This is a genomic window from Paracoccus ravus, from assembly GCF_004522175.1.
Classification (GTDB): Bacteria; Pseudomonadota; Alphaproteobacteria; order Rhodobacterales; family Rhodobacteraceae; genus Paracoccus; species Paracoccus ravus.
On record NZ_SDEB01000008.1, the window covers coordinates 52,917 to 107,656 of the forward strand.

Here is a 54,740-nt window from a genome sequence, read left to right on the forward strand (position 1 = left end):
CCGCACGTCAACATCGGGACCATTGGTCACGTTGACCACGGCAAAACGACGCTGACGGCTGCGATCACCAAGTATTTTGGTGACTTCAAGGCCTATGACCAGATCGACGGCGCCCCGGAAGAGCGCGCGCGCGGCATCACCATCTCGACCGCGCATGTCGAGTACGAGTCGGAAACGCGTCACTACGCCCACGTCGACTGCCCCGGCCACGCCGACTACGTCAAGAACATGATCACCGGTGCTGCCCAGATGGACGGCGCGATCCTGGTCGTGAACGCTGCTGACGGCCCGATGCCGCAGACCCGCGAGCACATCCTGCTGGGCCGTCAGGTCGGCATCCCCTACATGGTCGTCTACCTGAACAAGGTCGACCAGGTGGACGATCCGGAACTGCTGGAACTGGTCGAGATGGAAGTGCGCGAGCTGCTGTCCTCCTACGACTACCCCGGCGATGACATTCCGATCATCAAGGGCTCGGCTCTGGCCGCGATGGAAGGCCGCGACGCCGAGATCGGCGAGAACTCGATCCGCGAGCTGATCGCTGCTGTCGACAGCTACATCCCGACCCCCGAGCGCGCTGTCGACCAGCCGTTCCTGCTGCCGATCGAAGACGTGTTCTCGATCTCGGGCCGCGGCACCGTGGTCACCGGCCGCATCGAGCGTGGCGCTGTCAACGTCGGCGACGAACTGGAAATCGTGGGTATCCGCGACACCAAGAAAACCACCTGCACCGGCGTGGAAATGTTCCGCAAGCTGCTGGATCGCGGTGAGGCTGGCGACAACGTCGGCGTTCTGCTGCGCGGTATCGACCGTGACGGCGTCGAGCGTGGCCAGGTTCTGGTGAAGCCGAAATCGGTGACCCCGCACACCACCTTCGAAGCTGAAGCCTACATCCTGACCAAGGAAGAAGGCGGCCGCCACACCCCGTTCTTCGCGAACTACCGTCCGCAGTTCTACTTCCGCACCACGGACGTCACCGGCACCGTGAAGCTGCCGGAAGGCACCGAGATGGTGATGCCGGGCGACAACCTGAAGTTCGAAGTCGAACTGATCGCGCCGATCGCCATGGAAGAGAAGCTGCGCTTCGCTATCCGTGAAGGCGGCCGCACCGTCGGCGCAGGCGTCGTCTCGAAAATCCTGAAGTAATTCGGGTATCGAATCGTCGGGTGATCCTTTCGGGGATATCGCGACGAGAGGGCCGTCCCTTCGGGGGCGGCCTTTTCCATTTCTGCGACAATTTCCGACAAAGTTTACCGGGAATTTACCTGTCCTCGTGTTACCTTGCGCTAGCCATTGGGAGGGCAGGGCGATGAGTGAACGCAAGAAGGCTTCCGATTTCCACCCGCGTATCCTTGAGATCTTTGACGGCTATGTGCATGGCCGGGTCAGCAAGCGCGATTTCATGGCGCAGGCGGCGCAATTCGCGACCGTCGGCATGACCGCTGCGGCGATTTTCGAGGCGCTGAAGCCCGACTACGCGCTGGCCCAGCAGGTCGCCCCCGACGATCCGGCGATCAAGACCGAGACGGTCAGCTATGACAGTCCCGAAGGCAACGGCAAGATTTCCGGCTTGATGGCGCGGCCTGCAGATGCGTCGGGCAAGCTTGCGGCGGTGCTGGTCGTGCATGAGAATCGCGGGCTCAACCCCTATATCGAGGATGTCGTGCGCCGTCTGGGAAAGGCGGGCTATCTGGCCTTCGGTCCCGACGGGCTGAGTTCCATCGGCGGCTATCCCGGAACGGATGAGAAGGGCCGCGAGATGCAGGCGAGCCTTGATCCCTCCAAGCTGATGGAAGACTTCTTCGCGGCCTATGAATTCCTGCGCGACCACCCCGATTCGACCGGCAAGGTGGGCTGCGTGGGCTTCTGCTATGGTGGGGGCGTCTGCAATGCGCTGGCGGTGGCTTATCCCGAACTTTCTGCTTCTGTCCCCTTCTATGGCCGCCAGCCCCGCGCCGAAGAAGTGGCCCAGATCCAAGCGCCGCTGCTGATCCATTACGCCGAGAATGACGAGCGAGTGAATGCCGGGTGGCCCGCCTATGAGGAGGCGCTGAAGGCCAATGGCAAGGAGTACCAGGCCTTTTTCTATCCCGGCACGCAGCACGGTTTTCACAATGACACCACCCCCCGTTTTGACGAGGCGGCGGCCAAGCAGGCATGGGACCGCACCCAGGCCTTCTTTGCCGAAAAGCTCACCAACTGACCGGATCTGTCAGCATCCTCCCGGCAGGATGGATCATCCATTCGGGAGGATGAGCAATGACGAGATATCATGGTTCGTGCTTTTGCGGCGCGGTGCGGTTCGAAGCGGAATGCGATCTGTCGCAAGGCACCAGCCGCTGCAATTGCCGCTTCTGCCGCAAGATGCGCTATTGGGAAATCCGGCTGCCCGATCCCGCAAGCTTCCGCCTGGTCGCGGGCCGCGATCATCTGGCCGAGACGCCCCGAAGCCAGGATGACGGGCTGGACATGCATCATTGGTTCTGCGCGACCTGCGGCACGCGTCTCTGGACCGAGGGGAACCTGTCGGAGATCGGCGGCCATTTCGTCATGGTCTGCATCAACGCGCTGGACGACGCGAGTGAGGCTGAACTGATCGCGGCACCCGTCCATCACGCCGACGGGGCGCGGGACGCCTGGGCCGATCCGGCGCCCGAGACGCGCCATCTCTAGCCCTTCACTTCCCGCGACCACCATGAGAACCTGCCCGCGCGCCGGAAGAGATGCCGGCACGCATTCCACGAGGTCGATCATGTTCAGCTGGTTCGAAAACCGGCTTGATCCCTATCCCGCGGATGCTCCGCGCATGCCGCCCGAGGGTTTGTGGCGGTTCATCCTGCATTTCAGCCGCGGGGCCTGGGGGTATATGCTGGCCATGTCGGCCTGCTCGGCGCTGATTGCGATCTTCGAGGTGATTCTGTTCGGCTATCTGGGCGAGTTGGTCGACCGTCTGGCCAAGACCGAGCCCAGCCAGTTCTGGCAGGTCGAGGGCAGCCGGCTGCTCTTGATGGCCGCGATCCTGGTCATCGGTCTTCCGGTCACGCAGCTCGTCTCGTCGCTGCTGATGCATCAGACCCTGATGGGAAACCTGCCGCAGCGCATCCGCTGGCAGGCGCATCGCTACCTGCTGCGCCAATCCATGACCTATTTCCAGGACGAGTTCGCGGGGCGAATCGCGACCAAGCTGATGCAGACGGCGCTGGCGGTTCGGGATGTCGCGATGAAATTCGTCGATGTGCTGGTCTATATCGGCGTCTACTTCCTGGGCGCCCTTGTGCTTGCGGCCTCGACCGATGGCTGGCTTGCGGTGCCGTTCTTTCTGTGGGGCGCGCTTTACGGGCTGCTGCTGTGGTGGCTGATCCCGCGCATCGGCGCGGTCAGCCAGGCACAGGCCGATGCCCGTGCAGTCATGACCGGCAGGGTGGTGGACAGCTATACGAACATTTCTACGGTCAAGCTGTTCTCGCATAGCTCGCGCGAGGAATCCTATGTCCGCGACAGCATGGACGGCTTTCTGGTGACCGTGCACCGGATGATGCGTCTGGCCTCGATCCAGAACATCCTGCTGACCACGCTGAATTCTCTGCTGACCTTTGCGGTGACCGCTCTTGGGGTCTGGCTCTGGACCGCGGGGCGGGTCGAGGTCGGTGCGGTTGCGGTGGCGATTCCCCTGGCGCTGCGGCTCGGGAACATGTCGCATTGGATCATGTGGGAGTTTGCCGGGCTTTTCGAGAATATCGGCACGGTGCGCGACGGCATTGGCTCGCTTGCTTTGCCGCGCATGGTGACGGATATGCCGGGCGCGCAGCCGCTGACCGTCACGGCGGGTTCGGTCGAGTTTCGCGACGTGACCTTTCGTTATGGCGGCGAGGGCGAAGGCAAGGGGACGGCTGTCCTCGATCATCTGAGCCTCGCGATTCGCCCTGGCGAAAGGATCGGGTTGGTCGGTCGCTCCGGGGCGGGCAAATCGACGCTGGTGAACCTGCTCTTGCGGTTCCACGATCTGGGTTCGGGCGCGATCCTGATCGACGGGCAGGATATCAGCCAGGTGACCCAGGAATCGCTGCGCGCGGCGATCGGCGTAGTCACGCAGGATACGTCGCTGCTGCACCGCTCGATCCGGGACAATATTTCTTATGGCCGTCCCGAAGCCACCGAGGCCGAGATCCTGCGCGCCTCGGAGCTGGCGGAGGCTTCGGATTTCGTCGGGGCGCTTGGCGATTCCAAGGGCAGGCGCGGGCTCGATGCCCATGTAGGCGAAAGGGGCGTCAAGCTGTCCGGGGGCCAGCGCCAGCGCATCGCCATTGCAAGGGTCCTGCTGAAGGATGCCCCGATCCTTGTCCTGGACGAGGCGACGAGCGCGCTGGACAGCGAGGTCGAAGCCGCTATTCAAGGCCAGCTGGAGCTCTTGATGCAGGGCAAGACGGTCATTGCAATCGCGCATCGGCTTTCGACCATCGCGCGGATGGATCGGCTGGTCGTGATGGACCGGGGCCGCATCGTCGAGCAGGGTTCGCATGAAGCTTTGCTCGAGCGGGGCGGGATCTATGCCGGATTATGGGCGCGTCAATCGGGCGGCTTTCTTGAATGCGACGAAATTGCGCCCGAAGGCGAGTTCCCTCTTGAACCGGCGGCGCAGCTGCCGTAATCAGCAACCCGGCTTAGGGGTTTAGCTCAGTTGGTAGAGCATCGGTCTCCAAAACCGAGGGTCGTGGGTTCGAGTCCCCCAACCCCTGCCAAGCCGCAACAGATATGTTCCACCCGGACGCGTCGCGCCCGGGTTTTTTCATGTCACTGGACCCGGATCCCGCAATTCTTCTGGTTGCCCGCCTGCTGAATGGCGATGATTTCGCCCTTCAGCCGCGCCAGTTCCGCCGCCTGAGCACCATCGCCCTTGATCATGAACAGCGCCGGCCAGAACAGCACCACGCCGACGCCGGTCGCGACGGCGTCATTGCTGGCCTTCTTGTCCTGCGCGACCGCGGCCTGGTTGGCCCGGTTCAGCACGCTCTGGGCCTCGAAGGTCAGCTGGCCGCAATTCATCGTGTGATAGAGCGAGGGCGAAACGAATGCCGGGGGGATCTGGTCTGATTTCTCGGCGCAGGCGGCGAGCGTAGCAAGCGCTCCGATGGCCGCGATCTTGGACAGTCTTGCATATGCCATGACAACTCCTCTGTTTGACATGGCAGAGAGATTTCAGTCAAAAGGTCGAAGGAACGCTTAATGAATGCGCGGCGTTACAGGGAATACGCGACGTGTTTGAGACAAATTGGAACGGCGAGCGGGTTCATTGCTGACCATCCATCTGGGGGCGCATAAGACGGCCTCGACACATCTGCAGCAATGCCTGCGGCAGGTCCGCGAGCAGTTCGAGGCCCGCGGTCTGGCCTATCTTGGCCCGACTGAACTGCGCAGCATCCTGCATCTGAACGACGCCATGGTCGGCCAGAGGCGAAGCAAGGCCTTTCTGCTTTGCCGCCGCAGCTTTCACGAGTTGCGCGCCGCATTCGCGCATCTGTTGATCTCGGAGGAAAACATCCTGGGCGGCACGCAGCGGACCAATATGTTCTCGAGCCGGGGGATGATCTATCCGGGCGCCGCGCCCCGCTTGCGCCGTCTGATCAACATGGCCGGGGGTGGCCCGGCCGAGATTTTTCTCGGGATTCGCGATCCGGCCAGCTTTTCGGTCTCTTGCTTCGCGTTGCAAGTCAGTCTGGGCAATGAAACGCGTTTCGACGAATATCTGCGTGGCCGCGATCCTGCGGGCATCCGCTGGTCGGGGCTGGTGTCACGTCTGTCCTCGCTCGAGACCGTTTCGCGGATCGTGGTCTGGCGCTACGAGGATTACGCGGATCTGCGGCCCCGATTGTTGCAGCGCCTTCTGCCGGGCGACATGGCCGAGATCGTGCCGAATTCCCCGCCCGCGAATGTCAGCATTTCGCAGCCCGGCTTCGAATGGCTGCTGGAACGGGCAGGGGGCGCAAGCCGGACCGAATTGCGCGATCTGGTTCAGGCGGCGCGACGTCGTTTCAGCGCTTCGGCGGGCCATGCGCCGCTGCGGCTTGTGAGTGACGAGGATATGGATCGCTCGCGCAGGCTATATGCCCGTGACGTGGTGCGTGTGCGGCGCATGGCCAAGGTCGAATTCCTTGATCCGGATCGCGGCCCAGTTCCGGCTTGAAAATCCGCGCCGCGCGGTCTATTTGACGCGCTGCATGACCAAAGGGATCAACATGGCCAACCCCGTCCAGTTCATCAGTCAGGTGCGCAGCGAGATCGGCAAGATCACCTGGCCCACCCGCCGCGAGGTGGTCACGACGACCGTCATGGTCTTTATCATGGCGACCTTGGCCGCGATCTTTTTCTTTCTCGTGGATCTTGCGATCAAAAGCGGGCTTTCGGGCGTCCTGAGTCTGGTTGGCGGCTGAGGTATTGCATTTGCGGGCTTGGGACGCTATGTGCTTGCGACCTGCCCGAGACGCGGCGTGCATCGATTCGCTCATGCGCGCCGATTTCGATTTGGCCGCAAGGATGACGTAGTTCGTTGCAGGCCGTTGGCGGTATTTGAATTCAAGGGTTTGGCTCGAGCCAGCCTGGAAGAGCAGGGGTTGATCGAGACATGGCAAAGCGTTGGTATTCGGTCAGCGTCCTGTCGAACTTTGAGAAGAAGGTTGCCGAGGCGATTCGCCAAGCTGCCCTTGAGAAGGGTCTCGAGGAGCAGATCGACGAGGTTCTTGTCCCCACCGAAGAGGTGATCGAGATCCGTCGCGGCAAGAAAGTGACCTCGGAGCGGCGCTTCATGCCGGGCTATGTGCTGGTCCATATGGACATGCATGACCGGACCTATCACCTGGTCAATTCGATCAACCGGGTGACGGGCTTCCTGGGTGCCCATGGCAAGCCGATGCCGATGCGCGATGACGAGGTCAATGCGATCCTGAATCGCACCGGAGAAGCAGGGGGCGAGGTCGCCCCGCGCAACCTGATCCGGTTCGAGGTGGGCGAAAAGGTTAACGTGACCGACGGTCCCTTCGAGGGCTTCTCGGGCATGGTCGAAGAGGTGGATGAGATCTCGTCGCGGATCAAGGTCACCGTCTCGATCTTTGGCCGGCCGACGCCGGTCGAGCTGGAATTCACTCAGGTCTCCAAGACCTCGTGATGTCGTGCGGGAGGCGCCGGTCCTTCGGGGCCGCGCCGCACCGCTAAGTCGGCCCATATCGTGGGCGTGATGATAAGGAGAGGGCCACATGGCCAAGAAAGTTGTCGGCAGCCTCAAGCTGCAAATCAAGGCGGGCCAAGCCAACCCGTCCCCGCCGGTCGGCCCCGCACTGGGTCAGCGCGGCATCAACATCATGGAATTCTGCAAGGCGTTCAACGCCAAGACGCAGGAAATGGAAGCCGGCTCGCCGGTTCCGGTCGTGATCACCTATTACGCCGATAAGTCCTTCACCTTCGAAACCAAGACTTCGCCGGCCTCGTTCCTGCTGAAGAAAGCCGCTGGCCTGAAGCCGGTCGGCAAGCGCAACCGCGCCAAAGGTTCGGAAAAGCCCGGTCGTGTCGTCGCTGGCACCGTGACCGCGAAGCAAGTTCGCGAGATCGCCGAAGCCAAGATGAAAGACCTGAACGCGAACGACATCGACGCCGCGATGCAGATCATCCTCGGCTCGGCCCGTTCGATCGGTATCGAGGTGAAAGGCTAAGTCATGGCAAAAATCTCGAAAAACAAAGCCGCTGCACGCGCCGCTTTTGATGGCAAAGTCAACCTGTCGGTTGAAGACGCCGTCGCGCTGGTCAAAGGCAACACCAAAGCGAAATTCGACGAGACCGTTGAAATCGCGATGAACCTGGGCGTTGACCCGCGTCACGCCGACCAGATGGTTCGTGGCGTTGTCACCCTGCCGAACGGCACGGGCAAGCACGTTCGCGTCGCCGTTTTCGCTCGTGGCCCGAAAGCCGACGAAGCGAAAGCCGCCGGTGCCGAGATCGTCGGTGCAGAAGACCTGCTGGAAACCATCCAGTCGGGCAAGATCGAATTCGATCGCTGCATCGCCACTCCGGACATGATGCCGCTGGTCGGCCGTCTGGGTAAGATCCTGGGCCCGCGCAACCTGATGCCGAACCCGAAAGTCGGCACGGTGACCATGGACGTGAAATCGGCCGTGGAAGCTGCCAAGGGCGGTGAAGTCCAGTTCAAGGCTGAAAAAGCCGGTGTCGTTCACGCTGGTGTTGGCAAGGCTTCGTTCGACGCCGCCAAGCTGGCCGAGAACATCCGCGCCTTCGTCGACGCCGTGAACCGTGCGAAACCGTCGGGCGCCAAGGGCACCTACGTCAAGAAAGTCTCGATCAGCTCGACCATGGGTCCGGGCGTGTCGCTGGACTTGGCTTCGGCCATCGCGCAATAAGCGCAAGAATTTCGCCGGAGTAATCCGGTGAATGGCGGGGCGATCAACGCCCCGTCCTGTCCGAGACGGAGGGTGCGGGGCAACTCGCTTAATTTCCTTCCTGAGATGGGAGCAAGACCATTTTCCGAACTGACGTTCGGGTGATCTTGGGACCGTCACGGACCCGTCCTGTCGCCATTCTGGTGTCAGGAAAGTGAGAGCCGGGGGGAAACCCCCATACTTGGAGAAAACCGTGGATAGAGCGCAGAAAGAGCAGTTGGTCGAGGAACTCGGCCAAATCTTCGAAGCCTCTGGCGTCGTGGTGGTTGCACACTACGAAGGAATGACGGTTGCCCAAATGCAGGACCTGCGCGCGCAAATGCGTGAAGCTGGCGGGTCCGTTCGCGTTGCCAAGAACAGGCTCGCCAAGATCGCCCTGGATGGGAAGCCTTGCGCAAGCATCGCCGACTATCTGACGGGTATGACCGTGCTCGCTTACTCCGAGGACCCGGTGGCTGCTGCCAAGGTCGCGGACAAGTACGCCAAAGGCAACGACAAGTTCGTTATCCTGGGCGGTGCGATGGGCGACACGGCGCTTGACCCTGCCGGTGTGAAAGCCGTGGCACAGATGCCGTCGCGCGAGGAGCTCATCGCTTCGATCGTGGCCTGCATCGGCGCCCCTGCTTCGAACATCGCGGGCGCGATTGGCGCACCTGCTTCCAACATCGCGGGCATCCTCACGACTCTGGAAGAGCGCGAGGCCGCTTGAGGCAAACCCCATTCCCTCGTAGGGCATCGACCCATCGTTGGAAACATTTAGTGAAAGAACGGAAAAATGGCTGATCTGAAAAAACTCGCCGAAGAAATCGTGGGCCTGACCCTGCTGGAAGCCCAGGAACTGAAAACCATCCTGAAAGACGAATACGGCATCGAGCCGGCTGCTGGTGGCGCCGTCATGGTTGCTGGTCCGGCTGCAGCTGCTGAAGCCGCTGAAGAGAAAACCGAATTCGACGTCGTCCTGACCGACGCCGGCGCGAACAAGATCAACGTGATCAAAGAAGTTCGCGGCATCACCGGTCTGGGCCTGAAAGAAGCCAAAGACCTGGTCGAAGCCGGTGGCAAAGTCAAAGAAGGCGTCTCGAAAGCCGACGCCGAAGACATGAAGAAAAAACTCGAAGCGGCTGGTGCCAAGGTCGAGCTGAAGTAATCTGGACCGCACCATATGGTGCTGTCCGATTCATTTCGGAAGAAATGGGCAGGGTCCGGGGTTTCCTCGGTCCCTGCCGAACCTGTCTTGAAGGGCGGTTTCGCAAGAATCCAGAGACCTTCCTTCAGGGCATGTTCGGGGTTCGGGAGCCGTGCGGTGGGACGCGCGGCACGAATGGAACCCCGCCCCTCATTCGCCGCCTTGTGCCGGTCGGGCCCCGACGACCGCTGCAAGCGAAAGACGAAAGGTTAGACCCTCTATGGCGCAAGCTTATGTCGGCCAGAAACGCATCCGGCGTTACTATGGCAATATCCGCGAAGTCCTGGAAATGCCGAACCTCATCGAGGTTCAGAAATCCTCATACGACCTGTTCCTGCGGTCGGGCGAGGGTGAGCAGCATCAGGACGGCGAGGGCATCCACGGTGTCTTCCAGTCGGTGTTCCCGATCAAGGACTTCAACGAGACCGCGACGCTCGAATTCGTGAAATACGAACTCGAACGTCCGAAATACGACGTTGACGAATGCCAGGCCCGCGACATGACCTATGCCGCGCCGCTCAAGGTGACGCTGCGTCTGATCGTGTTCGATGTCGACGAGAATACCGGCGCCAAGTCGGTCAAGGACATCAAGGAACAAGACGTCTACATGGGCGACATGCCCCTGATGACGCAGAACGGTACCTTCATCGTGAACGGCACCGAGCGCGTCGTCGTGTCGCAGATGCACCGCTCGCCGGGCGTGTTCTTCGACCATGACCGTGGCAAGACTCATAGCTCGGGAAAGCTGCTGTTTGCTTGCCGCATCATTCCCTATCGCGGCTCGTGGCTGGACTTCGAATTCGACGCCAAGGATCTTGTCTTCGCGCGTATCGACCGCCGCCGCAAACTGCCGGTGACGACGCTGCTCTATGCCCTCGGCATGGACCAGGAGGGCATCATGGATGCCTTCTACGACACTGTTGATTACAAACTGCAGCGCGCTGGCCGGGGCCAGGATGCGGGCTGGGTGACGAAATTCTTCCCCGAGCGCGTGCGCGGCACCCGCCCGACCTATGATCTGGTCAATGCCGAAACCGGCGAGATCATCACCAAGGCCGGCGACAAGGTCACGCCGCGTCTGGTCAAACAACTGGCAGAAAAAGGCCCGATCAGCCTGCTGATGCCCTTCGAGAAGATCGTTGGCCGCTTCGTCGCCAAGGATATCGTCAACGACCAGACCGGCTTCATCTATGCCGAGGCGGGCGACGAGATCACCCTGGAATACGACCGCGACGGCGAGATCTCGGGCGGCCTGCTCAAGGTCCTCTTGGACAACGGCATCGAGGATATTCCGGTTCTCGACATCGACCATGTCAATGTCGGCCCCTATATCCGCAACACCATGGCCGCGGACAAGAACATGAACCGCGACGGCGCGCTCATGGACATCTACCGCGTGATGCGTCCGGGTGAGCCGCCGACCGTCGAGGCCGCCTCGACGCTGTTCAACAGCCTGTTCTTCGATGGCGAGCGCTACGACCTCTCGGCCGTGGGTCGCGTCAAGATGAACATGCGTCTTGACCTCGATGCGCCGGACACCCAGCGCACGCTGCGTCACGACGACATCATCGCCTGTATCCGCGGCCTCGTGGAACTGCGCGACGGCAAGGGCGAGATCGACGATATCGACCATCTCGGCAACCGTCGGGTGCGTTCGGTCGGCGAGCTGATGGAGAACCAGTATCGCATCGGTCTGCTCCGCATGGAGCGCGCCATCCGCGAGCGTATGTCGGGCGTCGAGATCGACACCGTCATGCCGCAGGATCTGATCAACGCGAAACCGGCGGCCGCCGCGGTGCGCGAATTCTTCGGCTCGTCGCAGCTGTCGCAGTTCATGGACCAGACCAACCCGCTGTCGGAAGTGACGCACAAGCGTCGTCTCTCGGCGCTCGGGCCGGGCGGTCTGACCCGCGAGCGTGCAGGGTTCGAGGTTCGCGACGTTCACCCGACCCACTATGGCCGGATGTGCCCGATCGAAACGCCGGAAGGTCAGAACATCGGTCTGATCAACTCGCTGGCCACTTTCGCCCGCGTGAACAAATACGGCTTCATCGAGACCCCGTATCGCAAGGTCGTCGAAGGTCACGTCACCGATGACGTGGTCTATATGTCCGCGACCGAGGAAATGCGTCACACCGTGGCTCAGGCCAACGCGACGCTGGACGAGAACGGCAAGTTCGTTGACGAGCTGATCTCGACCCGCCAGGCGGGCGACTTCATGCTGAACCCGGTCGATGCCGTCGATCTGATCGACGTGTCGCCGAAACAGCTGGTCTCGGTCGCCGCGGCGCTGATTCCCTTCCTTGAAAACGACGACGCCAACCGCGCCCTGATGGGTGCGAACATGCAACGTCAGGCGGTTCCGCTGCTGCGCGCCGAGGCTCCCTTCGTGGGCACCGGCATGGAAGCGACCGTTGCGCGCGATTCCGGGGCGGCCATCATGGCGCGTCGTGGCGGCATCATCGACCAGGTCGATGCGCAGCGTATCGTTATCCGCGCGACCGAGGATCTGGGTGCGGGCGATGCCGGCGTGGACATCTACCGTCTGCGCAAGTTCAAGCGTTCGAACCAGTCCTCGACCATCAACCAGCGTCCGCTGGTCAAGGTGGGCGAGCGCGTCGTGAAGAACCAGGTCATCGCCGACGGTCCCTCGACCGATCAGGGTGAACTGGCCATCGGCCGGAACGTGATCGTCGCGTTCATGCCGTGGAACGGCTACAACTACGAAGACTCGGTCCTGATCTCCGAGCGGATCCACCGCGACGACGTCTATACCTCGATCCATATCGACGAGTATGAAGTCGCCGCCCGCGACACCAAGCTCGGGCCGGAAGAGATCACCCGCGACATCCCGAACGTCGGCGAGGAAGCCCTGCGCAACCTCGACGAGGCCGGCATCGTCTATATCGGCGCCGAAGTGGGTCCGGGCGACATCCTCGTCGGCAAGATCACCCCGAAGGGTGAATCGCCGATGACCCCGGAAGAGAAGCTCTTGCGCGCCATCTTCGGCGAGAAGGCTTCGGACGTGCGCGACACCTCGCTGCGTCTGCCCCCGGGTGCTTACGGCACGATCGTTGAGGTCCGCGTCTTCAACCGTCACGGCGTCGACAAGGACGAGCGTGCGCTGCAGATCGAGCGCGAGGAAGTCGAACGTCTGGCCCGCGACCGGGACGACGAATTGGCGATCCTCGAGCGCAACATCTACGCGCGCCTCAAGTCGCTGATCGACGGCAAGGAAGTCGTGAAGGGTCCGAAGGGCATCAAGTCGGGTTCGGTGGTCAATGATGATCTGCTGAGCCAGCTGAGCCGCGGCCAGTGGTGGCAGCTCGCCGTCGCGGAAGAAGAGACCGCCAAGGAAGTCGAAGCGCTGAACCAGCAATTCGACGCTCTGAAGCGTGCCCTCGACAACCGCTTCGACGACAAGGTCGAGAAAGTCCGTCAGGGCGACGACCTGCCTCCGGGCGTGATGAAGATGGTCAAGGTCTTCGTCGCCGTGAAGCGCAAGCTGCAAGCGGGCGACAAGATGGCCGGGCGTCACGGCAACAAGGGTGTCGTCTCGAAGGTCGTTCCGATCGAGGACATGCCCTTCCTGGCCGACGGCACTGCCGTTGACATCGTGCTGAACCCGCTCGGCGTGCCGTCGCGTATGAACGTCGGTCAGATCCTTGAAACCCATATGGGTTGGGCATCGCGCGGTCTTGGTCTCAAGATCGACGAGGCGCTGGAAGATTATCGCCGCAATGGCGACATGACCCCGGTCCGCGAAGCGATGAAGATCGGCTATGGCGACGAGTTCTATGCCCAGCAGTTCGAAGACCTCGATGACGAGACCCTTTGCGAGCACGCAAACGCGGTTCGTGCCGGCGTTCCGATCGCCACGCCCGTCTTTGACGGCGCGAAAGAAGGTGACGTGAACGATGCGCTGAAACGTGCGGGCTTCGACACTTCGGGTCAGTCGGTGGTCTTCGACGGTCGTACCGGTGAGGCTTTCGCCCGTCCGGTCACGGTCGGTGTGAAGTACTACCTGAAGCTGCATCACCTTGTTGACGACAAGATGCACGCCCGTTCGACCGGTCCGTACTCGCTCGTCACGCAGCAGCCGCTGGGTGGTAAGGCGCAGTTCGGTGGTCAGCGTCTGGGTGAGATGGAAGTCTGGGCCCTCGAAGCTTACGGCGCCGCCTATACCCTGCAAGAGATGCTGACGGTGAAGTCGGATGACGTCGCCGGCCGGACCAAGGTCTATGAGAGCATCGTCAAGGGCGAGGACAATTTCGAGGCCGGCGTGCCGGAATCGTTCAACGTGCTGGTCAAGGAGGTCCGGGGTCTGGGCCTCAATATGGAACTCCTGGATGCGGAAGACGAAGAGTGAGGGCGCGTCAGCGCCCCACTTTCCCCCTTTCCGCGCCGCTCATTAGGATTTGAAAATGAACCAGGAACTTGCCACCAACCCCCTGAACCCGCTGGCCTCGCCGCGGCAGTTCGACGAAATCAAGATCTCGCTCGCCTCGCCGGAAGAAATTCTGGCTTGGTCCTATGGCGAGGTGAAGAAACCCGAAACCATCAACTACCGCACGTTCAAACCCGAGCGTGACGGTCTGTTCTGCGCGCGCATCTTTGGCCCGATCAAAGATTACGAATGCCTTTGCGGCAAATATAAGCGGATGAAATATCGCGGCCTCGTCTGCGAGAAATGCGGCGTCGAAGTCACGCTGCAGAAGGTCCGCCGCGAGCGCATGGGCCATATCGAGCTGGCCGCTCCGGTCGCGCATATCTGGTTCCTGAAGTCGCTGCCGAGCCGCATCGGCCTGATGCTGGACATGACGCTGCGCGATCTCGAGCGTATTCTCTACTTCGAGAACTACGTCGTCATCGAGCCGGGTCTGACCGACCTGACCTATGGCCAGTTGCTGACCGAGGAAGAGTTCCTCGACGCGCAAGACCAGTACGGCGCTGACGCGTTCTCGGCCAATATCGGCGCCGAGGCGATCCGCGAGATGCTGTCGAATATCGACCTCGCGGCCACCGCCGACCAGCTTCGTGAAGAGCTGAAAGAGGCGACCGGCGAGCTGAAGCCGAAGAAGATCATCAAGCGCCTGAAGATCGTCGAGAGCTTCCTCGAATCCGGCAACCGCCCGGAATGGATGGTGCTGACCGTCGTTCCGGTCATCCCGCCGGAACTGCGTCCGCTGGTTCCGCTGGATGGCGGCCGCTTCGCGACCTCGGATCTGAACGATCTGTATCGCCGCGTGATCAACCGGAACAACCGTCTGAAGCGCCTGATCGAGCTGCGCGCGCCCGATATCATCGTCCGCAACGAAAAGCGGATGCTGCAGGAATCGGTCGATGCCCTCTTCGACAACGGCCGTCGCGGCCGCGTCATCACCGGGAACAACAAGCGCCCGCTGAAGTCGCTGTCGGACATGCTGAAGGGTAAGCAAGGTCGCTTCCGTCAGAACCTTCTGGGCAAGCGCGTCGACTTCTCGGGCCGTTCGGTCATCGTGACCGGCCCGGAGTTGAAGCTGCACCAGTGCGGTCTGCCGAAGAAGATGGCCTTGGAACTGTTCAAGCCGTTCATCTATTCGCGCCTTGAAGCGAAGGGGCTTTCGAGCACCGTCAAACAGGCGAAGAAGCTGGTCGAGAAAGAGCGTCCCGAGGTTTGGGATATCCTTGACGAGGTCATCCGCGAGCACCCGGTTCTCTTGAACCGTGCGCCGACGCTGCACCGTCTGGGCATCCAGGCCTTCGAGCCGATCCTGATCGAGGGCAAGGCGATCCAGCTGCACCCGCTGGTCTGCTCGGCCTTCAACGCCGACTTCGACGGCGACCAGATGGCCGTTCACGTCCCGCTGAGCCTTGAGGCCCAGCTGGAAGCGCGCGTGCTGATGATGTCGACGAACAACGTTCTTTCGCCCGCCAACGGCTCGCCGATCATCGTTCCGTCGCAGGACATGGTCCTTGGTCTGTACTACACGACCATGGAGCGCGAAGGCATGAAGGGCGAAGGCATGGCCTTCACCAACCTCGAAGAGGTGGAACACGCGCTGGCTTCCGGTGCGGTGCATCTGCATGCCAAGATCAAGGCGCGCCTGCCGCAGATCGACGAGAACGGCAACGAGGTCATTGTTCGCTTCGACACGACCCCGGGCCGTCTGCGTCTGGGTTCGCTCCTGCCGAAGAACGCGAAAGCGCCCTTCGAGCTGGTCAACCGCCTGCTGCGCAAGAAAGACATCCAGAACGTCATCGACACCGTCTACCGCTATTGCGGCCAGAAAGAGTCGGTCATCTTCTGCGACCAGATCATGGGTCTGGGCTTCCGCGAGGCGTTCCGCGCCGGGATCTCGTTCGGCAAGGACGACATGGTCATCCCGCCCGCGAAATGGGAACTGGTCGAGGAAACTCAGGACCAGGTGAAGCAGTTCGAACAGCAATATCTGGACGGTCTGATCACCCAGGGCGAGAAGTACAACAAGGTCGTCGATGCCTGGTCGAAATGTAACGACAAGGTCACCGACGCGATGATGAAGACCATCTCGGCCACCAAGCGGGACGAGAAGGGCGCCGAAATGGAGCCGAACTCGGTCTACATGATGGCGCACTCGGGCGCCCGGGGCTCGGTCAGCCAGATGAAGCAGCTGGGCGGCATGCGCGGCCTGATGGCCAAGCCGAACGGCGAGATCATCGAGACGCCGATCATCTCGAACTTCAAGGAAGGTCTGACCGTTCTTGAATACTTCAACTCGACCCACGGCGCCCGGAAGGGTCTGTCCGATACGGCACTGAAGACCGCGAACTCGGGTTACCTGACCCGTCGTCTGGTCGACGTGGCGCAGGACTGCATCATTCGTGAGCATGATTGCGGCACCGAGCGCGCGATCACGGCCTCGGCCGCGATCAACGATGGTGAAGTCGTCAGCCCGCTGTCGGAACGCGTTCTGGGCCGTGTCGCGGCCGATGACGTACTGGTTCCGGGCGAGGACGTGGTCATCGTGCGCAAGAACGAAGTCATCGACGAGCGCAAGGCCGACGAGATCGAGCAAGCTGGCGTGCAGAACGTCCGCATCCGCTCGGCTCTGACCTGCGAATCCGACGATGGCATCTGCGCGCTCTGCTATGGTCGTGACCTTGCCCGCGGTACGCTGGTCAACATCGGCGAGGCCGTCGGCATCATCGCCGCGCAGTCGATCGGTGAACCGGGCACGCAGCTGACGATGCGGACCTTCCACATCGGCGGTATTGCGCAGGGTGGTCAGCAGTCCTTCACCGCGGCCTCGCAAGAGGGTTCGGTCTCGTATGAGAACGAGAACACGCTCGAGAACGCGAATGGCGAGCTGATCGTCATGAGCCGGAACATGCAGCTGAACATCAAGAATGCTCAGGGCGAGGTTCTGGCCAACCACAAGCTGTTCTACGGCTCGAAGCTGTTCGTGCGCGAAGGTGACAGCGTCGCTCGCGGCCAGAAGATGTTCGAATGGGACCCCTATACCCTGCCGATCATCGCCGAGAAGGGCGGTATCGCGAAGTACAACGACCTCATCACGGGCCTCTCGGTTCGCGACGAGACCGACGACGCGACCGGCATGACCCAGAAGATCGTGACGGATTGGCGCTCGGCCCCGAAAGGCAACGAGCTCAAGCCCGAGATCTTCATCGTCGATGCCGATGGCGAGCCGGTCCGCAACGAACAGGGCAACCCGGTCACCTATCCGATGTCGGTGGACGCGGTTCTGTCGATCGAGGACGGCCAAGAGATCAAGGCCGGTGACGTCGTGGCGCGTATCCCGCGCGAAGGCGCCAAGACCAAGGACATCACCGGGGGTCTTCCCCGCGTGGCGGAACTGTTCGAGGCCCGTCGTCCCAAGGATCACGCCATCATCGCCGAGATCGACGGCTATGTGCGCTTCGGCAAGGACTACAAGAACAAGCGCCGCATCGCGATTGTTCCGGCCGAAGACGGGCACGACCCGGTCGAGTACATGGTGCCGAAAGGCAAGCACATCCCGGTTCACGAGGGCGACTTCGTGCAGAAGGGTGACTACATCATGGACGGCAACCCGGCGCCGCATGACATCCTGCGCATCATGGGGATCGAGGCTCTGGCCGACTACCTCATCGACGAAGTGCAGGACGTCTATCGACTGCAGGGCGTGAAGATCAACGACAAGCACATCGAGGTGATCGTTCGCCAGATGCTGCAGAAGATCGAGATCCTCGACAGCGGCGACACCACGCTGCTGAAGGGCGAGAATGTCGACCGCGACGAGTTCGAGGAAGAAAACGCCAAGATCGAAGCCAAGGGTGGCCGTCCGGCCAATGGCGAGCCGGTGCTCTTGGGCATCACCAAGGCTTCGCTGCAGACCCGCAGCTTCATCTCGGCCGCATCGTTCCAAGAAACGACCCGCGTGCTGACCGAGGCTGCCGTTCAAGGCAAGCGCGACAAACTCGTCGGCCTGAAAGAGAACGTCATCGTCGGCCGCCTGATCCCGGCCGGCACGGGTGGCGCGACCTCGCGTGTGCGTCGCATCGCGCATGACCGCGATGCCGAGGTGATCGAGGCCCGCAAGGCCGAAGCCGAAGCCGCCGCGGCGCTGATCGCGCCCGAAGCCGCTCCGGCCGAGGCTCCTGGCGAGAACTGATCCCGCCAGATCGCAGAACAGGAAAAGGCCCGGCCATGCGCCGGGCCTTTTTTGTTTCCGAAACCGGGGCCGGGCGCGCCTCGACTGATCCAGCGGTGCCGGATCCGACCTGCCGGACGATTGCGAGGCGATCTGCGCGACCCGTGATCCGCCTCATGTGCGGCGGAGGGATCCTCACCCCGATCCGCCGGTGTCGGCATTGCCTGCTGTCTCACTCATCGAGCTTCCCCCTTGCTGCGAGCCGCGATGGATTGCCAAGGATCTGGCATGGCCATTCGTGAAAGGGGTCAAGCATGGCAAGGAGCCCGGTCGGAACTTGCCTTCGGCCTGGACGACCCTGACAGGAGGCATCGCGTTTGCCTTTGTCATCCCTGCTCTTGAATACGCAGCGTGCTGCTTCTGCAGGGCCTCAAGCTGGCCGGGATTTCGCCACGGTCGGTCCGGCCGGTCCCTCACTGACAGGCGGGAACCGTGCGGCCGCTTGTGCAATGCCGGCTCTTCTCCTCTTCATTTGCCCTGTCTATAGGTTGCGGGTCGGGATTCTCCGAGGACCGGCTTTCTGAAGGCGATGAATGATGGACGGTGCGATGCGGGTGCAGATGCTTGGCCTATGCCGCTTTTCCTATCTGGGAGGGCGCGGCTTTCAGGTGGTCCATGACAGCCTCGACGAGCGCCGCGCGTTTCTTTACGACCCTGAGCGTCTGGCCCGCCGCTGGTTCTGGTTCGAGAATGTCACCTTGCCGGCATTGCTGGCGCAGACCGACCCGGATTTCACGATGGTCGTGATGACCGGGCCCGACCTTCCCGAGCCCTATCTGACGCGCCTGCACGAACTGACCGAGATCGCTCCGCAGTTCAAGCTGGCGCTGATCCCGCCGATGGAACTGCATCTGGACGCCTGTTTGCAGGCGATCAAGCCGCATGTCGAGGCGGGTGCCGATGTGGTGGGACATTTCCGACAGGATGACGACGATGCCGTCGCGGTCGATTATGTCGAGAACGCCCGGCGCGATTTCGCCGCGATGCGTCCGCTTTGGCAACGCAAGCGGCGGCTCTCTTGCGACTATGCGCGGGGCCTCGTGCTCAAGGCGGGTCCGCGCGGGATCGCGGTGGAACCCCGCATCATCTATAATGCGGTCGCCGGGCTGACGGCCTATCTGCCCCCGGATGCCGAGCGCAGCATCATGAATTTCCCGCATTGGAAGATGGGGCTCTATATGCCCGGCGTGATGCAGACCGATCGGCTGATGTTCGTGCGCTTCCTGAACCATGACAATGATTCCGGCGCCATCGGGGCGGGTTACCCTTGGGAAATCAAGGACCCGGACTGGGCTGCGGTTCTGTCCGAACGTTTCCGTATCGACCTTACCAGTCTCGAGCAGGCGGCGCGGGATTACCGGCTGCCAGGGGCGGATCGCCCGCGCTGGGGAAAGTAGGCCGCGGCCGTGGGGGCGGCTGTTGACTCACCCGGTGATTCCCCCTATAGCGCCCACACCCGGCAGAGTCCTGCCTGGGGCCCAGAACCTATCATTGGTCAAGATCCGGGCGCATGCCCCGATCCTCTGGAATGAAACCCATCCTCCCCCATGGGATGCGATGGGTCGTGGCGTTTCGCGATGGGCGCGAACGCTGTCGAGAAGTGGCGCAGCAATCGCTGCGAGTATTGACGAAAGCAAGACGGGGAACCGAATGCCGACGATCCAACAGCTGATCCGCAAACCGCGGCAGCCGAAAGTGCAGCGCTCGAAGTCGCAGCACCTGCAAGGGTGCCCGCAGAAGCGCGGCGTGTGCACGCGTGTGTATACCACCACGCCGAAGAAACCGAACTCCGCTATGCGTAAAGTCGCCAAAGTGCGTCTGACGAATGGCTTCGAGGTCATCTCCTACATCCCGGGCGAAAAGCACAACCTCCAGGAACACAGCGTCGTGCTGATCCGTGGCGGCCGTGTAAAAGACCTTCCGGGTGTCCGTTACCACATCCTGCGCGGTGTGCTGGATACCCAAGGCGTCAAAGACCGTCGTCAACGCCGTTCGAAATACGGCGCGAAGCGTCCGAAGTAAGGAGAGGCATCAATGTCCCGTCGTCACGCCGCTGAGAAGCGCGAAGTTCTGCCGGACGCCAAGTTTGGCGATCGCGTACTGACCAAATTCATGAACAACCTGATGGTTGACGGTAAGAAATCGACCGCCGAACGCATCGTTTACTCGGCGCTTGATCGCGTTCAGGGCAAACTGAAGCGTGAGCCGATCGAAGTCTTCCACGAAGCCCTCGACAACGTGAAGCCCTCCGTCGAAGTGCGCTCGCGCCGCGTCGGTGGTGCGACCTACCAGGTTCCGGTTGAAGTCCGTCCGACCCGCCGCGAAGCTCTGGCGATCCGTTGGCTGATCACTGCGGCGAAAAACCGCAACGAGCACACCATGGAAGAGCGTCTCGCAGGCGAGCTGGCCGATGCCGTCAATGGCCGCGGCACCGCTGTCAAGAAACGCGAAGACACCCACAAGATGGCCGACGCGAACAAAGCGTTCAGCCACTACCGCTGGTAAGGGAATAGCATCATGGCACGGGAATATCCGCTCCAGCGCTACCGTAACTTCGGGATCATGGCCCACATCGACGCGGGCAAGACCACGACGACCGAGCGCATCCTCTACTACACCGGCAAGTCCCATAAGATCGGCGAAGTCCACGACGGCGCCGCGACCATGGACTGGATGGAGCAGGAGCAGGAGCGGGGCATCACCATTACCTCGGCTGCGACGACCACTTTCTGGCAGCGCCAGGAAGATCCGACCACCGAAGGCACCTCGGACACGAAGTACCGCTTCAACATCATCGACACCCCCGGCCACGTCGACTTCACCATCGAAGTCGAACGTTCGCTGGCCGTGCTTGACGGTGCGATCTGCCTTCTCGACGCCAACGCTGGCGTTGAACCGCAGACCGAGACCGTGTGGCGCCAGGCTGACCGCTACAAGGTTCCGCGGATCGTGTTCGTCAACAAGATGGACAAGATCGGCGCTGACTTCTTCAACTGCGTGAAGATGATCAAGGACCGTACCGGCGGCATCCCGTGCCCGATCGCTTTCCCGATCGGCGCCGAGGACAAGCTGGAAGGCATCGTCGACCTGATCAAGATGGAAGAGTGGGTCTATAAAGGCGAAGACCTCGGCGCGAGCTGGGTCCGTCAACCGATCCGCGAAGAACTTCAGGATCTGGCCGATGAATGGCGCGCCAACATGATCGAGCTTGCCGTCGAGCAGGACGATGCCGCCATGGAAGCCTATCTGGAAGGCAACGAGCCCGACGAAGCCACCCTGCGCGGTCTGATCCGCAAAGGCACGCTGTCGCTCTCGTTCTTCCCGGTCACCGCTGGCTCGGCGTTCAAGAACAAAGGCGTTCAGCCGCTTCTGAACTCGGTCATCGACTTCCTGCCCTCGCCGCTGGACGTCCCCGCCTATATGGGCTTCGCCCCGGGCGACGAGACCGAAACGCGGAACCTCGAGCGTCGTGCCGATGACGCGCAGCCCTTCTCGGGCCTCGCGTTCAAGATCATGAACGACCCCTTCGTCGGTTCGCTGACCTTCACCCGCCTGTATTCGGGCGTGCTGAAGAAGGGCGATCAGATGATGAACTCGACCAAAGGCAAGCGCGAACGCGTTGGCCGGATGATGATGATGCACTCGATCAACCGCGAGGAGATCGAAGAAGCCTTCGCAGGCGACATCATCGCGCTGGCCGGTCTGAAGGACACCACCACGGGCGACACGCTGTGCGATCCGAACAACCCGGTTGTTCTGGAAACCATGACCTTCCCCGAGCCGGTGATCGAGATCGCCGTCGAGCCGAAGTCGAAAGCTGACCAGGAAAAGATGGGCCTCGCCCTTCAGCGCCTGTCGGCCGAAGACCCGTCCTTCCGCGTCGAAACCGACATCGAGTCGGGCCAGACCATCATGAAGGGCATGGGCGAACTTCACCTCGACATTCTGGTCGACCGGATGAAGCGCGAGTTCAAGGTCGAAGCGAACATCGGTGCGCCGCAGGTGGCTTACCGTGAAACGATCTCGACCGCGGCCGATATCGACTACACGCACAAGAAACAGACCGGTGGTACCGGCCAGTTCGCGCGCGTGAAGCTGACGATCACCCCGACCGAGCCCGGCGAAGGCTACTCGTTCGAATCGAAGATCGTTGGTGGTGCGGTTCCGAAGGAATACATCCCCGGCGTCGAAAAAGGCATCAAGTCCGTCATGGACTCGGGCCCGCTGGCAGGCTTCCCGGTCATCGACTTCAAGGTCGCCCTGACCGACGGTGCCTTCCACGACGTCGACTCGTCGGTTCTTGCCTTCGAAATCGCTGCCCGTGCCGCGATGCGTGAAGGTCTGAAGAAGGCCGGTGCGAAACTGCTCGAGCCGATCATGAAAGTGGAAGTCGTGACGCCGGAAGAATATACCGGTTCGATCATCGGCGACCTGACCAGCCGTCGTGGCATGGTCCGTGGTCAGGACTCGCGCGGCAACGCCAATGTCATCGATGCCTTCGTGCCGCTGGCGAACATGTTCGGCTACATCAACAACCTGCGCTCGATGTCCTCGGGCCGTGCAGTGTTCTCGATGCAGTTCGACCATTACGAAGCCGTGCCGCAGAACATCTCGGACGAGATCCAGAAGAAATACGCCTGATCGGGATGGCGGGGCAGATCGCCCCGCCTTTCCTCTTAGACACCTGAATTCAAGGAGCCCTGCTTATGGCAAAGGCAAAGTTTGAACGGAATAAACCGCACGTCAACATCGGGACCATTGGTCACGTTGACCACGGCAAAACGACGCTGACGGCTGCGATCACCAAGTATTTTGGTGACTTCAAGGCCTATGACCAGATCGACGGCGCCCCGGAAGAGCGCGCGCGCGGCATCACCATCTCGACCGCGCATGTCGAGTACGAGTCGGAAACGCGTCACTACGCCCACGTCGACTGCCCCGGCCACGCCGACTACGTCAAGAACATGATCACCGGTGCTGCCCAGATGGACGGCGCGATCCTGGTCGTGAACGCTGCTGACGGCCCGATGCCGCAGACCCGCGAGCACATCCTGCTGGGCCGTCAGGTCGGCATCCCCTACATGGTCGTCTACCTGAACAAGGTCGACCAGGTGGACGATCCGGAACTGCTGGAACTGGTCGAGATGGAAGTGCGCGAGCTGCTGTCCTCCTACGACTACCCCGGCGATGACATTCCGATCATCAAGGGCTCGGCTCTGGCCGCGATGGAAGGCCGCGACGCCGAGATCGGCGAGAACTCGATCCGCGAGCTGATCGCTGCTGTCGACAGCTACATCCCGACCCCCGAGCGCGCTGTCGACCAGCCGTTCCTGCTGCCGATCGAAGACGTGTTCTCGATCTCGGGCCGCGGCACCGTGGTCACCGGCCGCATCGAGCGTGGCGCTGTCAACGTCGGCGACGAACTGGAAATCGTGGGTATCCGCGACACCAAGAAAACCACCTGCACCGGCGTGGAAATGTTCCGCAAGCTGCTGGATCGCGGTGAGGCTGGCGACAACGTCGGCGTTCTGCTGCGCGGTATCGACCGTGACGGCGTCGAGCGTGGCCAGGTTCTGGTGAAGCCGAAATCGGTGACCCCGCACACCACCTTCGAAGCTGAAGCCTATATCCTGACCAAGGAAGAAGGCGGCCGCCACACCCCGTTCTTCGCGAACTACCGTCCGCAGTTCTACTTCCGCACCACGGACGTCACCGGCACCGTGAAGCTGCCGGAAGGCACCGAAATGGTGATGCCGGGCGACAACCTGAAGTTCGAAGTCGAACTGATCGCGCCGATCGCCATGGAAGAGAAGCTGCGCTTCGCTATCCGTGAAGGCGGCCGTACCGTCGGCGCAGGCGTCGTCTCGAAAATCCTGAAGTAATTCGGGATCGGGCAGGGGGCCTTCGGGTCCCCGACCCAACGAAATTCCTGGCAGCGCCCGATTCGGGGGTTGCCAAAGGGCGGACCGGCGGCTATGTCGCCGGCCTGCCTATTTGGAATACCGGTTCGAAGCAGGCGCCGCGTGGTGCGTCGTCTGCCTCTCAATCGTTAATGCCCCGCAAGAGGGATTATAATGCAAAGCCAGAATATCCGTATCCGGCTCAAGGCGTTCGATTACCGCGTCCTGGATGCCAGCACGCAGGAAATCGTGAACACTGCCAAGCGCACCGGCGCCACGGTTCGCGGCCCGATTCCGCTGCCGAACAAAATCGAGAAATTCACCGTTCTGCGCGGTCCGCACATCGACAAAAAATCCCGCGACCAGTGGGAAATCCGCACGCATAAGCGTCTGCTGGATATCGTCGATCCGACCCCCCAGACCGTTGACGCCCTGATGAAGCTCGACCTCGCCGCTGGCGTTGATGTCGAAATCAAGGTGTAAGGAGGCCATTATGCTGCGGACTGGTGTAATCGCCAAGAAGCTGGGCATGACCCGGCTGTTCCTCGAAGACGGGCGTCAAGTCCCCGTCACCGTCCTTCACGTTGACAACTTGCAGGTTGTTGCTCAGCGCACCGTCGAAAAAGACGGCTACGTTGCGCTGCAGCTGGGTGCTGGCGAGGCGAAAGCCAAGCGCACCACCGCTGCCCTGCGTGGTCACTTCGCGAAGGCCAATGTCGCTCCGAAGCGCAAGATCGCGGAATTCCGCGTTGCCGCCGAAAACCTGATCGAAGTGGGCGAAGAAATCATCGCCGACCACTACTTCGCAGGTCAGTTCGTCGACATCGCCGGTACCTCGATCGGTAAAGGCTTTGCCGGTGCGATGAAGCGTCACAACTTCGGTGGTCTGCGCGCCTCGCACGGTGTGTCGATCTCGCACCGTTCGCACGGTTCGACCGGCCAGTGCCAAGACCCGGGTAAGGTCTTCAAAGGCAAGAAGATGGCGGGTCACCTTGGTGCCGTTCGCGTCACCACGCAGAACCTGCAAGTCGTTCGCACCGATGCCGACCGTGGCCTGATCATGGTCAAAGGCTCGGTTCCGGGTTCGAAAGGTGGCTGGGTCACCATCAAGGACGCCGTGAAGAAGCCGCTGGCTGAAGCCACCGTCTTCCCGGCTGCGATCCGTTCGAAGGCTGCCGCTGAGGCTCAGGTCTCTGCCGAGGCCGTTGCGCCCGAAGGAGACAACTGATGAAACTCGATGTGATCACGCTCGAAGCCGGCAAGTCCGGTGACATCGACCTGAGCGATGACATCTTCGGGCTCGAGCCGCGCGCGGACCTTCTGCACCGCGTCGTTCGCTGGCAGCGTGCGAAAGCCCAACAGGGGACCCACTCGGTCCTGGGCAAGTCGGACGTCAGCTACTCGACCAAGAAGATCTACCGCCAAAAAGGCACCGGTGGCGCTCGTCACGGTTCCCGCAAGGCGCCGACCTTCCGTCACGGTGGTGTGTACAAGGGCCCGACCCCGCGTTCGCACGCTTTCGACCTGCCGAAGAAAGTTCGCGCGCTCGGTCTGAAGCACGCCCTGTCGGCGAAATTCGCTGCAGGCGAGCTGGTCATCGTTGACAGCCTGAACATCGCCGATGCCAAGACCTCGGCCGTTGCCAAAGCGGTCAAGGAAAACGGCTGGAAGCGCGTTCTGGTGATCGACGGTGCCGAAGTGAACGAGAACTTCGCCCGTGCCGCCCGCAACCTCGAAGGCGTGGACGTCCTGCCGTCGATGGGTGCCAACGTCTATGACATCCTGCGTCGCGACACGCTCGTGCTGACGCGCGCTGGTGTCGAAGCTCTGGAGGCTCGTCTGAAATGACCACGAAGCCCGAACATTACGATGTGATCGTAAAGCCGGTCATCACCGAGAAGGCAACGCTGGCTGGTGAAGCCAACGCTTACGTCTTCCAGGTGGCGAAAGACTCGAACAAGCCGGCGATCAAAGAGGCCGTCGAAGCTCTGTTCAACGTCAAGGTGAAGGCGGTCAACACCACCATCACCAAAGGCAAGACCAAGCGCTTCAAAGGCCGTCCGGGCGTCCGCTCGGATGTCAAGAAAGCCTATGTCACTCTGGAAGCCGGCAACTCTATCGACGTGTCGACCGGCCTCTGATATAGAGCCACCGAATCGACGGCCCCCCTGCGGGGCCGTCGTATTTTGACTGAAACGGACCACCTACGGTCCAAAGCAACGGAAGACAGAAAGCATGGCACTTAAGTCGTATAAACCGACTACGCCTGGCCAGCGTGGGCTGGTTCTGATCGACCGTTCGGAGCTTTGGAAAGGGCGCCCGGTCAAATCCCTCACTGAGGGTCTGACCAAGAACGGCGGCCGGAACAACACCGGACGGATCACGATGCGCCGCAAAGGCGGCGGGGCGAAGCGTCTCTACCGCATCGTCGATTTCAAACGCACCAAGTTCGACGTTTCGGCGACGGTCGAGCGGATCGAATACGATCCCAACCGCACCGCCTTCATCGCGCTGATCAAATACGAAGACGGCGAACAGGCCTACATCATCGCTCCGCAGCGTCTCGCTGTCGGTGACAAGGTGATCGCTGGCGCCAAAGTCGACGTCAAACCCGGCAACGCCATGCCCTTCTCGGGCATGCCGATCGGTACCATCGTCCACAATGTCGAGCTGAAGCCCGGCAAAGGTGGTCAGCTGGCACGTTCGGCCGGGACCTACGCTCAATTCGTCGGTCGCGATGGCGGCTACGCTCAGATCCGCCTGTCCTCGGGCGAGCTGCGTCTGGTGCGTCAAGAGTGCATGGCCACCATCGGTGCCGTGTCGAACTCGGACCACTCGAACCAGAATCTGGGCAAAGCAGGCCGCAACCGTCACAAGGGCATCCGCCCGAGCGTTCGCGGTGTTGCCATGAACCCGATCGACCACCCGCATGGTGGTGGTGAAGGTCGGACTTCGGGCGGCCGTCACCCGGTTACCCCGTGGGGCAAAGGCACCAAGGGTAACAAGACCCGCACGAATAAAGCGACCGACAAATATATCCTGCGGTCGCGTAACGCGAAGAAGGGGCGCTAATCCATGGCACGTTCTATCTGGAAGGGCCCCTTTGTCGACGCATATGTGCTTCGCAAGGCGGACAAAGCCCGCGAGGCTGGCAAGTCGGATGTCATCAAGATCTGGTCGCGTCGTTCGACCATTCTGCCGCAGTTTGTCGGTCTGACTTTCGGCGTCTACAATGGCCACAAGCATATCCCGGTCGCCGTGACCGAGGAGATGATCGGCCAGAAGTTTGGTGAATACTCGCCGACGCGGACCTATTACGGTCACGCCGCCGACAAGAAAGCGAAGAGGAAGTAATCGTCATGGGTAAGGAACAAAATCCGCGCCGCGTGGCGGAGAACGAAGCGTTTGCCAAAACGAAAATGCTTCGCACCTCGCCGCAGAAGCTGAACCTCGTGGCTCAGCTGATCCGTGGCAAGAAAGTCGACAAGGCCCTGGCCGACCTGACTTTCTCGCACAAGCGTATCGCTGGTGACGTGAAGAAATGCCTTCAGTCGGCCATCGCCAACGCCGAGAACAACCATAACCTCGACGTCGACAACCTGATCGTTGCCGAAGCCTGGGTTGGCAAGAACCTCGTCATGAAACGTGGCCGTCCGCGCGCCCGTGGCCGTTACGGCAAGATCATGAAGCCGTTCTCGGAAATCACCATCAAGGTCCGTCAGGTTGAAGCCGTCGAAGCTGGGGAGCGTGCGTAATGGGTCAGAAGGTTAACCCGATTGGGATGCGTCTTCAGGTCAACCGCACCTGGGACAGCCGTTGGTACGCTGATGACAAGGATTACGGCAATCTTCTGCTGGAAGACCTGAAAATCCGCGACTTCGTTCATACCGAAGCCAAACAAGCCGGCGTCAGCCGCGTCATCATCGAGCGTCCGCACAAGAAGTGCCGCGTCACGATCTATGCCGCACGTCCGGGTGTCATCATCGGCAAAAAAGGCGCCGATATCGAGACCCTGCGCAAGAAGCTGACGAACTTCACCGACTCGGAACTGCACCTCAACATCGTTGAAGTCCGCAAGCCCGAGCTGGACGCCCAGCTGGTTGCCGAGTCGATCGCTCAGCAGCTCGAGCGCCGCGTTTCGTTCCGTCGCGCCATGAAGCGCGCCGTGCAGAACGCTATGCGTATGGGTGCTCTGGGCATTCGTGTGAACGTTTCGGGCCGCCTTGGTGGCGCCGAGATCGCTCGCACCGAATGGTACCGTGAAGGTCGCGTCCCGCTGCACACCCTGCGCGCCGACATCGACTATGCATTGTCGGAAGCCACGACCCCCTACGGGATCATCGGTGTGAAGACCTGGATCTTCAAAGGCGAGATCATGGAGCATGACCCGCAGGCACGTGACCGTCGCGCGACTGAAGCGCAAGACGGCCCGTCTCCGCGTGGTCCGCGTCGTGACCGCGACGCGCGCTAAGGAGTAGTTGAGATGCTGCAACCGAAACGGACTAAGTTCCGCAAACAGCACAAGGGCCGTATCCACGGTGAAGCCAAGGGCGGTTTCGCCCTGAACTTCGGCTCCTTCGCGCTGAAGGCCACCGAGCCGGAGCGTGTGACGGCCCGCCAGATCGAAGCGGCTCGCCGCGCGATCACGCGTCACATGAAGCGTCAGGGTCGTGTCTGGATCCGCATTTTCCCGGATGTTCCGGTTTCGTCGAAGCCGACCGAAGTCCGTATGGGTAAAGGTAAGGGTTCGGTGGACTACTGGGCAGCCCGCGTCCATCCCGGCCGCATCATGTTCGAGATCGACGGCGTGTCCGACGAGATCGCGCGTGAGGCTCTGCGCCTGGGCGCGAACAAGCTGCCGGTGCTGACCCGCATCGTGGCCCGCGAAGACTGGTAATCCCAGCTTTCGGATGAAAATGACGCCCCGTCGGGAAACCGGCGGGGCGTCTCATTTGCGAGTTTTCCACAAAGAGGCTTGCAAAAAAGGGGGCAGACCTGTATGGGCAAGCCTTCATCATGAAACTCCACCGGAATCAGGGTGGCCCGGCTTGCCGGGGCTCTCCGGTGATGTTGAAAGGAAATGGCGTATGAAAGCGCTGGAACTGAAAGAAAAGACGCCGGATCAGCTGAAAGAACAGCTTCTGGCTCTGAAAAAGGAAGCGTTCAACCTGCGCTTCCAGCAGGCCACCGGCCAGCTCGAGTCGACCGCCCGCATGCGCGCCGTCCGTCGTGACGTTGCTCGTGTGAAAACCATTCTGAACCAGAAAGCGGCGGAAGCCGCGGCGTCGAACTAAGGAGCCAGGTCCATGCCCAAACGCATCCTGCAAGGCAAGGTCGTCAGCGACAAGAACGAACAGACCGTCACCGTTCTGGTCGAGCGTCGTTTCAAGCATCCGCTTCTGCACAAAACCGTGCGGTCGTCGAAGAAATACCGCGCCCATGACGCGGAAAACCAATTCAAGGTCGGTGACACTGTCCGCATCATCGAATGCGCGCCGATCTCGAAGACCAAGCGCTGGACGGTGCTTGTCGACGCTGCTGCGTCGGCGTGAGCCTCCAGTATTAATCGAAACCCTGGGGCTGGCGGCTGAGCTGGTCCCCAAAGGTCGGGAGTAATCCAATGATCCAGATGCAGACCAATCTGGATGTCGCTGACAACTCCGGCGCTCGCCGAGTTCAGTGCATCAAGGTCCTGGGTGGCTCGCACCGTCGCTATGCGTCGGTGGGCGACATCATTGTCGTCTCCGTCAAGGAAGCCATTCCGCGCGGTCGCGTGAAAAAAGGTGACGTCCGTAAGGCCGTCGTCGTGCGCACCGCAAAAGAAGTGAAGCGTGAAGACGGTACCTCGATCCGTTTCGACCGCAACGCCGCCGTCATCCTGAACAACCAGGGTGAGCCGGTTGGTACCCGTATCTTCGGGCCGGTCGTTCGTGAGCTGCGTGCGAAGAACTTCATGAAGATCATCTCGCTCGCTCCGGAGGTGCTGTAATGGCTGCCAAGCTGAAAAAAGGCGACAAGGTCGTCGTCCTTGCCGGCAAGGACAAGGGCAAGCAGGGCGAGATCTCGGCTGTTCTTCCCAAAGAGAACAAGGCTGTTGTTGACGGCGTCAACATCGCGATCCGCCACACCCGTCAGACGCAGACCTCGCAAGGTGGCCGCGTGGCGAAAGCCATGCCGATCGACCTGTCGAACCTGTCGCTGATGGACAAGAACGGCAAAGCGACCCGCGTCGGCTTCCGTCTGGAAGAGGGCAAAAAAGTCCGCTTCGCCAAGACCACGGGAGACGTGATCTGATGCTGGACCAAGCCACCTACACGCCGCGTCTTAAAGCGCAGTTCCGCGACACCATTCGCGCTGCTCTGAAGGAAGAGTTCGGCTACAAGAACGACATGCAGATCCCGCGTCTGGACAAGATCGTCCTGAACATGGGTATCGGCGAAGCCGTGAAAGACACGAAAAAGGTCAAGCAAGGTGCTGAAGAGCTCTCGCTGATCGCGGGTCAGAAGGCTGTCATCACTCATGCCAAGAAGTCCATCGCAGGCTTCCGCGTCCGTGAAGAAATGCCGCTGGGCACGAAAGTCACCCTGCGTGGCGACCGGATGTACGAATTCCTGGACCGCCTGATCAACATCGCGCTGCCGCGCGTCCGCGACTTCCGCGGCGTCAAAGGCACCTCGTTCGATGGTCGTGGCAACTACGCAATGGGCCTGAAAGAGCACATCGTGTTCCCGGAAATCAACTTCGACAAGGTCGACGAAGTTCTGGGGATGGACATCATCATCTGCACCACCGCATCGACCGACGCGGAAGCGAAATCGCTGTTGAAGCACTTCAACATGCCGTTCAACAGCTGATCGCGAGGGGAAAGAGATATGGCTAAAAAATCCATGGTCGAGCGCGAGAAAAAGCGCGAGAAACTGGTTCAGAAATACGCCGCCAAGCGCGCTGCCCTGAACGAAGTCATCCACGACCAGTCCCGCCCGATGGAAGAGCGCTTCAAGGCCAGCCTGAAACTGGCTGAACTGCCGCGCAACTCCTCGGCTACGCGTCTGCACAACCGGTGCCAACTGACCGGCCGTCCGCACGCGTATTACCGTAAACTGAAACTGTCGCGGATCATGCTGCGCGAGCTCGGCTCGTTCGGTCAGATCCCTGGCATGGTCAAATCGAGCTGGTAAGGGGGCATTATGTCGATGAACGATCCTCTCGGCGATATGCTGACCCGCATCCGCAATGCTCAGATGCGCGGCAAATCGACCGTTCGCACTCCGGCCTCCAAGCTGCGCGCTTGGGTTCTGGACGTGCTCAAAAACGAAGGCTACATCCGCGGCTATGAGAACGTGACCACCGAGTCCGGCCATGCCGAAATCGAGATCAGCCTGAAATACTACGAAGGCACCCCGGTCATTCGCGAACTCGCGCGCGTGTCCAAACCCGGTCGTCGGGTTTATGCCTCGGTCAAGGAAATCCCCTCGGTCCGCAACGGCCTGGGCGTTTCCATCGTCTCGACGCCGAAAGGCGTGATGTCGGACGCAGCGGCTCGCAACGCCAATGTTGGCGGCGAAGTCCTCTGCACCGTGTTCTAAAGGAGGGCAGAGATGTCTCGGATTGGTAAAAAACCGGTCGCCCTCCCGAATGGCGTGACTGCGGAAATCAAAGGTCAAACGATCGAAGTGAAAGGCCCGAAAGGCGTCCGTTCCTTCACCGCGACCGATGACGTGACGCTTGCGCTTGAGGACGGTGCCGTCAAGGTCACCCCGCGTGGCCTGTCGAAGCGCGCTCGTCAGCAGTGGGGCATGACCCGCTCGATGATCGAGAACCTGACCGTCGGTGTTAGCACCGGCTTCAAGAAAGAGCTGGAAATTCAAGGTGTGGGTTACCGCGCCTCGATGCAGGGCAATGTCCTGAAACTGGCTCTGGGCTATTCGCACGACGTGAACTTCGAGGCGCCTGCCGGCGTCACCATCACCTCGCCGAAGCAGACCGAAATCGTGGTGGAAGGCATCGACCAGCAACTGGTCGGCCAAGTTGCCGCGAACATCCGTGAGTGGCGTCAGCCCGAGCCCTACAAGGGCAAAGGCATCCGCTACAAGGGTGAGGTCGTCTTCCGCAAGGAAGGCAAGAAGAAGTAAGGGGCGCGAAAATGGCACTGAACAAACGAGAGCTGTTCCTCAAGCGCCGCCTGCGCGTGCGGAACAAACTGCGGGCGATCTCGGACGGCCGTCCGCGTCTGTCCGTTCACCGTTCTTCCAAGAACATCTCGGTCCAGCTGATCGACGACGTGAAAGGGGTCACTCTGGCCTCGGCCTCGTCGCTCGAGAAGGACCTGGGCGTGGTCGGCAAGAACAACGTGGAAGCCGCAGCCAAGATCGGCGCTGCGATTGCAGAGCGTGCGAAAGCCGCTGGCATCGAAGCCGTCGTCTTCGACCGTGGTGGCTTCCTGTTCCACGGCAAGATCAAAGCGCTGGCCGATGCGGCCCGCGAAGGTGGTCTGAAGTTCTAAGAACTGCGGGCGGTGCTTGCGCCGCCCCGATGATCCGGGGGCCATCGGCCTGCCTTTGGCCCACCAGGATCGGATTTAACGGCGCCACCCGCGCCAGTTGAAAAAGGAATGCCTCATGGCAGAACGTGAAAACCGTCGGGGTCGCCGCGAAGAGCGCGAAGAAACCCCGGAATTCGCCGACCGCTTGGTCGCGATCAACCGCGTGTCGAAAACCGTCAAGGGTGGTAAGCGCTTCGGCTTCGCCGCTCTCGTCGTTGTCGGCGACCAGCGTGGCCGTGTCGGCTTCGGCAAGGGCAAGGCCAAAGAGGTCCCCGAGGCGATCCGCAAGGCCACCGAGCAAGCGAAACGCTCGCTGGTTCGCGTCCCGCTGCGCGACGGCCGCACCCTGCACCACGATATCGAAGGCCGTCACGGCGCCGGTAAAGTGATCATGCGGACTGCCGTTCCGGGTACCGGTATCATCGCCGGTGGTCCGATGCGCGCCGTCTTCGAGATGCTGGGCGTTCAGGACGTTGTTGCGAAGTCGCAAGGCTCGCAGAACCCCTACAACATGATCCGCGCCACCATCGACGGCCTGAAAAAGGAATCGTCGCCGCGCAACGTCGCTCAGCGTCGTGGCAAGAAAGTGGCCGAGATCCTGCCGTCGAACGACAAGCCGGCTGACGCCGCTGTCGAAGCGTAAGGAGAGGCAACATGGCTAAAACCATCGTCGTCAAGCAGATCGGCTCGCCGATCCGCCGTCCGGCCGTCCAGCGCGAGACGCTGAAAGGCCTGGGCCTGAACAAGATGAACCGCACCCGCGAGCTGGAAGATACCCCGGCCGTGCGCGGCATGGTCAACAAGATCCCGCATCTGGTTGTCATCATCGAAGAGCGCGGCTGATCTCAGCCCCTCGACTTGATTTGGAAACGCCCCGGAGGTCTCTCCGGGGCGTTTTCGTTGATGCGGCCGGGGCGGTTAACCTTTCGCTAACCGGTTTTGGGCAAATCTCGGCTACTCCCCTTAAGGAAGCCCGAGATGCCCTACCGGATCGCCCTTGGCTTTGTTTTGCTTCTCGCGCTGCCCTCGGTGGCGCTGGCGGGTGCCTGGCCGCGCACGGAAAAGGCAACCTTTCTGTCGTTCTCGGATGAACGGGATTCCGACGGCAACAGCTACACGAGCTTTTATGGCGAGTACGGCATGACCGGGCGCGAAACGCTGGGTTTTGAGCTTGGCTATACCAATGTCGGCGAGACCAACGCGGTGTTCTGGCTGCAGCACGCCTTGGAGCCGCGCGGAGAGAACCAGCTCTCGGTCTCGCTCGGGATCGGTGTCGTGGCGCGGGACGGGCTCTTCCTGCCGTCGGCACAGGCCGGCGCGAATTGGGGCAGGGGGTTTCAAGGGGTCCTACAAGGCGGCTGGCTCGCGCTTGAGACGCGGATCAAGGTCGCGGGCGCGATGAAGGATGCGGATGAATTCGCGGATCTTTCGGCCAGCGCCTTCAATTACCTGACCTCGGAAGTAACCGCCAAGGCGGATTTCACGATCGGATTGCATGCGACGGATGCCATGATGATCGTGACTCAGTTTCGCTTCGAGGAAACCGACGAGGCGGGGTTCTCCAGCAAGCTCGCGACCTCGGTGGTGCAGGATGTGATGGGGGCGGCGAAGATCGAACTGGGCCTCATCACCCCGTTATCGGGTCCGGGTGAGGCGGGGGTGAAGCTCGGCACTTGGTTCGAATTCTAGAATTCCCGACGGGCAGCGGGACCGTGATCACGAATCGTTGAGTGGTGAAGCCTTCGGGCGCATATTGCGTGCCGGACCGCCCCATGCGGCCCGTTTTTTCATGAGTTGGAGTGTTTCGATGCTGAAATGGATTGGAATATCTGCAACCGCGATGATGCTCTTTTCGGCATCCGCCTTTGCACAGGCCCAGAACAATGTGCCCTATCGCGAAAAGGTCAATCTCAAGGTCGGGCAGGCCATGGTCGTCCATGGGCTGCGTGGTGATTGCGGGCAATTACCGCCAAAATCCAAGCTGAAACCCATGAAATTCAAGACCGGTCATGTCCAATATGGAAAACCGGGCGTGCGGATGAGCAATCGCTGCAAAGGTCCGACGCCGGTCTATGAGGCGATTTTCGTCGCCGAACGCCCCGGCCAAGAGAAGATTGAATTGTTCGGCGATCCGATCTCGATCACCGTGAAATAGCCGAAGCCCGGCAACAACACTTGAAACGAAGCCCATCGGGGAGTATAGGCTGCCGCTGCTCCCTGGTGGGCGCAAAGTGATTCATACATGCCGTGTTCGCCCCTTCGCTTCGCGGGGCGTTTCCGGCTCTAGGAGAAGCAACATGAAACTGCATGAAATTCGCGACAACGAAGGCGCTTCGCGCAAGAAGAAACGCGTTGCTCGTGGTCCGGGCTCGGGCAAGGGTAAAACCGCTGGCCGTGGTATCAAGGGTCAGACCTCGCGTTCGGGCGTCGCGCTGAACGGTTACGAAGGCGGCCAAATGCCGCTGTACCGCCGCCTGCCGAAGCGTGGCTTCAGCAAGCCGAATCGTCTGGAATTCGCCGTCGTTAACCTGGGCCAACTGCAGGCCTTTGTCGACGCAGGCAAACTGGATGCCAAAGGTGACATCACCGAGGACGCCCTGGTTGCAGCCGGTGTCATCCGCCGCAAACTGGACGGTGTCCGCGTTCTGGCCAAGGGCGAGCTGAAAGCCGGTCTGAACCTGACCGTCGCCGGCGCTTCCAAAGCCGCCGTCGAGGCCGTCGAGAAGGCCGGTGGCAAAATCACCGTGACCCGTCCGGCGAAAGAAGAAGCCGCGGCCGAATAAGCTGTTGAAGGGCGCGCCCGCGCCCAATACATAGCTACAAGTTTTCCAGGCGCCGCGGGATCGGGAAACGATCCGGCGGCGCTGCCATGAAGGGGCATACGTATGGCGTCAGCCGCAGAACAGATGGCCGCGAACCTGTCATGGGGCGCGCTCGGCAAGGCGACCGAGCTGCGTCAGAGGATCTGGTTCACCCTCGGACTTCTCATCATCTACCGCCTTGGCACCTATATTCCGGTGCCCGGCATCGACGGCGCGGCGCTGCGCAACTTCATGGACCAGGCGCAAGCCGGCCTTGGTGGCATCCTGTCGATGTTCACCGGCGGCGCGCTGGGGCGGATGGGCGTATTTGCGCTTGGCATCATGCCCTATATCTCGGCCTCGATCATCGTCCAGCTTCTGGCCTCGATGGTGCCCGCTCTTGAGCAGCTCAAGAAAGAGGGCGAGCAGGGCCGCAAGAAAATCAACCAATATACCCGCTATGCCACCGTGGCTTTGGCGTTGTTCCAGGCCTGGGGCCTGGCGGTCAGCCTTGAGCATGGCGGCCTTGCGCATGAGCCGGGCATGTTTTTCCGCGCCTCGGTCGTGATCACGCTGGTCGGCGGCACCATGTTCCTGATGTGGGTGGGTGAACAGATCACCGCCCGCGGCATCGGCAACGGCATCTCGCTGATCATCTTCGTCGGCATCGTCGCCGAGATCCCCGGCCATCTCGCGCAGTTCCTGGCGCAGGGGCGTTCGGGTGCGGTTTCGACCCCGGTGATTCTGGGCGTGATCCTGATGGTCATCGCCGTCATCGCCTTTGTCGTGTTCATGGAACGCGCGCTGCGCAAGATCCATATCCAATATCCGCGCCGCCAGGTCGGGATGAAGGTCTATGACGGACAGTCCTCGCATCTGCCGATCAAGGTGAACCCGGCGGGCGTGATCCCGGCCATCTTCGCCAGTTCTCTGCTGCTGCTGCCGGTCACGATCTCGACCTTCTCGGGGAACCAGACCGGCCCGATCATGTCGACGATTCTGGCCTATTTCGGTCCCGGCCAGCCGCTTTACCTGCTGTTCTTTGCAGGCATGATCGTGTTCTTCGCCTATTTCTACACGTTCAATGTCAGCTTCAAACCCGATGACGTGGCCGAGAACCTGAAGAATCAGGGCGGCTTCATTCCGGGCATCCGTCCCGGCAAGCGGACCGAGGATTACCTAGCCTATGTCGTCAGCCGCGTGCTGGTCATCGGCTCGGCCTATCTGGCGGCCGTCTGCATGCTGCCAGAGGTCATCCGCCACCAGCTCGCGATTCCCTTCTACTTTGGTGGGACTTCCGTGCTGATCGTGGTCAGTGTTGTGATGGACACGATCAACCAGGTGCAAAGCCACTTGCTTGCCCACCAATATGAAGGTCTGATCGAAAAGTCGCAGCTGCGCGGCAAACGCAAGCCGGGGACGGCACGTCCTCGCAAGGCACCTGCCCGTCGTTGATAGGGAGAGGCCCTGAACGGGCGGAAGAGGGAAAATATGGCGACCAATATCATTCTGCTCGGCCCCCCGGGGGCCGGCAAGGGAACTCAGGCCCGGCGTCTGATCGAAGAGCGCGGTCTCGTCCAGCTTTCCACCGGTGACATGCTGCGCGAAGCCCGCAGTTCCGGCACTGAAATGGGACAGCGCGTCGCCAAGGTGATGGACCGGGGCGAGTTGGTCACCGACGAGATCGTCATCGGTCTGATCAAGGAAAAGCTGGAACAGGGCGGCAAGGGTTTCATCTTTGACGGCTTCCCGCGCACGCTGGCCCAGGCCGATGCGCTGGAAGATCTGATGAAGGAAGAGGGACAAGAGATCGGCGCCGTGATCGAGATGCGCGTCGATGACGCGGCTCTGGTTTCGCGGATCTCGGGTCGCTTCACCTGCGGCAATTGCGGCGAGGTCTATCACGATGTGACCAAGCCGACCAAGGTCGAAGGCTCCTGCGATGTCTGCGGCTCGACCGACCTGCGTCGCCGCGCCGATGACAATGAGGAAAGCCTCAAGACGCGGCTGATGGAATATTACAAGAAGACCTCTCCGCTGATCGGCTATTACTATGCCAAGGGGAACCTGCACCCGGTGGATGGTCTGGCCGAGATCGACGCAGTGGCGGGTGCGGTCGCCGCGGTGCTGGATGAGGGCAAGGCTTGACGAAGGCCTGCGAATCCCTTAATTCGCAGCATCTCGCATGAGAATCACCTGAGACTCAGGTGTCAGTTGAAGGCCCGAAGGCACAGCTTTCGGGTCTTTGGTTGTGAAAAAAGGTTCCGGTGCTACGGAACCGCAACATGAGAAGGAAAACGCGTGGCTCGTATTGCTGGCGTCAACATTCCGACCGGGAAACGTGTCCCGATCGCACTGACCTATATCCACGGGATCGGCCCGAAATTCGCTGACGAGATCATCGCAGCGGTCGGTATCGATGCAACCCGTCGCGTCAACGAACTCTCGGATGCCGAAGTTCTGTCGATCCGCGAATATATCGATGCCAACCTGACCGTCGAGGGCGACCTTCGCCGCGAGACGCAGATGAACATCAAGCGCATGATGGACCTGGGTTCGTACCGTGGTCTGCGTCACCGTCGTGGCCTGCCGGTCCGCGGTCAGCGTACCCACACCAATGCCCGTACCCGCAAGGGCCCGGCGAAGCCGATCGCCGGCAAGAAGAAGTAAGGGGTAACGGACAATGGCACGCGATAAAACCCGCATTAAGCGTAAGGAACGCAAGAACATCGCCACCGGCGTGGCGCATGTGAACTCGTCCTTCAACAACACCAAGATCCTGATCTCGGACGTGCAAGGCAACGCCATTTCGTGGTCGTCGGCTGGCACTATGGGCTTCAAGGGTTCGCGCAAATCGACCCCTTACGCTGCCCAGATGGCCGCTGAAGACGCGGGCAAAAAAGCCCAAGAGCACGGCGTTCGCACTCTGGAAGTCGAAGTTCAAGGCCCCGGCTCGGGTCGTGAATCGGCTCTGCGCGCTTTGGCTGCTGTCGGTTTCAACATCACGGCGATCCGTGACGTGACCCCGATCGCGCACAATGGCTGCCGCCCGCCGAAACGTCGCCGGGTCTAATTCGGATTTGTGATAACGCGTTCCGCGCCGGTTCTCGGCGCGGGCGCGATTTTCGCATTCAACCTCGGGCGTTTCCGGCCACCGGTCATGGGCTGGAAACAGGTATGGAGGCAAACGCATGATCCACAAGAATTGGGCTGAACTGATCAAGCCGACCCAGCTTGAAATCAAGCCGGGCGCTGATTCGAGCCGTGTTGCCACCGTCGTGGCAGAACCGCTCGAGCGCGGCTTCGGCCTGACGCTGGGCAACGCGCTGCGTCGCGTTCTGCTGTCCTCGCTGCAGGGCGCCGCGATCACCTCGGTCCAGATCGACAACGTTCTGCACGAGTTCTCGTCGGTTCCCGGCGTGCGTGAAGACGTCACCGACATCGTCCTGAACCTCAAGGGCGTGACGCTGAAGATGGAAGTCGATGCGCCCAAGCGCCTCACGCTCTCGGCCAAGGGCCCGGGCGAGGTCAAGGCTGGCGACATCCAGGAAACGGCCGGGATCTATATCCTGAACCGCGACCACGTCATCTGCCATCTGGACGAAGGCGCCGAGTTCAACATGGAACTCACTGTCTCGACCGGCAAAGGCTATGTCGCCGCCGACAAGAACCGTCCCGAGGATGCGCCCATCGGTCTGATCCCGATCGACGCGATCTTCTCGCCGGTGAAACGCGTCAGCTACGAAGTCACCCCGACCCGCGAAGGTCAGGTTCTCGACTATGACAAGCTGACCATGAAGGTTGAAACCGACGGTTCGCTGACCCCGGAAGACGCCGTGGCCTATGCCGCGCGCATCGTTCAGGACCAGCTTTCGGTCTTCGTGAACTTCGAAGAGCCCGAAGCCGCGACCCGTTCGGACGCTGATGACGGTCTGGAATTCGACCCGCGCCTTCTTAAGAAGGTCGACGAGCTGGAACTGTCGGTCCGTTCGGCGAACTGCCTCAAGAACGACAATATCGTCTATATCGGCGACCTCATCCAGAAAACCGAAGCCGAGATGCTCCGCACCCCGAACTTCGGCCGCAAGTCGCTCAACGAGATCAAGGAAGTGCTTTCGGGCATGGGCCTGCATCTCGGCATGGACGTCGTGGACTGGCCGCCGGAAAATATCGAAGACGTTGCAAAACGCTTTGACGACCAGTTCTGATCGCATTCGGGGGCGCCTGTCGCCCCCGCAATACCGGGCATTCCGCCCCAAGGAGAGCGGCCCAACGCAGGGTCGCCGGACAAAGAAAAAGACGTCATAGGAGATTATCATGCGTCACGCCCGCGGTTACCGCCGTCTGAACCGTACCCATGAGCACCGCAAGGCGCTCTTCGCCAACATGGCCGGCTCGCTGATCGAGCACGAGCAGATCAAGACGACCCTGCCGAAAGCCAAGGAACTTCGCCCGATCGTTGAAAAACTGATCACCCTGGCGAAGCGCGGCGATCTGCACGCCCGTCGTCAGGCCGACGCCCAGCTGAAGCAGGACCAGCACGTCGCGAAATTGTTCGAAGTGCTCGGCGCCCGCTACAAGGATCGTCAGGGTGGCTATGTCCGCATCCTGAAGGCCGGCTTCCGTTATGGCGACATGGCTCCGATGGCGATCATCGAGCTGGTCGACCGCGACGCCAGCGCCAAGGGCGCTGCTGACCGCGCTCGTCTGGACGCCGAATCGGCTGCCGAAGAAGCATAAGAATCTCAATCCTTTCTTAGGGTTATGAGAATATTAAACCCGCAGCCCAAATCAGGGTTGCGGGTTTTTTGCAACACAGGCTTGTAAACCGTTTGCCCTCACAACTTGGCATTGATGCGGCGGGCATTATTGGAATCTGCCCCAGCCGTTTGGTTTTAAACCCAATTTCTGAATGCGAGGCCGGGGGCAGGCGAAAAGCTTGGTTAATTTCCTGAATGGAAATCCTGAAGGTTGCAGCTTGGTGGCGCGAAATCGCCGCTCGCAAAAGCGGATGTGCTTGAATAGAGTTGGCTTCATGCCATTTTGGCCCTGCTCAAGAAAACGCAACCTACCCAATTGGTCATGTCGTCCCGCGCTGATATCAACGCAGCTCTCTCGAAGCTGAAAAAGCTTGCACCGGCCGGCTATTTTGTCGGCCTGCATATCCGTTTCGCTGCGCCTCTGATGCAGTTCCAGACCTATAACAAGGATTGGTCGCTTCGATATTCCGAGCGCGCCTATGCGCTGCGCGATCCCACCATCGCCTGGGGTTTCTCGACCACCGGGGCCTGCCGCTGGAGCGTGCTTCCCATCCCCGATCCATTCTCGATCCTGCAGGATGCCGCGGATCACGGCCTGCCGTTTGGGCTAGTTGTCGCTCATGGACCGATCAAGTCGCGCACTATTTGTTGCTTTGCCCATGACAAACGGGAATTCACGGATGATGAAATCGAAATGATTTCAGAAACGATTCGGCGTCTTCACGACCTTACGGAGCCGCCGGAGAGCCTGACAAAGGCTCAGCAAGAGGCCCTTCGGTGTATCGCAGAGGGAGATCGACATGCAGCGGCGGCAGCCAAGCTTGGAATAACGGAAAGCGCTTTCAAGGCACGTCTCATTTCGGCGCGTGAACGTCTCATGGCGCGCACCACTGCAGAAGCGCTGCAACGGGCCAAGGATTACCGCTTGCTGTAAAAAATTGTTCGCCTAAGAGCGATTACACCCTGGGGCCACGACCCACCACAACCCCAGGAGATCATCTATGCAGACCACCACGCTTTCGTTCGCCAATCTTCACAATCACGGCGAGCTTTTCGCAAATGTCTTTCGCGCACGAAAGCAAAGTTTCATCGTCCAGAAGCGCTGGGACTTGCCCCAGACGGACGATATGGAGTTCGATCAATACGATACGCCAATGAGCCGCTGGGTCGCCATTCATGAGCATGGCTCGGTTCTTGCCGGGGTCCGCCTGACTCCGACGACCGCCCGTTGCGGGGTTTACAGCTATATGATCAAGGACGCGCAGGACAACCGCCTGAACGGATCGATTCCGCCCAACCTGCTGGATGCGCCAGCGCCCGTCGATGCCAATACCTGGGAGGCGAGCCGGCTTTTTGTCGACCACAACGTTTCGCAGCGCGAACGCCGCAGCGTCCATATGAAACTGGTGGGCGAGATGACCAATTCCGCACGTGAACTGGGCGCGACGCGGCTGGTCTGTCTGGTGGCCTCGCATTGGCCGCGCTGGTTGAAGCCCTGCGGTCTCGACGCCCATGCGATGGGTCCGGTGGTCTGGATCGACGACGGTTATTTTCAATGCGTCTCGATCAATCTGGCGACCAAGCTGCATTGATCGGAAATGGCGGGCGAGGGGATCTTTCGCCCGCATTTTCCACGGCGTAACATGTGGCCTCATGGCAGATCTCTTCGACCCACCCGATAGCGGCGCATCCGCGCGCGAGGCCAACCGCCCCTTGGCCGACCGGATCCGGCCCGCCCGGCTTACCGAGGTCGTGGGGCAAGAGAAGGTGCTTGGTCCGGACGGCCCTCTTGGCGCAATGCTGGGCTCGGGCAGCCTGTCCTCGCTGATCCTCTGGGGGCCGCCGGGCGTGGGCAAGACCACCATCGCGCGGCTTCTGGCGCTGGAAACGGATCTGGCTTTCGTGCAAATCTCGGCAATCTTCTCGGGCGTTCCCGAATTGCGCAAGGTCTTTGACGCGGCCCGGTTGCGTCGGCAGCAGGGTCGCGGCACCTTGCTTTTCGTCGATGAGATCCACCGTTTCAACAAGGCCCAGCAGGACAGTTTCCTGCCGCATATGGAGGACGGCACCATCGTCCTTGTCGGGGCCACGACCGAGAATCCCAGTTTCGAGTTGAACGCGGCGCTTCTGTCCCGCGCGCAGGTCATCATCTTGGAACGTCTGGACCTTGCCGACCTCGAACGCCTCGCCCAGCGGGCCGAGCAGGATCTGGGCCGCGCGCTGCCTCTGACGCCGCAGGCCCGAGATCGTCTGTTGGGGATGGCCGACGGCGACGGTCGCGCGGTGCTGAACCTGATCGAGCAGGTCATGGCGTGGCGTGTTCAGGGTCAACTTGACACAGACCAGCTTTCCCAGCGCCTGATGCGGCGCGCGGCGAAATACGACAAGTCGGGGGATGAGCATTACAACCTGATCTCGGCCCTGCACAAATCGGTGCGCGGCAGCGATCCCGATGCGGCGCTTTACTGGTTTTCCCGGATGCTCGAAGGCGGCGAGGACCCGCGCTATCTGGCCCGCCGCATCACCCGCATGGCGGTCGAGGATATCGGCCTTGCCGACCCGGCGGCGCAGCGGCATTGCCTCGACGCCTGGGCACTTTACGAGCGGCTCGGCAGCCCCGAGGGCGAGCTGGCACTTGCGCAGGCGGTGATCTATCTCGCGCTCGCGCCGAAATCCAATGCAGGCTACAATGCCTATAAGGGCGCGCGCGATCTGGCGCGGCGCTCGGGCAGCCAGATGCCGCCCGCCCATATCCTGAACGCGCCTACTGGGTTGATGAAAGAACAGGGCTACGGCGCAGGCTATCAATATGACCACGACGCCGAAGACGGCTTTTCGGGGCAGGATTATTTCCCCGAAGGCATGAAACGTCCCGTCCTTTACCTGCCTGTCGAACGCGGATTTGAACGAGATCTGAAAAAGCGCGTTGAATGGTTCGCCAGCCTCCGTCAAAAGCGGCGCATCGAGGGCAAGTCATGAATCATGCATTCCTTCAGGTCGCCTTGGGTGGCGCTCTGGGGTCGATGGCGCGTTACGGCGTCACTATTCTGGCGGGGAGGATCAGCCCCGCATTTCCATTGGGTACGCTGACGGTGAATATCGTCGGCTGCTTTGTCATGGGCTTGCTCGCCGCCATCATCGCGCATCGCGGAGGGCAGCATCTCGCGCCCCTCGCGCTGACCGGGATGCTGGGCGGCTTCACCACGTTTTCGGCCTTCGCGCTGGACACGATGGTTCTTTGGGAGCGTGGCGCGGCCCTGACCGCTGCGGGCTATGTGCTGGCTTCCGTCGTGATTTCACTTCTGGCGGTTCTCGCCGGATTGGCCATTGGCCGGGGGTTGTTCGTATGAGTGGTGTTCAGACCATCCGCATCGGCGCGGATGAGGGCGATCAGCGTATTGATCGCTGGTTGAAGAAACGTTTCCCGCAACTGACGCAGGGCGCGGTCGAGAAGATGTGCCGCACCGGCCAGCTGCGCGTCGATGGCGGCCGGGTCAAGGCCAATAGCCGGATCGAGACCGGGCAGGAGGTCCGCATCCCGCCGATCCCCGATGGCGCCCCGCCGCCGCCCACGGCCAAGGCCCGGGTGAAGCAGTCCGATGCCGAGATGATCCAGTCCTGCGTCTTGTGGCGCGACGAGCATATCATTGCGCTGAACAAGCCGCCGGGTCTGCCCTCGCAGGGCGGCTCGGGGCAGGGCGACCGCCATGTCGACGGCCTGACCGAGGCGCTGATGTTCGGCTACAAGGACCGGCCCAAGCTGGTCCACCGCCTCGACAAGGACACGTCGGGCGTGCTGCTGCTGGCGCGCACCGACCGGATCGCCCGCGCGCTTTCCGAGGCGTTTCGTCACCGTCTGACCCGCAAGATCTACTGGGCCGCCGTCGCAGGGGTACCGCATCCGCGCATGGGCTCGATCAAATATGGTCTGGTCAAGGCACCGGGTCGCGGTCGCATGGGCGAGGGTGAAAAGATGGTCGCCGTCCATCCCTCGGCGGTCGCGGAAACCGAAGGGGCCAAGCGCGCCCATACCGATTACGCCGTCCTTGAGGCGGTCGGCAGCCGCGCCTGTTGGGTGGCGATGGTTCCGGTCACGGGCCGCACGCATCAGTTACGCGCCCATATGTCCGAGATCGGCCATCCGATCGTCGGCGACGGCAAATATGGCGGGTCGGGGCAGGAAAACCTTGGCGATGGCTGGGGCGCGCAACTGGGCGGTGATATCAGCCGCAAGCTGCACCTGCATGCCCGGATGATCCGCTTCGAGCATCCGATCACCAAGAAGCTGATCACCATCACCGCGCCGCTGCCGGACCATATGGAACGGACGTGGAAGACCTTCGGCTGGCAGGAAAACGACGTCCCCGAAGATCCCTTCGCGGAGGCGTGATGCGGCTGGTCATCTTTGACGTCGACGGGACGCTCGTGAACAGCCAGCACGAGATCACCGAGGCGATGAACCTTGCCATGCGCGGTGTCGGCCTGCCCGAGATGGAGCCCTTGCAGATCCTGTCGATCGTGGGTCTTTCGCTGCCGGTCGCGGTCGCCCATCTGCTGCCCGAAGCGTCCGAGGTTTTGCTCGACCGCGTCGTGACCGGCTATCGTGATTCCTTCATCGCCTCGCGCGCGGCGGGCGTGGTGCCGCCGCTTTATCCCGGCGCGCTCGACTGCCTCGATGCGCTGGCGTCGCTCGATCACGTCCTGCTGGGCATCGCCACCGGCAAGCCGATGCGCGGGCTGAATGCGGTTCTTGAGGCGCATGGCCTCACGGGGCGGTTCTTCACCCGGCAGACGGCGGATGGTCATCCCTCGAAACCGCATCCGGCCACGCTGGAAAGCGCGCTCTTCGATGCCGGGCTTGAGGCCTGCGACGCCGTGATGGTCGGCGACACGACCTTCGACATGGACATGGCCCGCGCGGCGGGCATGGCGGGTTACGGAGTCGATTGGGGCTATCATCCCAGCGCCTCGCTGCATCAGGCGGGCGCGGTCCTGGTCGCGCCGGATTATCCCACATTGACGCAGGCCCTGTTGAATTGGGCGGAACAAGGAAGTCACGCATGAGCGGCGAATGGAAAGCCCGGCGGTTCTGGAAAGCGGCGGTGATCCGCGAAGCCCAAAGCGAAACCGGGAGCGGCTGGGAGGTCACTCTGGACGGCCGCCCCGTCCGCACCCCCGGCAAGCTGCCCCTGATCCTGCCGACCGCTGCACTGGCCGCGGCGATTGCCGAGGAGTGGGACGCGCAGGCCGATGTGATCGATCCGAACACCATGCCCCTCACCCGTGCGGCGAATTCCGCGGTCGAGCGGGTCACGCCGCAATTCGAAGCGGTGGCCCTCATGCTTGCCGAATATGGCGGCACGGACCTGCTTTCCTATCGCGCCGAGGCCCCCGAGCGGCTGATCGAGGCGCAGGCCGCGGGCTGGGACCCGTTGATCGACTGGGCCGCGACCGAATTGCGCGCGCCCCTGCGCATCACCCATGGGGTGCTGCCGGTGCCGCAGGACGAATCCTCGCTGCTGAAATTGCGGGCAGAGGTCATGGCGCTTGATGTGTTTGGCCTGACCGCGCTTCATGATCTTGTCACGCTTCCCGGCTCTTTGGTGCTGGGTCTGGCGGTGCTCAAGGGCCGGCTGGATGCCGAAAAATCCCATGCGCTTTCGCGAATTGATGAGGAATATCAAGCCGAAAGCTGGGGGCGCGACGAAGAGGCAGATGAGGCCGCTCGGGCGCGGTTGGAGCAGATGCTCAATGCCGAGCGATTCTGGCTTTTGAGCAGAACGACCTGAGGTCACTTCCCTAATTCTTGACGCAGAGAAGTTCCTCGGCACAATGCCGCTTATGGGGGCAGTCAAACTGCCCCTTGGCTCAAACGGGCTAGCCTACGGCCCCAGCTTCCAGACGGCCCGGTCAAGGGTCGGAAGACCAACAGAGAGGAACCCCATGAAGAAATCTGCACTCTTCGGTTCTGTCACCGCCCTCGCGCTTGCCGCGACCGGTGCCATGGCCGCTGAAGGCGACACGCTGAACGAGGTAAAAGCCCGCGGCGTGATGAATTGCGGCGTCAATACCGGCCTCGTGGGCTTTGCGGCCCCGGATGCCAATGGCAACTGGACCGGATTTGACGTGGCGCTGTGTAAGGCCGTGGCCGCTGCCGTCCTGGGTGACGCGACCAAGGTCAAATATGTCCCGACCACCGGCCAGACGCGCTTTACCGCGCTGTCCTCGGGCGAGATCGACATGCTGGCCCGCAACTCGACCTGGACCTTCCAGCGCGATACCGACCTCAAGCTCGATTTCGTCGGCGTGAACTATTACGACGGTCAGGGCTTCATGGTCCGCAAGGATCTGGGCGTGTCTTCCGCGAAAGAGCTGGAAGGCGCGACGATCTGCATCCAGACCGGCACGACGACCGAGCTGAACCTGGCCGATTACTTCAAGGCCAATGGCATGAGCTATCAGCCGGTCAATATCGACAGCAATGCCGAGGGCGAACAGCAATATATGGCCGCGGCCTGCGACGCCTATACGACCGACGCCTCGGGCCTTGCCGCCACGCGCGCCGCATTTGCGGATCCCGAAAACCACATCATCCTGCCCGAGATCATCTCGAAAGAGCCGCTCGGGCCGGCGGTTCGCCATGGCGACAACAACTGGGGCGACATCGTCCGCTGGACCCTCAACGCGCTGGTCGCGGCCGAGGAATATGGCGTGACCTCGGCCAATATCGACGAGCTGGCGAAATCCTCGCAGAACCCCGAGGTGCAGCGCCTTCTGGGCACGACCGACGAGTTGGGCAAGATGCTGGGCCTGGATGCCGAATGGGCCAAGCGCGCGATCAAGGTCTCGGGCAACTATGGCGAGATCTTTGCCGCGACCATCGGCGAGCAGACCCCGATCGGTCTGGCCCGCGGTCTGAACGCGCAATGGACGCAGGGCGGCCTGCTTTACGCGCCGCCCTTCCGCTGATCACTGACGACCTGGACGGGCGGGGGCAAACCCCGCCCGTTCCTCCACGTGCCGGCAAGAACATGGGCAACAGACCCGAAAGCCGGCCAACAGGGGTTACAATATGGTAGATTACCCAGGCGCGGCCTCGCCGCCTTTCCGCCTGTCGATGCTGATTTACGACCGCCGATATAGGTCGCTGACTATTCAGGCCGTCGTCTTTATCCTGGTCATGCTTCTGGCAAGCTGGCTCATCGACAATACGCTGAAAAACCTTGCCATCATGGGCAAGACCCTGAGCTTTGACTTTCTGTTCAGGCGCGCCGGGTATGACATCCCGCAACAGCTGATCCCCTATAATTCGGACGATACGCATTTGCGGGCTGCGACCGTCGGCCTGCTGAACACGTTGCAGGTCTCGATCCTGGGCTGCATCGCGGCGACCGTCGTCGGCGTCATTGTCGGTGTCCTGCGCCTGTCGCAGAACTGGCTGATCGCGCGGCTGATGACGATCTATGTCGAGGTCTTCCGCAATATCCCGCTGCTCTTGTGGATCCTCGTGATCCTCGCGATCTTTACCGAGGTCATGCCGCCGCCGAACGCCTATCGCGGCGAGTCCCCCCGCGCCAGCATGATCATGTTCGATCTGGTCGCGCCAACCAACCGCTATACCGCCGTGCCCGCGATCGGCCTGTCGAACCCGCCCGGCACCATCGCCATCGGGCGCGAGGGGATCAGCTGGGCGCTGATCGCCTTTGTCGTGGTCCTTGCGGGAGCATGGCTGGGTCATCGCGCCCTGCGCAAAAGCGCGAAACGGGTGCAGGACGCGACCGGCATCCGGCCGGTGACCTGGTGGAAGGTTCTGGCGATGTATCTCGTCCCGGTCCTGTTCCTGACCTGGTATTTCGGGCTGCATCTGATCCCGCCGGTCCTGCGCGGCTTCAATTTTGCTGATGGCACCAATCTGGACAACGCGCTTGTCGTGCTGTGGCTGGCGCTGACGCTCTATACCGGGGCCTTCATCGCCGAGATCGTCCGGGGCGGCATCCTTGCGGTCAGCAAGGGCCAGACCGAAGCCGCCTATGCGCTGGGGCTGCGCCCGCGCCGGACCATGAGCCTAGTCGTTTTGCCGCAGGCCTTGCGGGTGATCGTGCCGCCGCTGATCTCGCAATATCTGAACCTGACCAAGAACAGCTCTCTCGCCATCGCGGTGGGCTATATGGACCTGCGTGGCACTCTGGGCGGCACGACGCTGAACCAGACCGGGCGCGAAATGGAATGCATGGTCCTGATGATGGGCGTCTATCTGCTGCTCAGCCTGATCATTTCGGGCGGGATGAATGTCTTTAACAGCCGCGTCAAGCTGAGGGAGCGCTGAGATGAGCGACACCCATGCCCAGACCGTCGCCTTTGTCCGCGACACGATGCTGCCCCCCGAACCGCCCCCGGTCAGCGAATCCGGCGCGGTGAAATGGCTGCGCGAGAACCTGTTCTCGGGCCCGCTGAACATCGCCCTGACGCTGCTGGGTCTGTTCATCCTGTGGCTGCTTTTCAGCACGCTCTGGCCCTGGCTGTCGCATTCCGTCTGGAATGCGAACAGCATGGCCGAATGCCGCGAGATCATCGCTGCGGCGCATGGCCCCGATGCCTCGGGCGGCTGCTTCGCGGTCATCAAGCATCGCTGGAACCAGTTCGTCTTTGGCTTCTATCCCGTCGATCTGTATTGGCGGCCGGTTCTGGCCTTTGGCGCGCTGTTTCTGGCCCTTGCGCCGGTCCTTTTCGCGGACAGCCCCCTGGCGCGGCGGATCGTGACCGGAACCGCTGCCGTCCTGACCTTTGCAATCGCGGCGGTGCTCGGGGCAGGGGGGCTGGAACTGGCGGCAATCGCCGTGCTCCTGCTGGCCTGGATCTTGCTGATCGAGATGCGCGGCGACCTCGCGCTGGTCGCGACACTGCTTTACCCCTTTCTCGCGGTCTGGCTGCTCTGGGGCGGAACCCTGTGGGAGCCGCTGATGGCGCTGGCCGGATTCGTCATCGGCTTCGTCATCTGGCGGGCGCTCTCGGCCTATGGGATGTTTGCCTTTGCCGCGGCCGTTCTTGCCGCCGTGCTGTGGTGGCTCTTGCTGTCGGATCTGGTGGCGCGTGGCATCGCGGCGATCCTGCCGATGCGCCTTGTCCCGGTTTCCTCGGACCAGTTCGGCGGGTTCGTCCTGTCGATCACCATCGGCGTCGCGGGCATTGCGCTGTCGCTGCCGCTGGGGATCGTGCTGGCCCTGGCCCGGCGCTCGGACCTGCCGATCATCAAGACGATGGCCGTCCTCTTTATCGAGTTCATCCGCGGCGTGCCGCTGATCACGCTCTTGTTCGTCGCCTCGCTGCTTCTGAACTATTTCATGCCGCCGGGGACGAATTTCGACATCATCCTGCGGGTCATCATCATGGTGACGCTGTTCGCTTCGGCCTATATGGCCGAGGTGATCCGCGGCGGGCTTGCCGCGCTGCCCAAGGGCCAATACGAGGCCGCCGACGCGCTGGGGCTGGATTACTGGAAGGCCCAGCGGCTGGTGATCCTGCCGCAGGCGCTGAAGATCAGCATTCCCGGCATCGTCTCGACCTTTATCGGCATGTTCAAGGACACGACGCTTGTCGTTTTCGTGGGACTTTTCGACCCGCTCAAGGCGATGTCCGATACCATCCGCGCGAGTTTCGAATGGAAAGGGGCCTATTGGGAGCCCTATATCTTCGTCGGCGCGATCTTCTTCATTCTCTGCTTCGGCATGTCGCGTTATTCGATGTATCTCGAACGCCGCCTGAAGCGCGACCACCGCTGAGGAGCGATTCATGGCCATGCAAGCTCAAACCCAGCCCGCCGAAGCCGCGATCGAGATCAGTCGGCTCAACAAGTGGTACGGGACATTCCACGTCCTGCGCGACATCGATCTGAATGTGGCAAAGGGCGAACGCATCGTCATCGCCGGGCCATCCGGCTCGGGGAAGTCCACGCTGATCCGCTGCATCAACCGCCTTGAGGAGCATCAGGCGGGCCGCATCGTCGTCGATGGCACGGAACTGACAAATGATCTGAAAAACATCGACAAGGTGCGCTCCGAAGTCGGCATGGTCTTTCAGCATTTCAACCTGTTCCCGCATCTGACCATCCTCGAGAATTGCACGCTCGCGCCGATCTGGGTCCGCAAGATCCCCAAGCGCGAGGCCGAGGAAACGGCCATGCAATTCCTTGAAAAGGTCAAGATCCCCGAGCAGGCGAACAAATATCCCGGCCAGCTTTCGGGCGGTCAGCAGCAGCGCGTCGCCATTGCGCGCTCGCTCTGCATGAGGCCTCGGATCATGCTCTTTGACGAGCCGACCAGTGCCCTTGACCCCGAGATGATCAAGGAAGTGCTCGATACCATGATCGAACTGGCCGAGGACGGCATGACCATGCTCTGCGTCACCCATGAGATGGGTTTCGCGCAGGCCGTGGCGCATCGGGTCATCTTCATGGATCAGGGCCAGATCGTCGAGCAGAACACGCCCACGGAATTCTTTAACAACCCGCAATCGGACCGCACGAAGCTGTTCCTCAGCCAGATCCTGGGACATTGACGGCGCCCGAGGCGTTCAAGGCATCGCCGGTTGCCGCCAGCATGGCAGCCGGTTTATGGTCTTGGCGGAAGATCTTGGAGCGCATCGATGAATCAGACCATTTTCCTGCTGCTGGGCCTGTTGGGTATCGCCGGGATCGGCTCGTTAATCTCGGGCAATGACGATGACGAGGCGCCCGAGGAACCCTCGAACGACCCCTATGGCAGCCGCGATCTGATCGAGGGCGACGAGGATGACAATGTCATCGCCGGGACCGAGGGCGATGATGCGATCCAGAGCTATGAGGGCGACGATTCGGTTTCCGCCGGGGCGGGGGATGACGCCGTCTGGACCGGCTATGGCGATGACACCGTCTCGGCCGATCAGGGCGATGACGAGATCTTTCTTGGCTATGACGACGACCTCTATGGTGCCTATGACCTTGGCGCTGATGAGGGCAATGACACGATCGATGGCAGCTTCGGCAATGACACGATCACTGTGAATGGCGGCTCGCATTCCATCACCGGCGGCGAGGATGACGACGAGATCACCGATAATGGTGCCACCGCCTATATCGACGGCGAAGAGGGGGACGATCTGATCCTCTCGGCCGATGCGTCGGAAACCGACGCGCGTGACACGCTGCTGGGCGGCGACGGCAATGACACGATCCATGCCGGGGCGAACGACCTTGTCGATGCGGGCGACGGTGCCGATCTGATCATGCTGCGCAGCGACGCCGGCGGCGCGGCCCAGCTCACCTATGGCAGCTCGGACAGCATCACCGTGACGCTGGCAGATGGCTACGAGGGCGAAGCGGAATATGATCTCGTCCAGACCGGGGACGACGTGCAACTCGTAGTCGATGGGCAGGTTCTGGCGGTGATCAAGGGCACGACCGCCGATTCGGTCGGGACCGTCACGCTGATCCGCGAGACGTTGAGTTGAGAAGGGGCGCGTCAACCGCGCCCCTCATCTTTCAGATCGCGGCCTTGAGCGATTCCTCAAGATAGATCTCGCGCAGGCGCGTGGTCACCGGGCCGGGCTTGCCGCCTGCGACGGGCTTACCGTCGATTTCCACCACCGGCAGAACGAAAGCCGAGGCCGAGGTAAAGAAGGCTTCGTCGGCCTCTTGCGCTTCCTCGATGGTGAAGGGGCGTTCCTCGACCTTCATCTGGGCCTCGGAGGCGAAGCGCAGCAGCGCGGCGCGGGTGATGCCATGCAGGATATCGGTCGAAAGCTGGCGGGTCACGATGGTGCCGCCCTTGACGATATAGGTGTTGTTCGAGGTGCCCTCGGTCACGAAACCATCCTCGACCAGCCAAGCGTCATCCGCGCCCTTGGCCTTGGCCTCCATCTTGGCCAGCGAGGGATAGAGCAGTTGCACGGTCTTGATGTCGCGGCGCGACCAGCGCAGGTCCGGGACCGAAATCACGCGGATACCCGTCTGCGCGCTGGGATTTGCGGCGAGGCCGGGCTTGGATTGGGTGAATAGCACGATGGTCTGGGGAGTGTCCTTGGGCGGGAAGGCGAAGTCCCGGTCGCCCGGATTGCCGCGCGTCACCTGCAGATAGACCAGACCTTCGTCGATCGCGTTCACCTCGACGAGCTTGCGGTGGATCGCCAGCCATTCCTCGTCCGGAAGGGGGTTGTCCATGCCGAGTTCATTAAGCGAGCGGGTCAGACGTGCGAGATGTCCCGCGAAATCCAGAAGCTTGCCGCCAAGCACGCTGGTCACTTCATAGACCCCGTCGGCCATGACGAAACCGCGGTCAAAGATCGAGACCTTGGCCTCGGCCTCGGGCAGGTAATCGCCATTGAGATAGACGGTGCGGCTCATCTTTTTCTCCTTGATGTGCAGAGACAGGGTGCCCGGCGGTCCTGCGCCGAAACGCCGCAGGGGTCAAGCCGGACAAAGCGACGAGCCGCCATGCTGCAGTTGCAAAAGGCTCTTGATGGCGGCGCAGCAACTATCTATCAACATGGATTATCCGTAAGAAATATCATTACCGAAAGGGATGACGTGTCTTTCCGTAGCCAACCGCCCGCGCCTGCCCGTCTGAACCGCTGCCAGCTTTTCGGTCCTGGCTCGCGGCCCGCGCTCTTCGAGAAGATGGCGGCATCGGCGGCCGATGTGATCAATCTCGATCTCGAGGATTCCGTCGCGCCCGATGACAAGGAGCAGGCCCGCCGCAACATTATCGAAGCGATCGGAGACATCGACTGGGGGACCAAGACGCTTTCAGTGCGGATCAATGGGCTGGATACGCCCTTCTGGTATCGCGACGTGGTGGACCTGCTGGAACAGGCCGGCGCGCGGCTGGATCAGATCATGATCCCCAAGGTCGGATGCGCCGCCGATCTCTATGCCGTGGATGCGCTGGTGACGGCGGTCGAGGCCGCCAAGGGGCGCGACAAGCGCATTGCCTTCGAGGTCATCATCGAATCCGCCGCCGGTATCTCGCATGTCGAAGAGATCGCGACCGGCTCGCCCCGGCTTCAGGCGATGAGCCTGGGTGCTGCCGATTTCGCGGCCAGCATGGGCATGGCGACGACCGGCATCGGCGGCACGCAGGAGAACTATTACATGCTGCATGACGGCCAGCGGCACTGGTCCGATCCCTGGCACTGGGCGCAGGCGGCGATTGTCGCGGCCTGCCGGACGCATGGGCTTTTGCCGGTCGACGGGCCCTTCGGCGATTTCAGCGATGATGAGGGGTTCCGGGCTCAGGCGCGGCGCTCGGCCACTTTGGGCATGGTCGGGAAATGGGCGATCCATCCCAAGCAGGTAGGCTTGGCCAATGAGGTCTTCTCGCCCAGCGAATCGGCGGTTTCAGAGGCGCGGGAGATCCTCGCCGCGATGGAACTGGCGAAAAAAACAGGTGCGGGGGCGACGGTGTACAAAGGTAGACTGGTTGACATAGCGTCCATCCGTCAGGCACAAGTGATCGTGCGGCAGGCAGAGTTGATCTGCACCTAAGCCGCAACGGAATAGGCTACGGAATACCTGGGCGGCCATTCGGGGAGGCTTGGTCGCCATCACGGGGGAGGAGCGACAGGCCTCGCGGCATGCGGGGCCTGTTGTCTTTGGGTCTAGCCGGATCTTCGTACTGTCACAAAACCTTGATAATTCGGTGGTATCCGCCCATGACGCGCCAGTTTGGCGGGGCTATGGTTCAGCTTGCCTTGGCAATCGCGAGGCTGTCGGACGCAAGCATCTGCGGCGCATCGGGGCCGCGAAAACGCTCATCGAGGACCGGAATCGGGGTCTCGGCAATGGCGGGAATCAGCCCGCCGGCAAGCTGCCTCTGTGCGGCCAGAGAATCGTCGATCAGCCGCAACGCGGCCGACTTGTTTCTTCTGAGCCTCTCCGCGTTCGCCGCGGACCAATAAATCGTCCTGCGCATTTTCATGCCTTACCTATTCGAAGCCAAAAGCAGGTAAAGGCAGTGGCGATGCTCCGCAAGGCAGAGCGGCATAGTCTGCGTTTATCCGACGTATTTGTCGGGAATCTGCAGCGTCGCCGCGAGCAATTCGCGGGTATAGGAATGCTCGGGCGCATCCATGACGCGGGCGGTGGGGCCGGATTCGACGATCTGGCCCTGTCGCATGATCAGAACCCGATCGGTAACCTGTCGCACCACGGACAGATCGTGACTGATGAAAAGATAGGACAGCTTGTGCCGCACCCTCAGCCGGGCCAATAGCTCGAGCACCTGGGTACGCACACGCAGATCCAGCGCGCTGACCGCCTCATCTAGGACGATCAGGCTGGGTCGGATGATCAGCGCCCGGGCCAATGCGATCCGCTGGCGCTGGCCGCCCGAGAATTCGTGGATATGACGGCGAAGCGCGTCGCCGGTGATGCCCACGTCATAGAGTGCCTCGGCGACGCGCTCGCG

General features: G+C 61.6%; 64 protein-coding genes and 1 tRNA gene (1 of these 65 only partly in view). 61 read left to right on the forward strand and 4 right to left on the reverse strand.

The window, feature by feature from the left end; translation table 11 throughout:
• From tuf (ESZ60_RS08720) to ESZ60_RS08740, 5 genes are all read left to right on the forward strand, one after another.
• Positions 1 to 1,146 (forward strand): elongation factor Tu (gene tuf, locus ESZ60_RS08720; protein ID WP_134680282.1); only part of this gene is annotated, 1,146 nt, incomplete at its 5' end.
• A gap of 163 nt (positions 1,147 to 1,309) precedes the next feature.
• Positions 1,310 to 2,203 carry a YghX family hydrolase gene (yghX, locus tag ESZ60_RS08725; RefSeq protein WP_134680188.1) on the forward strand — a complete coding sequence of 298 codons (894 nt, stop codon included), beginning with the start codon at positions 1,310 to 1,312 and terminating at the stop codon, positions 2,201 to 2,203.
• Positions 2,204 to 2,259: 56 nt separating this feature from the next.
• On the forward strand, positions 2,260 to 2,673 hold the full coding sequence (locus ESZ60_RS08730; protein ID WP_134680189.1) for a GFA family protein: 414 nt from the start codon (positions 2,260 to 2,262) through the stop codon (positions 2,671 to 2,673).
• A gap of 79 nt (positions 2,674 to 2,752) precedes the next feature.
• Positions 2,753 to 4,648, forward strand: a complete 1,896-nt coding sequence (locus ESZ60_RS08735) for an ABC transporter ATP-binding protein (protein WP_134680190.1) — start codon at positions 2,753 to 2,755, stop codon at positions 4,646 to 4,648.
• Positions 4,649 to 4,663: 15 nt separating this feature from the next.
• A tRNA-Trp gene (locus ESZ60_RS08740) sits at positions 4,664 to 4,739 on the forward strand.
• 52 nt (positions 4,740 to 4,791) lie between these two features.
• Here the strand turns inward: ESZ60_RS08740 and ESZ60_RS08745 are convergent.
• On the reverse strand, positions 4,792 to 5,163 hold the full coding sequence (locus ESZ60_RS08745; protein ID WP_134680191.1) for a hypothetical protein: 372 nt from the start codon (positions 5,161 to 5,163) through the stop codon (positions 4,792 to 4,794).
• A 127-nt stretch (positions 5,164 to 5,290) separates the two neighbouring features.
• On the opposite strand from ESZ60_RS08745, the gene ESZ60_RS08750 reads away from it, so the two are divergent.
• The 55 genes from ESZ60_RS08750 to ESZ60_RS09020 all read left to right on the forward strand — a co-directional run bounded on the left by ESZ60_RS08750 (position 5,291) and on the right by ESZ60_RS09020 (position 51,786).
• Positions 5,291 to 6,181 (forward strand): hypothetical protein, encoded by an 891-nt coding sequence (locus ESZ60_RS08750; RefSeq protein WP_134680192.1) that lies wholly within the window; start codon positions 5,291 to 5,293, stop codon positions 6,179 to 6,181.
• 52 nt (positions 6,182 to 6,233) lie between these two features.
• Positions 6,234 to 6,428, forward strand: a complete 195-nt coding sequence (secE, locus tag ESZ60_RS08755; protein WP_134680193.1) for a preprotein translocase subunit SecE — start codon at positions 6,234 to 6,236, stop codon at positions 6,426 to 6,428.
• Positions 6,429 to 6,619: 191 nt separating this feature from the next.
• Positions 6,620 to 7,159, forward strand: a complete 540-nt coding sequence (gene nusG, locus ESZ60_RS08760) for a transcription termination/antitermination protein NusG (protein WP_134680194.1) — start codon at positions 6,620 to 6,622, stop codon at positions 7,157 to 7,159.
• A gap of 88 nt (positions 7,160 to 7,247) precedes the next feature.
• Positions 7,248 to 7,700: a 50S ribosomal protein L11 gene (rplK, locus tag ESZ60_RS08765; RefSeq protein WP_134680195.1), complete on the forward strand. Its 453-nt coding sequence runs from the start codon at positions 7,248 to 7,250 to the stop codon at positions 7,698 to 7,700.
• A gap of 3 nt (positions 7,701 to 7,703) precedes the next feature.
• Positions 7,704 to 8,402 (forward strand): 50S ribosomal protein L1, encoded by a 699-nt coding sequence (gene rplA, locus ESZ60_RS08770; RefSeq protein ID WP_134680196.1) that lies wholly within the window; start codon positions 7,704 to 7,706, stop codon positions 8,400 to 8,402.
• Positions 8,403 to 8,634: 232 nt separating this feature from the next.
• Positions 8,635 to 9,150 (forward strand): 50S ribosomal protein L10, encoded by a 516-nt coding sequence (gene rplJ, locus ESZ60_RS08775; RefSeq protein WP_134680283.1) that lies wholly within the window; start codon positions 8,635 to 8,637, stop codon positions 9,148 to 9,150.
• 66 nt (positions 9,151 to 9,216) lie between these two features.
• Positions 9,217 to 9,588: a 50S ribosomal protein L7/L12 gene (rplL, locus tag ESZ60_RS08780; RefSeq protein ID WP_134680197.1), complete on the forward strand. Its 372-nt coding sequence runs from the start codon at positions 9,217 to 9,219 to the stop codon at positions 9,586 to 9,588.
• A 259-nt stretch (positions 9,589 to 9,847) separates the two neighbouring features.
• A complete protein-coding gene (rpoB, locus tag ESZ60_RS08785; RefSeq protein ID WP_134680198.1) occupies positions 9,848 to 13,996 on the forward strand; it encodes a DNA-directed RNA polymerase subunit beta in 4,149 nt (1,382 codons plus the stop codon).
• Between the two features lie 55 nt (positions 13,997 to 14,051).
• Positions 14,052 to 18,260 carry a DNA-directed RNA polymerase subunit beta' gene (gene rpoC, locus ESZ60_RS08790; RefSeq protein ID WP_134680199.1) on the forward strand — a complete coding sequence of 1,403 codons (4,209 nt, stop codon included), beginning with the start codon at positions 14,052 to 14,054 and terminating at the stop codon, positions 18,258 to 18,260.
• 572 nt (positions 18,261 to 18,832) lie between these two features.
• Positions 18,833 to 19,696 (forward strand): putative rhamnosyl transferase, encoded by an 864-nt coding sequence (locus ESZ60_RS08795; RefSeq protein ID WP_245155634.1) that lies wholly within the window; start codon positions 18,833 to 18,835, stop codon positions 19,694 to 19,696.
• Between the two features lie 253 nt (positions 19,697 to 19,949).
• The gene (gene rpsL / locus ESZ60_RS08800; RefSeq protein ID WP_022705687.1) at positions 19,950 to 20,321 is read left to right on the forward strand and encodes a 30S ribosomal protein S12; all 372 of its coding nucleotides are present in this window, start codon (positions 19,950 to 19,952) and stop codon (positions 20,319 to 20,321) included.
• Positions 20,322 to 20,333: 12 nt separating this feature from the next.
• Positions 20,334 to 20,804 (forward strand): 30S ribosomal protein S7, encoded by a 471-nt coding sequence (rpsG, locus tag ESZ60_RS08805; protein WP_134680200.1) that lies wholly within the window; start codon positions 20,334 to 20,336, stop codon positions 20,802 to 20,804.
• Between the two features lie 12 nt (positions 20,805 to 20,816).
• On the forward strand, positions 20,817 to 22,940 hold the full coding sequence (fusA, locus tag ESZ60_RS08810) for an elongation factor G (RefSeq protein ID WP_134680201.1): 2,124 nt from the start codon (positions 20,817 to 20,819) through the stop codon (positions 22,938 to 22,940).
• Positions 22,941 to 23,005: 65 nt separating this feature from the next.
• The gene (tuf, locus tag ESZ60_RS08815; protein WP_134680202.1) at positions 23,006 to 24,181 is read left to right on the forward strand and encodes an elongation factor Tu; all 1,176 of its coding nucleotides are present in this window, start codon (positions 23,006 to 23,008) and stop codon (positions 24,179 to 24,181) included.
• Between the two features lie 192 nt (positions 24,182 to 24,373).
• Positions 24,374 to 24,682: a 30S ribosomal protein S10 gene (gene rpsJ, locus ESZ60_RS08820; RefSeq protein ID WP_042247848.1), complete on the forward strand. Its 309-nt coding sequence runs from the start codon at positions 24,374 to 24,376 to the stop codon at positions 24,680 to 24,682.
• A gap of 10 nt (positions 24,683 to 24,692) precedes the next feature.
• Positions 24,693 to 25,427, forward strand: coding sequence for a 50S ribosomal protein L3 (rplC, locus tag ESZ60_RS08825; protein ID WP_134680203.1), 735 nt, complete (start codon positions 24,693 to 24,695; stop codon positions 25,425 to 25,427).
• The gene (rplD, locus tag ESZ60_RS08830; RefSeq protein WP_134680204.1) at positions 25,427 to 26,047 is read left to right on the forward strand and encodes a 50S ribosomal protein L4; all 621 of its coding nucleotides are present in this window, start codon (positions 25,427 to 25,429) and stop codon (positions 26,045 to 26,047) included. Before rplC ends, rplD begins: the two co-directional genes overlap by 1 nt.
• Positions 26,044 to 26,340, forward strand: coding sequence for a 50S ribosomal protein L23 (locus ESZ60_RS08835; RefSeq protein WP_134680205.1), 297 nt, complete (start codon positions 26,044 to 26,046; stop codon positions 26,338 to 26,340). The genes rplD and ESZ60_RS08835 overlap by 4 nt, the downstream gene beginning before the upstream one ends.
• A 94-nt stretch (positions 26,341 to 26,434) precedes the next feature.
• Positions 26,435 to 27,271, forward strand: coding sequence for a 50S ribosomal protein L2 (rplB, locus tag ESZ60_RS08840; protein WP_134680206.1), 837 nt, complete (start codon positions 26,435 to 26,437; stop codon positions 27,269 to 27,271).
• 3 nt (positions 27,272 to 27,274) lie between these two features.
• A complete protein-coding gene (rpsS, locus tag ESZ60_RS08845; RefSeq protein ID WP_134680207.1) occupies positions 27,275 to 27,553 on the forward strand; it encodes a 30S ribosomal protein S19 in 279 nt (92 codons plus the stop codon).
• Between the two features lie 5 nt (positions 27,554 to 27,558).
• Complete coding sequence (gene rplV, locus ESZ60_RS08850) at positions 27,559 to 27,954, forward strand: 50S ribosomal protein L22 (RefSeq protein WP_134680208.1); 396 nt, start codon at positions 27,559 to 27,561, stop codon at positions 27,952 to 27,954.
• The gene (gene rpsC / locus ESZ60_RS08855) at positions 27,954 to 28,670 is read left to right on the forward strand and encodes a 30S ribosomal protein S3 (protein WP_134680209.1); all 717 of its coding nucleotides are present in this window, start codon (positions 27,954 to 27,956) and stop codon (positions 28,668 to 28,670) included. The genes rplV and rpsC overlap by 1 nt, the downstream gene beginning before the upstream one ends.
• A gap of 12 nt (positions 28,671 to 28,682) precedes the next feature.
• Positions 28,683 to 29,096: a 50S ribosomal protein L16 gene (rplP, locus tag ESZ60_RS08860; protein ID WP_134680210.1), complete on the forward strand. Its 414-nt coding sequence runs from the start codon at positions 28,683 to 28,685 to the stop codon at positions 29,094 to 29,096.
• A gap of 190 nt (positions 29,097 to 29,286) precedes the next feature.
• Positions 29,287 to 29,493, forward strand: a complete 207-nt coding sequence (rpmC, locus tag ESZ60_RS08865; protein ID WP_134680211.1) for a 50S ribosomal protein L29 — start codon at positions 29,287 to 29,289, stop codon at positions 29,491 to 29,493.
• Positions 29,494 to 29,505: 12 nt separating this feature from the next.
• Positions 29,506 to 29,751, forward strand: a complete 246-nt coding sequence (gene rpsQ / locus ESZ60_RS08870; protein WP_134680212.1) for a 30S ribosomal protein S17 — start codon at positions 29,506 to 29,508, stop codon at positions 29,749 to 29,751.
• 68 nt (positions 29,752 to 29,819) lie between these two features.
• Entirely contained in the window at positions 29,820 to 30,188 is a 369-nt protein-coding gene (gene rplN, locus ESZ60_RS08875) for a 50S ribosomal protein L14 (protein WP_010400243.1), read from the forward strand.
• Complete coding sequence (gene rplX, locus ESZ60_RS08880) at positions 30,188 to 30,493, forward strand: 50S ribosomal protein L24 (RefSeq protein ID WP_134680213.1); 306 nt, start codon at positions 30,188 to 30,190, stop codon at positions 30,491 to 30,493. Before rplN ends, rplX begins: the two co-directional genes overlap by 1 nt.
• The gene (gene rplE, locus ESZ60_RS08885) at positions 30,493 to 31,053 is read left to right on the forward strand and encodes a 50S ribosomal protein L5 (protein ID WP_134680214.1); all 561 of its coding nucleotides are present in this window, start codon (positions 30,493 to 30,495) and stop codon (positions 31,051 to 31,053) included. The genes rplX and rplE overlap by 1 nt, the downstream gene beginning before the upstream one ends.
• 18 nt (positions 31,054 to 31,071) lie before the next feature.
• Positions 31,072 to 31,377, forward strand: a complete 306-nt coding sequence (rpsN, locus tag ESZ60_RS08890) for a 30S ribosomal protein S14 (RefSeq protein ID WP_134680215.1) — start codon at positions 31,072 to 31,074, stop codon at positions 31,375 to 31,377.
• A gap of 9 nt (positions 31,378 to 31,386) precedes the next feature.
• Positions 31,387 to 31,785 carry a 30S ribosomal protein S8 gene (gene rpsH, locus ESZ60_RS08895; protein WP_134680216.1) on the forward strand — a complete coding sequence of 133 codons (399 nt, stop codon included), beginning with the start codon at positions 31,387 to 31,389 and terminating at the stop codon, positions 31,783 to 31,785.
• A 12-nt stretch (positions 31,786 to 31,797) separates the two neighbouring features.
• On the forward strand, positions 31,798 to 32,331 hold the full coding sequence (rplF, locus tag ESZ60_RS08900; RefSeq protein ID WP_134680217.1) for a 50S ribosomal protein L6: 534 nt from the start codon (positions 31,798 to 31,800) through the stop codon (positions 32,329 to 32,331).
• Between the two features lie 11 nt (positions 32,332 to 32,342).
• The gene (gene rplR, locus ESZ60_RS08905; protein ID WP_134680218.1) at positions 32,343 to 32,702 is read left to right on the forward strand and encodes a 50S ribosomal protein L18; all 360 of its coding nucleotides are present in this window, start codon (positions 32,343 to 32,345) and stop codon (positions 32,700 to 32,702) included.
• A gap of 115 nt (positions 32,703 to 32,817) precedes the next feature.
• Positions 32,818 to 33,384 (forward strand): 30S ribosomal protein S5, encoded by a 567-nt coding sequence (rpsE, locus tag ESZ60_RS08910; protein WP_134680219.1) that lies wholly within the window; start codon positions 32,818 to 32,820, stop codon positions 33,382 to 33,384.
• Between the two features lie 11 nt (positions 33,385 to 33,395).
• Positions 33,396 to 33,584, forward strand: a complete 189-nt coding sequence (gene rpmD, locus ESZ60_RS08915) for a 50S ribosomal protein L30 (protein ID WP_134680220.1) — start codon at positions 33,396 to 33,398, stop codon at positions 33,582 to 33,584.
• Between the two features lie 135 nt (positions 33,585 to 33,719).
• The gene (locus ESZ60_RS08920; RefSeq protein ID WP_134680221.1) at positions 33,720 to 34,430 is read left to right on the forward strand and encodes a hypothetical protein; all 711 of its coding nucleotides are present in this window, start codon (positions 33,720 to 33,722) and stop codon (positions 34,428 to 34,430) included.
• 118 nt (positions 34,431 to 34,548) lie between these two features.
• Positions 34,549 to 34,896 (forward strand): hypothetical protein, encoded by a 348-nt coding sequence (locus tag ESZ60_RS08925; protein ID WP_134680222.1) that lies wholly within the window; start codon positions 34,549 to 34,551, stop codon positions 34,894 to 34,896.
• A 142-nt stretch (positions 34,897 to 35,038) separates the two neighbouring features.
• Complete coding sequence (gene rplO, locus ESZ60_RS08930) at positions 35,039 to 35,524, forward strand: 50S ribosomal protein L15 (protein ID WP_134680223.1); 486 nt, start codon at positions 35,039 to 35,041, stop codon at positions 35,522 to 35,524.
• Between the two features lie 102 nt (positions 35,525 to 35,626).
• The gene (gene secY, locus ESZ60_RS08935; RefSeq protein WP_134680224.1) at positions 35,627 to 36,997 is read left to right on the forward strand and encodes a preprotein translocase subunit SecY; all 1,371 of its coding nucleotides are present in this window, start codon (positions 35,627 to 35,629) and stop codon (positions 36,995 to 36,997) included.
• A gap of 36 nt (positions 36,998 to 37,033) precedes the next feature.
• Positions 37,034 to 37,690, forward strand: a complete 657-nt coding sequence (locus ESZ60_RS08940) for an adenylate kinase (RefSeq protein ID WP_134680225.1) — start codon at positions 37,034 to 37,036, stop codon at positions 37,688 to 37,690.
• A 153-nt stretch (positions 37,691 to 37,843) separates the two neighbouring features.
• Positions 37,844 to 38,212 carry a 30S ribosomal protein S13 gene (gene rpsM, locus ESZ60_RS08945; protein ID WP_134680226.1) on the forward strand — a complete coding sequence of 123 codons (369 nt, stop codon included), beginning with the start codon at positions 37,844 to 37,846 and terminating at the stop codon, positions 38,210 to 38,212.
• Between the two features lie 13 nt (positions 38,213 to 38,225).
• Entirely contained in the window at positions 38,226 to 38,615 is a 390-nt protein-coding gene (rpsK, locus tag ESZ60_RS08950; RefSeq protein WP_011747123.1) for a 30S ribosomal protein S11, read from the forward strand.
• A gap of 118 nt (positions 38,616 to 38,733) precedes the next feature.
• Positions 38,734 to 39,750: a DNA-directed RNA polymerase subunit alpha gene (locus ESZ60_RS08955; RefSeq protein WP_134680227.1), complete on the forward strand. Its 1,017-nt coding sequence runs from the start codon at positions 38,734 to 38,736 to the stop codon at positions 39,748 to 39,750.
• A gap of 109 nt (positions 39,751 to 39,859) precedes the next feature.
• Positions 39,860 to 40,282: a 50S ribosomal protein L17 gene (rplQ, locus tag ESZ60_RS08960; protein WP_134680228.1), complete on the forward strand. Its 423-nt coding sequence runs from the start codon at positions 39,860 to 39,862 to the stop codon at positions 40,280 to 40,282.
• A gap of 342 nt (positions 40,283 to 40,624) precedes the next feature.
• Positions 40,625 to 41,236: a helix-turn-helix transcriptional regulator gene (locus ESZ60_RS08965; protein WP_134680285.1), complete on the forward strand. Its 612-nt coding sequence runs from the start codon at positions 40,625 to 40,627 to the stop codon at positions 41,234 to 41,236.
• Positions 41,237 to 41,303: 67 nt separating this feature from the next.
• Positions 41,304 to 41,894, forward strand: a complete 591-nt coding sequence (locus ESZ60_RS08970; protein ID WP_134680229.1) for an acyl-homoserine-lactone synthase — start codon at positions 41,304 to 41,306, stop codon at positions 41,892 to 41,894.
• Between the two features lie 61 nt (positions 41,895 to 41,955).
• Complete coding sequence (locus tag ESZ60_RS08975; protein WP_134680230.1) at positions 41,956 to 43,281, forward strand: replication-associated recombination protein A; 1,326 nt, start codon at positions 41,956 to 41,958, stop codon at positions 43,279 to 43,281.
• Positions 43,278 to 43,652 carry a fluoride efflux transporter CrcB gene (gene crcB, locus ESZ60_RS08980; RefSeq protein ID WP_134680231.1) on the forward strand — a complete coding sequence of 125 codons (375 nt, stop codon included), beginning with the start codon at positions 43,278 to 43,280 and terminating at the stop codon, positions 43,650 to 43,652. The genes ESZ60_RS08975 and crcB overlap by 4 nt, the downstream gene beginning before the upstream one ends.
• Complete coding sequence (locus ESZ60_RS08985) at positions 43,649 to 44,692, forward strand: RluA family pseudouridine synthase (protein ID WP_134680232.1); 1,044 nt, start codon at positions 43,649 to 43,651, stop codon at positions 44,690 to 44,692. The genes crcB and ESZ60_RS08985 overlap by 4 nt, the downstream gene beginning before the upstream one ends.
• Positions 44,692 to 45,366, forward strand: coding sequence for an HAD-IA family hydrolase (locus tag ESZ60_RS08990; RefSeq protein WP_134680233.1), 675 nt, complete (start codon positions 44,692 to 44,694; stop codon positions 45,364 to 45,366). The genes ESZ60_RS08985 and ESZ60_RS08990 overlap by 1 nt, the downstream gene beginning before the upstream one ends.
• Positions 45,363 to 46,091: an ATP12 family chaperone protein gene (locus ESZ60_RS08995; RefSeq protein WP_134680234.1), complete on the forward strand. Its 729-nt coding sequence runs from the start codon at positions 45,363 to 45,365 to the stop codon at positions 46,089 to 46,091. The genes ESZ60_RS08990 and ESZ60_RS08995 overlap by 4 nt, the downstream gene beginning before the upstream one ends.
• A gap of 154 nt (positions 46,092 to 46,245) precedes the next feature.
• Positions 46,246 to 47,271 (forward strand): amino acid ABC transporter substrate-binding protein, encoded by a 1,026-nt coding sequence (locus ESZ60_RS09000; RefSeq protein WP_134680235.1) that lies wholly within the window; start codon positions 46,246 to 46,248, stop codon positions 47,269 to 47,271.
• A gap of 103 nt (positions 47,272 to 47,374) precedes the next feature.
• Entirely contained in the window at positions 47,375 to 48,628 is a 1,254-nt protein-coding gene (locus ESZ60_RS09005; protein ID WP_134680236.1) for an amino acid ABC transporter permease, read from the forward strand.
• Position 48,629: 1 nt separating this feature from the next.
• A complete protein-coding gene (locus tag ESZ60_RS09010; RefSeq protein WP_134680237.1) occupies positions 48,630 to 50,081 on the forward strand; it encodes an amino acid ABC transporter permease in 1,452 nt (483 codons plus the stop codon).
• 10 nt (positions 50,082 to 50,091) lie between these two features.
• On the forward strand, positions 50,092 to 50,856 hold the full coding sequence (locus ESZ60_RS09015) for an amino acid ABC transporter ATP-binding protein (RefSeq protein ID WP_425331314.1): 765 nt from the start codon (positions 50,092 to 50,094) through the stop codon (positions 50,854 to 50,856).
• Between the two features lie 87 nt (positions 50,857 to 50,943).
• Positions 50,944 to 51,786, forward strand: coding sequence for a calcium-binding protein (locus ESZ60_RS09020; protein ID WP_134680238.1), 843 nt, complete (start codon positions 50,944 to 50,946; stop codon positions 51,784 to 51,786).
• Positions 51,787 to 51,817: 31 nt separating this feature from the next.
• Here ESZ60_RS09020 and ESZ60_RS09025 read toward each other — a convergent pair whose 3' ends face one another.
• Positions 51,818 to 52,678: a D-amino-acid transaminase gene (locus tag ESZ60_RS09025; RefSeq protein ID WP_134680239.1), complete on the reverse strand. Its 861-nt coding sequence runs from the start codon at positions 52,676 to 52,678 to the stop codon at positions 51,818 to 51,820.
• Between the two features lie 183 nt (positions 52,679 to 52,861).
• On the opposite strand from ESZ60_RS09025, the gene ESZ60_RS09030 reads away from it, so the two are divergent.
• On the forward strand, positions 52,862 to 53,818 hold the full coding sequence (locus ESZ60_RS09030; protein ID WP_134680240.1) for an L-malyl-CoA/beta-methylmalyl-CoA lyase: 957 nt from the start codon (positions 52,862 to 52,864) through the stop codon (positions 53,816 to 53,818).
• Positions 53,819 to 54,014: 196 nt separating this feature from the next.
• Here ESZ60_RS09030 and ESZ60_RS09035 read toward each other — a convergent pair whose 3' ends face one another.
• Together ESZ60_RS09035 and ESZ60_RS09040 are read right to left on the reverse strand one after the other, a co-directional pair.
• Positions 54,015 to 54,245, reverse strand: a complete 231-nt coding sequence (locus tag ESZ60_RS09035) for a hypothetical protein (RefSeq protein WP_134680241.1) — start codon at positions 54,243 to 54,245, stop codon at positions 54,015 to 54,017.
• Positions 54,246 to 54,326: 81 nt separating this feature from the next.
• On the reverse strand, positions 54,327 to 54,740 hold the 3' portion of the coding sequence (locus ESZ60_RS09040; protein WP_134680242.1) for a dipeptide ABC transporter ATP-binding protein. Its footprint extends 1,164 nt past the window's final position; 414 of the gene's 1,578 nt are visible here — the last part of the coding sequence; the start codon falls outside the window, past its right edge; its stop codon occupies positions 54,327 to 54,329.

Coding starts and splice junctions, on each gene's coding strand:
- rpsS (WP_134680207.1), top strand. CDS start 27,275: ATGGCACGTTCTATCTGGAAGGGCCCCTTTGTCGACGCATATGTGCTT.
- yghX (WP_134680188.1), top strand. CDS start 1,310: ATGAGTGAACGCAAGAAGGCTTCCGATTTCCACCCGCGTATCCTTGAG.
- rpsC (WP_134680209.1), top strand. CDS start 27,954: ATGGGTCAGAAGGTTAACCCGATTGGGATGCGTCTTCAGGTCAACCGC.
- ESZ60_RS08925 (WP_134680222.1), top strand. CDS start 34,549: ATGCTGAAATGGATTGGAATATCTGCAACCGCGATGATGCTCTTTTCG.
- rpsN (WP_134680215.1), top strand. CDS start 31,072: ATGGCTAAAAAATCCATGGTCGAGCGCGAGAAAAAGCGCGAGAAACTG.
- rplB (WP_134680206.1), top strand. CDS start 26,435: ATGGCACTTAAGTCGTATAAACCGACTACGCCTGGCCAGCGTGGGCTG.
- rpsE (WP_134680219.1), top strand. CDS start 32,818: ATGGCAGAACGTGAAAACCGTCGGGGTCGCCGCGAAGAGCGCGAAGAA.
- rplL (WP_134680197.1), top strand. CDS start 9,217: ATGGCTGATCTGAAAAAACTCGCCGAAGAAATCGTGGGCCTGACCCTG.
- fusA (WP_134680201.1), top strand. CDS start 20,817: ATGGCACGGGAATATCCGCTCCAGCGCTACCGTAACTTCGGGATCATG.
- rplV (WP_134680208.1), top strand. CDS start 27,559: ATGGGTAAGGAACAAAATCCGCGCCGCGTGGCGGAGAACGAAGCGTTT.
- ESZ60_RS08835 (WP_134680205.1), top strand. CDS start 26,044: ATGACCACGAAGCCCGAACATTACGATGTGATCGTAAAGCCGGTCATC.
- rpmC (WP_134680211.1), top strand. CDS start 29,287: ATGAAAGCGCTGGAACTGAAAGAAAAGACGCCGGATCAGCTGAAAGAA.
- rpsK (WP_011747123.1), top strand. CDS start 38,226: ATGGCACGCGATAAAACCCGCATTAAGCGTAAGGAACGCAAGAACATC.
- rplX (WP_134680213.1), top strand. CDS start 30,188: ATGGCTGCCAAGCTGAAAAAAGGCGACAAGGTCGTCGTCCTTGCCGGC.
- rplA (WP_134680196.1), top strand. CDS start 7,704: ATGGCAAAAATCTCGAAAAACAAAGCCGCTGCACGCGCCGCTTTTGAT.
- ESZ60_RS09005 (WP_134680236.1), top strand. CDS start 47,375: ATGGTAGATTACCCAGGCGCGGCCTCGCCGCCTTTCCGCCTGTCGATG.
- ESZ60_RS08975 (WP_134680230.1), top strand. CDS start 41,956: ATGGCAGATCTCTTCGACCCACCCGATAGCGGCGCATCCGCGCGCGAG.
- rplD (WP_134680204.1), top strand. CDS start 25,427: ATGAAACTCGATGTGATCACGCTCGAAGCCGGCAAGTCCGGTGACATC.
- ESZ60_RS08995 (WP_134680234.1), top strand. CDS start 45,363: ATGAGCGGCGAATGGAAAGCCCGGCGGTTCTGGAAAGCGGCGGTGATC.
- ESZ60_RS09025 (WP_134680239.1), bottom strand. CDS start 52,678: ATGAGCCGCACCGTCTATCTCAATGGCGATTACCTGCCCGAGGCCGAG.
- rpsH (WP_134680216.1), top strand. CDS start 31,387: ATGTCGATGAACGATCCTCTCGGCGATATGCTGACCCGCATCCGCAAT.
- ESZ60_RS09010 (WP_134680237.1), top strand. CDS start 48,630: ATGAGCGACACCCATGCCCAGACCGTCGCCTTTGTCCGCGACACGATG.
- ESZ60_RS08745 (WP_134680191.1), bottom strand. CDS start 5,163: ATGGCATATGCAAGACTGTCCAAGATCGCGGCCATCGGAGCGCTTGCT.
- rplE (WP_134680214.1), top strand. CDS start 30,493: ATGCTGGACCAAGCCACCTACACGCCGCGTCTTAAAGCGCAGTTCCGC.
- rplN (WP_010400243.1), top strand. CDS start 29,820: ATGATCCAGATGCAGACCAATCTGGATGTCGCTGACAACTCCGGCGCT.
- ESZ60_RS08735 (WP_134680190.1), top strand. CDS start 2,753: ATGTTCAGCTGGTTCGAAAACCGGCTTGATCCCTATCCCGCGGATGCT.
- ESZ60_RS08730 (WP_134680189.1), top strand. CDS start 2,260: ATGACGAGATATCATGGTTCGTGCTTTTGCGGCGCGGTGCGGTTCGAA.
- rplO (WP_134680223.1), top strand. CDS start 35,039: ATGAAACTGCATGAAATTCGCGACAACGAAGGCGCTTCGCGCAAGAAG.
- rpsJ (WP_042247848.1), top strand. CDS start 24,374: ATGCAAAGCCAGAATATCCGTATCCGGCTCAAGGCGTTCGATTACCGC.
- tuf (WP_134680202.1), top strand. CDS start 23,006: ATGGCAAAGGCAAAGTTTGAACGGAATAAACCGCACGTCAACATCGGG.
- ESZ60_RS08970 (WP_134680229.1), top strand. CDS start 41,304: ATGCAGACCACCACGCTTTCGTTCGCCAATCTTCACAATCACGGCGAG.
- rplF (WP_134680217.1), top strand. CDS start 31,798: ATGTCTCGGATTGGTAAAAAACCGGTCGCCCTCCCGAATGGCGTGACT.
- rpmD (WP_134680220.1), top strand. CDS start 33,396: ATGGCTAAAACCATCGTCGTCAAGCAGATCGGCTCGCCGATCCGCCGT.
- rplK (WP_134680195.1), top strand. CDS start 7,248: ATGGCCAAGAAAGTTGTCGGCAGCCTCAAGCTGCAAATCAAGGCGGGC.
- ESZ60_RS09015 (WP_425331314.1), top strand. CDS start 50,092: ATGGCCATGCAAGCTCAAACCCAGCCCGCCGAAGCCGCGATCGAGATC.
- secY (WP_134680224.1), top strand. CDS start 35,627: ATGGCGTCAGCCGCAGAACAGATGGCCGCGAACCTGTCATGGGGCGCG.
- rplR (WP_134680218.1), top strand. CDS start 32,343: ATGGCACTGAACAAACGAGAGCTGTTCCTCAAGCGCCGCCTGCGCGTG.
- rpsQ (WP_134680212.1), top strand. CDS start 29,506: ATGCCCAAACGCATCCTGCAAGGCAAGGTCGTCAGCGACAAGAACGAA.
- ESZ60_RS08990 (WP_134680233.1), top strand. CDS start 44,692: ATGCGGCTGGTCATCTTTGACGTCGACGGGACGCTCGTGAACAGCCAG.
- rpoB (WP_134680198.1), top strand. CDS start 9,848: ATGGCGCAAGCTTATGTCGGCCAGAAACGCATCCGGCGTTACTATGGC.
- rpoC (WP_134680199.1), top strand. CDS start 14,052: ATGAACCAGGAACTTGCCACCAACCCCCTGAACCCGCTGGCCTCGCCG.
- ESZ60_RS08920 (WP_134680221.1), top strand. CDS start 33,720: ATGCCCTACCGGATCGCCCTTGGCTTTGTTTTGCTTCTCGCGCTGCCC.
- ESZ60_RS08955 (WP_134680227.1), top strand. CDS start 38,734: ATGATCCACAAGAATTGGGCTGAACTGATCAAGCCGACCCAGCTTGAA.
- crcB (WP_134680231.1), top strand. CDS start 43,278: ATGAATCATGCATTCCTTCAGGTCGCCTTGGGTGGCGCTCTGGGGTCG.
- rplP (WP_134680210.1), top strand. CDS start 28,683: ATGCTGCAACCGAAACGGACTAAGTTCCGCAAACAGCACAAGGGCCGT.
- rpsG (WP_134680200.1), top strand. CDS start 20,334: ATGTCCCGTCGTCACGCCGCTGAGAAGCGCGAAGTTCTGCCGGACGCC.
- ESZ60_RS09020 (WP_134680238.1), top strand. CDS start 50,944: ATGAATCAGACCATTTTCCTGCTGCTGGGCCTGTTGGGTATCGCCGGG.
- rpsL (WP_022705687.1), top strand. CDS start 19,950: ATGCCGACGATCCAACAGCTGATCCGCAAACCGCGGCAGCCGAAAGTG.
- ESZ60_RS08940 (WP_134680225.1), top strand. CDS start 37,034: ATGGCGACCAATATCATTCTGCTCGGCCCCCCGGGGGCCGGCAAGGGA.
- ESZ60_RS09035 (WP_134680241.1), bottom strand. CDS start 54,245: ATGCGCAGGACGATTTATTGGTCCGCGGCGAACGCGGAGAGGCTCAGA.
- ESZ60_RS08795 (WP_245155634.1), top strand. CDS start 18,833: ATGATGGACGGTGCGATGCGGGTGCAGATGCTTGGCCTATGCCGCTTT.
- nusG (WP_134680194.1), top strand. CDS start 6,620: ATGGCAAAGCGTTGGTATTCGGTCAGCGTCCTGTCGAACTTTGAGAAG.
- rplC (WP_134680203.1), top strand. CDS start 24,693: ATGCTGCGGACTGGTGTAATCGCCAAGAAGCTGGGCATGACCCGGCTG.
- rplQ (WP_134680228.1), top strand. CDS start 39,860: ATGCGTCACGCCCGCGGTTACCGCCGTCTGAACCGTACCCATGAGCAC.
- ESZ60_RS09000 (WP_134680235.1), top strand. CDS start 46,246: ATGAAGAAATCTGCACTCTTCGGTTCTGTCACCGCCCTCGCGCTTGCC.
- secE (WP_134680193.1), top strand. CDS start 6,234: ATGGCCAACCCCGTCCAGTTCATCAGTCAGGTGCGCAGCGAGATCGGC.
- ESZ60_RS08985 (WP_134680232.1), top strand. CDS start 43,649: ATGAGTGGTGTTCAGACCATCCGCATCGGCGCGGATGAGGGCGATCAG.
- ESZ60_RS08965 (WP_134680285.1), top strand. CDS start 40,625: ATGTCGTCCCGCGCTGATATCAACGCAGCTCTCTCGAAGCTGAAAAAG.